General features: G+C 72.5%; 46 protein-coding genes and 2 tRNA genes (1 of these 48 running past the window's edge). 13 read left to right on the top strand and 35 right to left on the bottom strand.

The window, feature by feature from the left end:
• The 3 genes from ACZ4K2_RS28185 to ACZ4K2_RS28175 all read right to left on the bottom strand — a co-directional run.
• A protein-coding gene (locus ACZ4K2_RS28185; RefSeq protein WP_467477113.1) for an Rne/Rng family ribonuclease crosses the window boundary here: on the bottom strand, positions 1–3532 show its 5' portion. The gene continues 932 nt to the left of window position 1, outside the view; 3532 of the gene's 4464 nt are visible here — the first part of the coding sequence; its start codon is at positions 3530–3532; its stop codon lies beyond the left edge, outside the window.
• Between the two features lie 262 nt (positions 3533–3794).
• Complete coding sequence (locus ACZ4K2_RS28180; RefSeq protein WP_467477110.1) at positions 3795–4571, bottom strand: TIGR03936 family radical SAM-associated protein; 777 nt, start codon at positions 4569–4571, stop codon at positions 3795–3797.
• Positions 4572–4617: 46 nt separating this feature from the next.
• The gene (locus ACZ4K2_RS28175; protein ID WP_467477107.1) at positions 4618–5775 is read right to left on the bottom strand and encodes a hypothetical protein; all 1158 of its coding nucleotides are present in this window, start codon (positions 5773–5775) and stop codon (positions 4618–4620) included.
• A 583-nt stretch (positions 5776–6358) separates the two neighbouring features.
• Between ACZ4K2_RS28175 and ACZ4K2_RS28170 the strand changes: the two genes are divergently transcribed.
• Positions 6359–7477, top strand: a complete 1119-nt coding sequence (locus ACZ4K2_RS28170; protein ID WP_467477105.1) for a tetratricopeptide repeat-containing glycosyltransferase — start codon at positions 6359–6361, stop codon at positions 7475–7477.
• A gap of 3 nt (positions 7478–7480) precedes the next feature.
• On the opposite strand, the gene ACZ4K2_RS28165 is transcribed toward ACZ4K2_RS28170, so the two are convergent.
• Positions 7481–10117, bottom strand: coding sequence for an amino acid permease (locus ACZ4K2_RS28165; RefSeq protein WP_467477101.1), 2637 nt, complete (start codon positions 10115–10117; stop codon positions 7481–7483).
• Between the two features lie 141 nt (positions 10118–10258).
• Positions 10259–10720, bottom strand: a complete 462-nt coding sequence (locus ACZ4K2_RS28160) for an SPW repeat protein (RefSeq protein WP_467477098.1) — start codon at positions 10718–10720, stop codon at positions 10259–10261.
• A 321-nt stretch (positions 10721–11041) separates the two neighbouring features.
• Between ACZ4K2_RS28160 and ACZ4K2_RS28155 the strand changes: the two genes are divergently transcribed.
• Positions 11042–11719 (top strand): GAP family protein, encoded by a 678-nt coding sequence (locus tag ACZ4K2_RS28155; RefSeq protein ID WP_467477094.1) that lies wholly within the window; start codon positions 11042–11044, stop codon positions 11717–11719.
• A 288-nt stretch (positions 11720–12007) separates the two neighbouring features.
• Here ACZ4K2_RS28155 and ACZ4K2_RS28150 read toward each other — a convergent pair whose 3' ends face one another.
• From ACZ4K2_RS28150 to ACZ4K2_RS28100, 11 genes are all read right to left on the bottom strand, one after another.
• Positions 12008–13978 carry a TIGR03960 family B12-binding radical SAM protein gene (locus ACZ4K2_RS28150; RefSeq protein WP_467477091.1) on the bottom strand — a complete coding sequence of 657 codons (1971 nt, stop codon included), beginning with the start codon at positions 13976–13978 and terminating at the stop codon, positions 12008–12010.
• Between the two features lie 70 nt (positions 13979–14048).
• Positions 14049–15563, bottom strand: a complete 1515-nt coding sequence (locus tag ACZ4K2_RS28145) for a CYTH and CHAD domain-containing protein (RefSeq protein WP_467477088.1) — start codon at positions 15561–15563, stop codon at positions 14049–14051.
• A gap of 119 nt (positions 15564–15682) precedes the next feature.
• Entirely contained in the window at positions 15683–16879 is a 1197-nt protein-coding gene (rodA, locus tag ACZ4K2_RS28140; RefSeq protein ID WP_467477085.1) for a rod shape-determining protein RodA, read from the bottom strand.
• Positions 16879–19134 (bottom strand): penicillin-binding protein 2, encoded by a 2256-nt coding sequence (gene mrdA, locus ACZ4K2_RS28135; RefSeq protein ID WP_467477081.1) that lies wholly within the window; start codon positions 19132–19134, stop codon positions 16879–16881. The genes rodA and mrdA overlap by 1 nt, the downstream gene beginning before the upstream one ends.
• Positions 19135–19280: 146 nt before the next feature.
• On the bottom strand, positions 19281–19958 hold the full coding sequence (gene mreD / locus ACZ4K2_RS28130) for a rod shape-determining protein MreD (protein ID WP_467477077.1): 678 nt from the start codon (positions 19956–19958) through the stop codon (positions 19281–19283).
• Positions 19959–19970: 12 nt separating this feature from the next.
• Entirely contained in the window at positions 19971–20921 is a 951-nt protein-coding gene (mreC, locus tag ACZ4K2_RS28125; protein ID WP_467477074.1) for a rod shape-determining protein MreC, read from the bottom strand.
• A gap of 164 nt (positions 20922–21085) precedes the next feature.
• Positions 21086–22105 (bottom strand): rod shape-determining protein, encoded by a 1020-nt coding sequence (locus tag ACZ4K2_RS28120; protein WP_031158632.1) that lies wholly within the window; start codon positions 22103–22105, stop codon positions 21086–21088.
• 259 nt (positions 22106–22364) lie between these two features.
• A complete protein-coding gene (gene ndk / locus ACZ4K2_RS28115) occupies positions 22365–22778 on the bottom strand; it encodes a nucleoside-diphosphate kinase (RefSeq protein ID WP_467477071.1) in 414 nt (137 codons plus the stop codon).
• A 65-nt stretch (positions 22779–22843) separates the two neighbouring features.
• The gene (locus ACZ4K2_RS28110; protein WP_467477068.1) at positions 22844–23206 is read right to left on the bottom strand and encodes a DUF4233 domain-containing protein; all 363 of its coding nucleotides are present in this window, start codon (positions 23204–23206) and stop codon (positions 22844–22846) included.
• A gap of 8 nt (positions 23207–23214) precedes the next feature.
• Positions 23215–24729, bottom strand: a complete 1515-nt coding sequence (gene folC / locus ACZ4K2_RS28105; RefSeq protein ID WP_467477064.1) for a bifunctional tetrahydrofolate synthase/dihydrofolate synthase — start codon at positions 24727–24729, stop codon at positions 23215–23217.
• Between the two features lie 264 nt (positions 24730–24993).
• A complete protein-coding gene (locus tag ACZ4K2_RS28100) occupies positions 24994–27618 on the bottom strand; it encodes a valine--tRNA ligase (protein WP_467477062.1) in 2625 nt (874 codons plus the stop codon).
• 139 nt (positions 27619–27757) lie between these two features.
• On the opposite strand from ACZ4K2_RS28100, the gene ACZ4K2_RS28095 reads away from it, so the two are divergent.
• A complete protein-coding gene (locus tag ACZ4K2_RS28095) occupies positions 27758–28735 on the top strand; it encodes a hypothetical protein (RefSeq protein WP_467477060.1) in 978 nt (325 codons plus the stop codon).
• Positions 28736–28806: 71 nt separating this feature from the next.
• Here the strand turns inward: ACZ4K2_RS28095 and clpX are convergent, their stop codons facing one another.
• The 5 genes from clpX to ACZ4K2_RS28070 all read right to left on the bottom strand — a co-directional run bounded on the left by clpX (position 28807) and on the right by ACZ4K2_RS28070 (position 33529).
• Positions 28807–30093, bottom strand: a complete 1287-nt coding sequence (gene clpX, locus ACZ4K2_RS28090; protein WP_467477058.1) for an ATP-dependent Clp protease ATP-binding subunit ClpX — start codon at positions 30091–30093, stop codon at positions 28807–28809.
• A 170-nt stretch (positions 30094–30263) separates the two neighbouring features.
• Positions 30264–30929, bottom strand: a complete 666-nt coding sequence (locus ACZ4K2_RS28085) for an ATP-dependent Clp protease proteolytic subunit (RefSeq protein ID WP_467477056.1) — start codon at positions 30927–30929, stop codon at positions 30264–30266.
• Positions 30930–30998: 69 nt separating this feature from the next.
• Positions 30999–31604 carry an ATP-dependent Clp protease proteolytic subunit gene (locus ACZ4K2_RS28080; RefSeq protein ID WP_467477425.1) on the bottom strand — a complete coding sequence of 202 codons (606 nt, stop codon included), beginning with the start codon at positions 31602–31604 and terminating at the stop codon, positions 30999–31001.
• Between the two features lie 300 nt (positions 31605–31904).
• Complete coding sequence (gene tig, locus ACZ4K2_RS28075; RefSeq protein ID WP_467477053.1) at positions 31905–33275, bottom strand: trigger factor; 1371 nt, start codon at positions 33273–33275, stop codon at positions 31905–31907.
• 177 nt (positions 33276–33452) lie between these two features.
• A tRNA-Pro gene (locus ACZ4K2_RS28070) sits at positions 33453–33529 on the bottom strand.
• A gap of 157 nt (positions 33530–33686) precedes the next feature.
• Here ACZ4K2_RS28070 and ACZ4K2_RS28065 point away from each other — a divergent pair.
• Positions 33687–33757: transfer RNA gene (locus ACZ4K2_RS28065), tRNA-Gly, on the top strand.
• Between the two features lie 180 nt (positions 33758–33937).
• Here the strand turns inward: ACZ4K2_RS28065 and ACZ4K2_RS28060 are convergent.
• A complete protein-coding gene (locus ACZ4K2_RS28060; RefSeq protein WP_467477049.1) occupies positions 33938–34132 on the bottom strand; it encodes a hypothetical protein in 195 nt (64 codons plus the stop codon).
• A gap of 438 nt (positions 34133–34570) precedes the next feature.
• On the opposite strand from ACZ4K2_RS28060, the gene ACZ4K2_RS28055 reads away from it, so the two are divergent.
• Positions 34571–35749, top strand: a complete 1179-nt coding sequence (locus ACZ4K2_RS28055; RefSeq protein WP_467477045.1) for an acyltransferase family protein — start codon at positions 34571–34573, stop codon at positions 35747–35749.
• On the opposite strand, the gene ACZ4K2_RS28050 is transcribed toward ACZ4K2_RS28055, so the two are convergent.
• Positions 35746–36213, bottom strand: a complete 468-nt coding sequence (locus ACZ4K2_RS28050; RefSeq protein ID WP_467477043.1) for an HD domain-containing protein — start codon at positions 36211–36213, stop codon at positions 35746–35748. The two genes, ACZ4K2_RS28055 and ACZ4K2_RS28050, sit on opposite strands and share 4 nt — an antisense overlap.
• A 30-nt stretch (positions 36214–36243) precedes the next feature.
• Complete coding sequence (locus ACZ4K2_RS28045; protein WP_467477040.1) at positions 36244–37413, bottom strand: SpoIIE family protein phosphatase; 1170 nt, start codon at positions 37411–37413, stop codon at positions 36244–36246.
• A 161-nt stretch (positions 37414–37574) separates the two neighbouring features.
• Between ACZ4K2_RS28045 and ACZ4K2_RS28040 the strand changes: the two genes are divergently transcribed.
• A complete protein-coding gene (locus ACZ4K2_RS28040; protein ID WP_467477037.1) occupies positions 37575–38816 on the top strand; it encodes a GNAT family N-acetyltransferase in 1242 nt (413 codons plus the stop codon).
• Between the two features lie 61 nt (positions 38817–38877).
• Here the strand turns inward: ACZ4K2_RS28040 and ACZ4K2_RS28035 are convergent, their stop codons facing one another.
• A complete protein-coding gene (locus tag ACZ4K2_RS28035) occupies positions 38878–39687 on the bottom strand; it encodes an Fpg/Nei family DNA glycosylase (RefSeq protein ID WP_467477035.1) in 810 nt (269 codons plus the stop codon).
• A gap of 59 nt (positions 39688–39746) precedes the next feature.
• Positions 39747–40235 carry a ribose-5-phosphate isomerase gene (locus ACZ4K2_RS28030; RefSeq protein WP_467477034.1) on the bottom strand — a complete coding sequence of 163 codons (489 nt, stop codon included), beginning with the start codon at positions 40233–40235 and terminating at the stop codon, positions 39747–39749.
• A gap of 257 nt (positions 40236–40492) precedes the next feature.
• Between ACZ4K2_RS28030 and ACZ4K2_RS28025 the strand changes: the two genes are divergently transcribed.
• A complete protein-coding gene (locus ACZ4K2_RS28025; protein WP_467477030.1) occupies positions 40493–41911 on the top strand; it encodes an amino acid permease in 1419 nt (472 codons plus the stop codon).
• Positions 41912–42200: 289 nt separating this feature from the next.
• On the opposite strand, the gene ACZ4K2_RS28020 is transcribed toward ACZ4K2_RS28025, so the two are convergent.
• Both ACZ4K2_RS28020 and ACZ4K2_RS28015 read right to left on the bottom strand, forming a co-directional pair.
• Complete coding sequence (locus tag ACZ4K2_RS28020; protein ID WP_467480075.1) at positions 42201–44468, bottom strand: heavy metal translocating P-type ATPase; 2268 nt, start codon at positions 44466–44468, stop codon at positions 42201–42203.
• Positions 44469–44563: 95 nt separating this feature from the next.
• Positions 44564–44842 (bottom strand): heavy-metal-associated domain-containing protein, encoded by a 279-nt coding sequence (locus ACZ4K2_RS28015; RefSeq protein ID WP_467480076.1) that lies wholly within the window; start codon positions 44840–44842, stop codon positions 44564–44566.
• A gap of 188 nt (positions 44843–45030) precedes the next feature.
• On the opposite strand from ACZ4K2_RS28015, the gene ACZ4K2_RS28010 reads away from it, so the two are divergent.
• The gene (locus ACZ4K2_RS28010) at positions 45031–45975 is read left to right on the top strand and encodes a hypothetical protein (RefSeq protein WP_467480077.1); all 945 of its coding nucleotides are present in this window, start codon (positions 45031–45033) and stop codon (positions 45973–45975) included.
• A gap of 30 nt (positions 45976–46005) precedes the next feature.
• Entirely contained in the window at positions 46006–46287 is a 282-nt protein-coding gene (locus ACZ4K2_RS28005) for a metal-sensitive transcriptional regulator (protein ID WP_467480078.1), read from the top strand.
• Positions 46288–46489: 202 nt separating this feature from the next.
• Here the strand turns inward: ACZ4K2_RS28005 and ACZ4K2_RS28000 are convergent, their stop codons facing one another.
• The gene (locus tag ACZ4K2_RS28000; RefSeq protein WP_467480079.1) at positions 46490–47056 is read right to left on the bottom strand and encodes a rhodanese-like domain-containing protein; all 567 of its coding nucleotides are present in this window, start codon (positions 47054–47056) and stop codon (positions 46490–46492) included.
• A 79-nt stretch (positions 47057–47135) separates the two neighbouring features.
• Between ACZ4K2_RS28000 and ACZ4K2_RS27995 the strand changes: the two genes are divergently transcribed.
• Complete coding sequence (locus tag ACZ4K2_RS27995) at positions 47136–47417, top strand: metal-sensitive transcriptional regulator (RefSeq protein WP_467480082.1); 282 nt, start codon at positions 47136–47138, stop codon at positions 47415–47417.
• A 45-nt stretch (positions 47418–47462) separates the two neighbouring features.
• Here the strand turns inward: ACZ4K2_RS27995 and ACZ4K2_RS27990 are convergent, their stop codons facing one another.
• Together ACZ4K2_RS27990 and ACZ4K2_RS27985 are read right to left on the bottom strand one after the other, a co-directional pair.
• On the bottom strand, positions 47463–48212 hold the full coding sequence (locus tag ACZ4K2_RS27990) for a sulfite exporter TauE/SafE family protein (protein WP_467480084.1): 750 nt from the start codon (positions 48210–48212) through the stop codon (positions 47463–47465).
• Between the two features lie 339 nt (positions 48213–48551).
• Positions 48552–49928, bottom strand: a complete 1377-nt coding sequence (locus ACZ4K2_RS27985) for an MBL fold metallo-hydrolase (RefSeq protein ID WP_467480086.1) — start codon at positions 49926–49928, stop codon at positions 48552–48554.
• A gap of 143 nt (positions 49929–50071) precedes the next feature.
• Between ACZ4K2_RS27985 and ACZ4K2_RS27980 the strand changes: the two genes are divergently transcribed.
• The gene (locus ACZ4K2_RS27980; protein WP_467480088.1) at positions 50072–50545 is read left to right on the top strand and encodes a hypothetical protein; all 474 of its coding nucleotides are present in this window, start codon (positions 50072–50074) and stop codon (positions 50543–50545) included.
• Between the two features lie 111 nt (positions 50546–50656).
• Here ACZ4K2_RS27980 and ACZ4K2_RS27975 read toward each other — a convergent pair whose 3' ends face one another.
• The 3 genes from ACZ4K2_RS27975 to ACZ4K2_RS27965 all read right to left on the bottom strand — a co-directional run bounded on the left by ACZ4K2_RS27975 (position 50657) and on the right by ACZ4K2_RS27965 (position 53162).
• Complete coding sequence (locus ACZ4K2_RS27975) at positions 50657–51397, bottom strand: class I SAM-dependent DNA methyltransferase (protein WP_467480090.1); 741 nt, start codon at positions 51395–51397, stop codon at positions 50657–50659.
• Positions 51398–51479: 82 nt separating this feature from the next.
• Entirely contained in the window at positions 51480–52232 is a 753-nt protein-coding gene (locus ACZ4K2_RS27970; RefSeq protein WP_467480092.1) for a class I SAM-dependent methyltransferase, read from the bottom strand.
• A gap of 150 nt (positions 52233–52382) precedes the next feature.
• Positions 52383–53162 (bottom strand): hypothetical protein, encoded by a 780-nt coding sequence (locus tag ACZ4K2_RS27965; RefSeq protein ID WP_467480094.1) that lies wholly within the window; start codon positions 53160–53162, stop codon positions 52383–52385.
• A 474-nt stretch (positions 53163–53636) separates the two neighbouring features.
• Between ACZ4K2_RS27965 and ACZ4K2_RS27960 the strand changes: the two genes are divergently transcribed.
• Together ACZ4K2_RS27960 and ACZ4K2_RS27955 are read left to right on the top strand one after the other, a co-directional pair.
• Positions 53637–54113, top strand: a complete 477-nt coding sequence (locus tag ACZ4K2_RS27960; RefSeq protein WP_467480096.1) for a hypothetical protein — start codon at positions 53637–53639, stop codon at positions 54111–54113.
• 287 nt (positions 54114–54400) lie between these two features.
• On the top strand, positions 54401–56506 hold the full coding sequence (locus ACZ4K2_RS27955) for an NHL repeat-containing protein (RefSeq protein ID WP_467480098.1): 2106 nt from the start codon (positions 54401–54403) through the stop codon (positions 56504–56506).
• Positions 56507–56545: 39 nt separating this feature from the next.
• Here ACZ4K2_RS27955 and ACZ4K2_RS27950 read toward each other — a convergent pair.
• A partial coding sequence (locus tag ACZ4K2_RS27950) for a helicase-related protein (RefSeq protein ID WP_467769978.1) occupies positions 56546–57671 on the bottom strand: 1126 nt, incomplete at its 5' end.

The following is a 57671-nucleotide window of genomic DNA, read 5'->3' as shown; positions in this document are numbered from 1 at the left end:
AGTCGGGCGCGGGCAGCGCGACCGGCTCGGCGACCTCGGCGGCCACCTCGGCGGCGGTCTGCACCTCGGGCTCGACGGCCTCGACCACCACGGCGGCGGTCTCGTGCACGTGCTCCTGCGTCTCGCCGCCCCGGCCGCGCTTCTTGCGCTTGCCGCCACCGCCGTTCGTGGTGGCCTGGTCGAGGTGGACGATGACACCGCGGCCGTTGCAGTGGACGCAGGTCTCCGAGAAGGACTCCAGCAGGCCCTGGCCGACCCGCTTGCGGGTCATCTGGACCAGGCCCAGCGAGGTCACCTCGGCCACCTGGTGCTTCGTACGGTCCCGGCCCAGGCACTCCAGCAGGCGGCGCAGCACCAGGTCGCGGTTGGACTCCAGGACCATGTCGATGAAGTCGATCACGATGATGCCGCCGAGGTCGCGCAGCCGGAGCTGGCGCACGATCTCCTCGGCCGCCTCCAGGTTGTTCCTGGTGACCGTCTCCTCCAGGTTGCCGCCCTGGCCGGTGAACTTGCCGGTGTTGACGTCGACGACGACCATCGCCTCGGTCCGGTCGATCACCAGCGAACCGCCGCTGGGCAGCCAGACCTTGCGGTCCAGGGCCTTGGCGAGCTGCTCGTCGATCCGGTAGGTGGCGAAGACGTCGACCTCGGAGGTCCACCTCGACAGCCGGCCGGCCAGGTCCGGGGCGACGTGTGCGACGTACCCGTGGATGGTCGACCAGGCGTCGTCACCGCTGACGACGACCTTGGAGAAGTCCTCGTTGAAGATGTCGCGCACGACCCGGACGGTCATGTCCGGCTCGCCGTAGAGCAGCGTCGGGGCGTTGCCGCTCTTGGCCTTCTTCTGGATGTCCTCCCACTGCGCCTGGAGTCGCTCGACGTCCCGGCGCAGCTCGTCCTCGCTCGCGCCCTCGGCGGCGGTGCGCACGATGACGCCCGCGTCCTCGGGGACGATCTTCTTGAGGATGGTCTTCAGCCGGGCCCGCTCGGTGTCGGGCAGCTTGCGGCTGATGCCGGTCATGGAGCCCTCGGGGACGTACACGAGGTAGCGGCCCGGCAGGGAGACCTGGCTGGTCAGGCGGGCGCCCTTGTGGCCGATCGGGTCCTTCGTCACCTGGACGAGCACCGACTGGCCGGACTTCAGGGCGGACTCGATGCGGCGCGGGCCGTTGGCCATGCCCAGCGCCTCGAAGTTGACCTCACCGGCGTACAGCACCGCGTTGCGGCCCTTGCCGATGTCGATGAAGGCGGCCTCCATCGACGGCAGCACGTTCTGGACCTTGCCCAGGTAGACGTTGCCGACGTACGAGGTCGACTGCTCCTTGTTGACGTAGTGCTCGACGAGCACGCCGTCCTCCAGGACGCCGATCTGCGTGCGCTCGCCGTGCTGGCGGACCACCATCACGCGCTCGACGGCCTCGCGGCGGGCCAGGAACTCGGCCTCGGTGATGATCGGGACGCGGCGGCGGCCCTGCTCACGGCCTTCCCGGCGGCGCTGCTTCTTGGCCTCCAGACGGGTCGAGCCCTTGATGGACTGCACCTCGTCGGACGGCTCGCTCGCCTTGCGCGGCTCGCGGACCTTGACGACCGTGCGCTCCGGGTCGTCGGTGGACGGCTCGGCGTCGGGGCCGCTGTCCCCGGCCCGGCGGCGACGGCGGCGCCGGCGGCGGCTCGCGCTGGAACCGGAGTCCTCGCCCCGGCTGTCGTCGGCGTCCTCCTCCTCCTGCTCGGCGGTGTCCTCGGCGTCCTGCGCAGCCTGCTCGGCGGCCAGTTCGTCGGCCTCGCCGTCACCCTCGCCCGCGTCACCCCGGCGGCGGCGTCGTCCGCCCCGGCGGCGCCGGCGGCGCGAACCGGACTCCTCGTAGCCCTCGGTGTCGTCGGTGTCGTCGCCCTCCTCGCCCTCGGCGAGGTCCTCGGCGGACTCCGGGGCCTCCTCGGCCTCCTCCGGCTCCTCCTCGGCGGCCGTCCCGGCCGGCCGGGTGTCCTCGGCGGCGGCACCGCGGCGGCGCCGGCGGCGGCGGGCGCCGGCCTCGGCGCGCTCCTCCGCGTACTCCTCGGTCTCCTCGGTCTCCTCCGGCTCGGCGACCACGCCGGCGGCCTCGGCGGCGGCCCGCTCGGGGGTCTGGAACCTGGGCTCGGCGAACACCGGCGCCTGGAAGACGGCGACGGCGGGACGGGCGGGCTTGCGGGTGCCCTCGGCCTCGGCGGCGCGGGCGGGCTCCGAGAACCCGGACGCGGCGCGGACGGCCCGGCGCCGGCTGCGGCGCGGCGCGGCGGACTCGGCGGCGGCCGGCTCGGCGGCCTGCGGGGCCTGGGCGGCGGGGACCGGCTCGGAGGCGGCCGCGGGGGTCTCCGGCTGCGCGCTGTCGGCGGGCGGGGCCTGCTCGGCCGCAGTCCCGGCGGTTTCCTCACCCTGCGGCGCGCCGACGGGCGCGGACACCCGGCGGGTGGCGCGGCGGCGGGTACGGCGCGGGGCGGCCTCCTCGGCGGCGGGCGCCTCCTCCACGGCCTCGGCGACGGCCTCGGTCTCCCGGACGGCCTCCGGCTCGGCGGCCGGGGCCTCCTCGGCCTTCGGGGTCTCATCGGCCTTGGGGGCACCGGCGGGCGCCGACGCACGGCGCGTGGCACGCCGACGCGGACGCGCGGGCTCGGCAGGCGCCTCCTCCACGGCCTCGGCGGCGGGCTCGGTCTCCTGGACGGCCACAGGCTCGGCAGCCACAACGGCGTCCGGGGCCTCCTCGGCCTTCGGGACACCGGCGGGCGCCGACGCACGGCGCGTGGCACGCCGACGCGGACGCGCGGGCTCGGCGGGCGCCTCCTCCACGGCCTCGGCGGCGGGCTCCGGAGCCTTCTCGGCCTCGGCGGCGGACGCGGCCGGTACGACGGTCTCGGCGGCCTCGACGGACGTCGGAGCCCCGGTGGGGGCGGAGGCGCGGCGGGTGGCACGGCGACGCGGACGCGCGGGCGCCGGCTCCTCGGCGGCCGCCTCCACCACGGGGGCCTCGGCGGGGGCGGCTTCCGCCGCGGGGGTCTCCGCAGAGGTCTCCGCGGGGGCGGCGGGCGCGGACACGCTGCGCGTGGCCCGGCGCCGGGAGCGGCGGGGGGCGGCCTCCTCGCCGACGACGACCTCGCCGGCCTCGGCCACGGCGGCGGGCGCCGGCTCGGCGGCGGACGCGGCCGGTACGACGGTCTCGGCGGCCTCGGCGGACGTCGGAGCGCCGGTGGGGGCGGAGGCGCGGCGGGTGGCACGGCGACGCGGACGCGCGGGCGCCGGCTCCTCGGCGGCCGCTTCCGCCACGGGGGCCTCGGCGGCGGCCTCGGCCGTCTCCTCGGTCTCGTCGGTCCCGGTCGCCTCGGTGAGCTCGTCGGTCCCGGCCGCCGGTACGGCGGGCACGGTGACCTCGGCGGACGCCTCGGCGGCACCCGGCGGACCCGCCGGGCGGGAGGCGGCTCGGCGACGCCTGCGCGGCGGCAGGGTGTCGCTGGGAGTGTTCAGTTCGGAACCCTCGTTGGGTTCGGTCGGTTCGAGCATGCGGGCGTTTCTCCCGTCAGGCTCCCGGGCGCCGCGCCCGGTCCGGCGGCGGTCTCGAAGGGCCGTCCACCGTTGACGTCCGCGGCCCGCGCGATGCGCGGTGGCCGCCGTCCGGGGCGCGGGCGCCACACGGGAGCACTCTGTGTCCTGTCTCGCCGGTTCCGTACGCCTTGTCGGTACGGCCTGGCGAAAGTCTTCTGGTCGGTGCGCTGCCCGACCCAGGTGGCTCCCGAGTACGAGGGCGGCGCTACGACGTCCGTCCCTACGCGGGACCTTCCGGCGTCGGCGCCGTCGCGGCGGCAGCAGGTACGGCCCTCAGGGCCCCGGCTGCCTCGCGGTCGGGCGCGAGCGGGTCGGTCACCGTGCCGGTCTCTTCATCGAACAGCCCCTGCGCCAGCCTGGTCACCGCTGCGGGGACCGGCGGCGCCAGGTCGGCCACGGCGCGGAGACCGGACAGGACGTCGTCGGGTCGAACGGCAGGCGTCACGTGCCGAACAACCAGCCGCAGTATCGCACAGGGCCGGTCGGTCGGCCTATCAGCCGGTACATCGAGCGTTTCCAGGCTCACCACGGCCGGGCGGGCGTCGAAGGTGCGGACGCCGTTCTTGGTCGTCCGCTGGACCTCGACGGTCCCGGCCCGGTTGAAGGACTCGACCGCGCGCCCGGCCTCGGCCGGGTCGACGTCGTCCAGCCGCAGCTCCCACACGGAGGCCGTCAGCCGGTCGGCGAGGCCCGGGGTGCGTGCCTCGACCGCCTCGGTCACGTCGAGCCCGGGGGGCAGCGACTCGTCGAGGAGGACGCGCAGGCCCTCGGGGTCGCGCGGCGCGGTGAGCGCGATCTCCAGGTACTCCGCCTCACTGCCCGTGCCGGTGGGTGCGGCATTGGCGTACGACACCTTGGGGTGCGGTGTGAACCCCGCCGAGTACGCCATGGGCACCTCGGCGCGGCGCAGCGCCCGCTCGAAGGCGCGCTGGAAGTCTCGGTGGCTGGTGAACCTCAGGCGGCCGCGCTTGGTGTAGCGCAGTCGGATGCGCTGCACCGCGGGTGCGGGCGGCGGGCCTTCGGGCTGTCGCTTGCCCAGTGTCCTAGTCCTTCGTGAGTGCGGTCGTACTCCTACCAAGAGTACGTGTGTCGACGGCCTCGGGTTCCCGCCGGTCCGCCGCGACCGGCTGCCGGGGCGCGCCGAACAGCATGCGGCGGGCCTCCGCGCGGGCCTGCCGTACCGTGTCGCGGGCCGAGGCCAGGGCCTCGCGCGCGATCCGGCCGGCCGCCCGGGCGGCCGCGGCGGCGGGCCGCAGGACGGCGGCCCGCACCGCGTGCCCGACCGGCGTGAGCACCATCCGGTACACCCAGCGCGCCGGTTCCGCGACGAGCCACCGCAAGAGGGTCCCGAGGGCCCGCCCGACGGCCCGTGAGACGTGCCCGGCCACCCGCCAGGCGTGGCCGAACGCCTCCCCCGCCTCGCGGGCGAGGAACACGGCGAACCGGCCGGCGGGCGCGAGGACCCGGCGCCACAGCACGAGCGCGGGCAGCACGAACAGGACGCGGGCGGTCCAGTACAGCGCCACTCCGGTCCCGGTGACGAGCAGGCCCAGCAGCGCCCCGAGACCGCGCGCGCACCAGGCGGCGGCCCGCCCGACGGGCGCGAGGACCCAGGTGTACAGCCACCGGGCCGGTACGACGAGCAGGTACCGCACCAGCCAGGCGACGGCCGTGTACCCGCCGAGCCCGACGGCGGCCAGCACCGCGCCGAGGCCCTTGAGCAGCCAGGCGACGCCCCGGCCGGCCGGGCACAGCACGCGCGCGTACACCCAGGCGAGGACGGCGCCCGCACCGCGCGCCAGCCGGACGAGGGCACGCCCGGCGGGGGTGAGGACGTGGCGGTGGAACCACACCGCGGGCAGGGCCACCAGGACCCGGACGAGCCAGGCGAGCGCCGTGCCGAGGGGGACCAGGACGTACCGCCACAGCCCCACGAACGGCCAGACGAACAGGGCCTTCCCGGTCCACAGCAGGGCCAGGCCGAGCGGCCTGAGCACCCAGTGCCGCAGCGCCCGGCCGAGCGGCCGGAACACCCTGTCCCGCAGCAGCCGCCCCGTGGCGACGAGCGCGTCCCACACCATCCGCACGGGCACGACCAGCACGAGGACGACGATCCGCACCGGCAGCCGGACGGCGACGACGAGGCAGCCCTCGGGCTGTGCCGGCCCGGGCGGCGGAGGCGGCGGCTTCTGGAGATCCATACCGGGGTAGACGCCGGAACCGCCCCTCCGGATCCGGCCACGCGGCACGGGCCGGCCGGCGGGCGTGTCCGGGGACCGCCGCGAGCGGCTCCGGCCGGGGCGAGTGGGAGTTTCCGGGGCGAAGCGGGCGGCGCCGGGCGGCGCGGATCGCTCCGACGTGCGGGAAATCGCCCCGTTCGGCTGGTACGGATCGGCCGGTCCCGGAATCCCGGGCGAGGATCGCACCGGAATCCGGGGGACCACGCGGCCCGGCGCTCCCGGGCCGTTTCGAGCCGAGGAGCACTCCCGTGATCCATGACCACCGGGCCGCCCCGTTCGGTCCACCGGTCCGCGCACCGGGAACAACGGTGACCACCCCGTCACCGTCACCCGCAACGGGCCCCGGACCTGCCGGACCCCGGGCCGCGCCGCACCCGGAAAAGTGAGCAGAATGCCGCAGGTAAACGGTCCCGGGACAACCACGAGAACCTTCCGGATCCGTGGTCGAAATCATCTCCGGCGCCCCGACGGTGGCTGCTTGTACCGGCCGTCCGGGCTCGATAAATTCACCGGCCGACCCTTTCTGCCGTGGAAAGAAAAATCCATGAAAAAGGTCTGCCTTAATATGATCGTCCGGGACGAGGCGCATGTGATCCGGCGCTGCCTCGAATCCGTACGCCCCCTCGTCGACACCTGGGTCATCCTCGACACGGGCTCGACCGACGGGACGCAGGACGTCATCCGCGACACGTTCGCCGACCTGCCCGGGACGCTGTACGAGAGCCCGTGGAAGGGCTTCGACCTGAGCCGCACCGAGGCGATCGAACGGGCCCGGGACCGCGCGCACCACCTGCTGTTCATCGACGCCGACGACGTGCTGGAGACCGACCCCGGCTTCACGATGCCGGACCTGACCCACGACTGCTACGACTTCGAGGTGCGCCACGGGCCCATCGTCCACTGGCGCCCGACGATGGTGTCGACCCGGCTGCCCTGGCGGTACGTCGGCGTCCTGCACGAGTACCTGGAGTGCGACACGAGCGCGTTCAGCCGGGCGACCCTGGAGGGCGTCCGGATGGTCATCATGGGCGGCGGCGGACGCCAGACGGGCGACCCGCGCACGAAGTACCTGCGCGACGCCGCCGTCCTGGAGGACGGGCTGGCGAAGGAGCCGGACAACGCGCGGTACGTCTTCTACCTCGCCCAGTGCTGGCGCGACGCCGGCGAACCCGGCAAGGCGCTCGCCGGCTACGACCGGCGCGCGGCCATGGGCGGCTTCGCCGAGGAGGCGTTCTGCTCCCGGCTGTACGCCGCCCGGCTCGCCCGGGAACTGGAGCACCCGGCGCCCGAGGTCATGTCCCGCCTCCTGGAGGCGCACGAGTACCGGCCCACCCGGGCCGAACCGCTCGGCGAACTCGCCCACCTCTGCCGCGTCCAGGGCGAACGCTGGCCGCTGGCCTACCTGTTCGCCCGGCGGGCCGCGGAGCTCCCCCGGCCCGCCGACGTCCTGTTCGTCGAGCACGCCTGGTACGACTGGCGGGCCCTGGACGAGCTGGCGGTGTCGGCGTACTGGACCGGCGCGTACCGCGAGTCGCTGGAGTGCTGCGAGCGGCTGCTGGACGGCGGCGGACTGCCCGAGGAGCACCGGGAGCGGGTGGCCGCCAACCGGGACTTCGCCCGCACCAAGCTGGCGATCGGCGCACCCCGTCCCCAGCCGGCGTGAGCGCTACCGGTCGTCGGGGCCGGGCAGATCTTGTTCGGTCCAGATCGTCTTGCCGGTGGCCGTGTAGCGCGTGCCCCAGCGGTCGGTCATCTGGGCGATGATGTACAGGCCCCGGCCGCCCTCGTCGTCGTTCGCGGCGTGCCGCAGGTTGGGCGCGGTGTGGCCGGTGTCGGAGACCTCGCAGATCAGGCTCCGGTCGCGGATCAGGCGCACCTGGACGGGGCCGCCGGCGTAGCGGATGGCATTGGTGACCAGTTCACTGACGATGAGTTCCGTGGTGAAGACCAGGTCGTCCAGCCCCCAGTCGCCGAGCTGCTTGCTGACGGCCGTGCGGATGGTGCCCACCGACGCCGGGTCGGGCAGCAGCGCCCACTCGGCGAACCGGGCGCGGTCGAGCCGGTGGGTGCGGACCAGGAGCAGCGTGGCGTCCACGTCCACCGGGCCGGGCAGCAGGACGGACACCACCCGGTCGCACAGTTCGTCCAGGGGCCCGTGGGCGCCGGCGAGGACCCGGCGCAGCTCGGCGAGCCCGGTGTCCCGGTCGTCGGCCGCCTGGAGGAGGCCGTCGGTGAACAGGGCGAGGAGGCTGCCCGGCGCGAGGTCCAGTTCCGTGCCCTGGTAGGGCGGGCCCGCGAGGCCCAGTGGTGGTCCCGGCGGCAGTTCCGGGCAGTCGGCGACGCCCGTGCGCGGTGCGACGACCGCCAGCGCCGGCGCTCCGGCCCGCGCCAGGCAGCACTTGCCGGAGACGGGGTCGTACACCGCGTACAGGCAGCTCACGCCCAGGGCCTCGTCGGTGTGCGGGCGCAGCCGGCCGGGGCCGGGAGCGCCGCCGCTCTCGTGCACGGTCTGCTCGACCAGGTCGGCCAGCCGGGAGAGGAGTTCGTCCGGGGCCAGGTCCAGCCGGGCCAGGACGCGGACACCGGTGCGCAGGCGCCCCATGGTGGCCGCGGCCCGCAGGCCGTGCCCGAGCACGTCCCCGACGACCAGGCCGACGCGGGTCCCCGACAGCGGGATCACGTCGTACCAGTCGCCGCCCACGCCCGATCCGCTGTCGGCGGGCAGGTAGCGGCTCGCCGCCTCGACGGCGGTGTGCCGCGGCAGGCGGCGCGGCAGCAGGCTCCGCTGGAGCTTGAGGGCCACGCTGTGGCCGCGGGTGACCAGGGGCATCAGCAGCAGCCCGATCAGCAGGGCGCCCAGGCCCAGGACGGCGACGCCGCCCGTCCTGCCGATCAGCGGCAGGTCGATGCTGGTGGTGCCGTACCCGGGGTTCGCGTAGACCACGAAGGCGGCGTACGCGAACAGCAGGAACATGGTCAGCCCGCCCAGCCCCGGCAGCAGCCCCTTGAAGACCAGGTCCCTGCCGCTGCGGGTGAGGACCTTGCGGTGGTACCAGACGCAGGCGAAGCCGGTGACGCCGTACTGGAACGCGATGGCGAGGCCGACCGATCCGATCGAGTCGGCCAGGATGTTCCGGCTGAACACCGTCAGCAGGAGCAGCACGGCGATCGAGACCGCCCCCATGCCGACGGTCCCCCAGGTCGGGGTGAGGAACCGGCGGTGCAGCCGGGCGAACCGGGACGGGACCGCCTTGTGGACCGCCATGGAGAAGACGGTCCTGGACAGGGGCAGGATGGTGGTCTCGGCGGAGGCCAGCGCGGAGGTCAGCACCATCAGGATCAGCAGCCGGGACAGCAGCAGTCCCGTCTCGCCGTCACCGAAGACGGCCTTGCCCAGACCGGAGAGGACGTCGTCGGAGTTGTGGGTGTTGCGGAGCCCGATGCCCGTGGTGCCGACCCCGGCGAACGCCTGCGCCGAGGTGGACACCAGCGCGTACACGACCAGCAGCAGCACGGTGGACAGGACCGCGGCGCGGCCGGGGACGCGGGTGCTGTCGACGGTCTCCTCGTTGACCGAGAAGGCGGTGTCCCAGCCCCAGTAGATGAAGACGCCCGCGAGGAGGCTCGAGGTGAGTGCCCGCGCCGAGGACACCTCGAACGGGTTGAACCAGGACGCCGAGACGTGGAGCGCCGTCGGCGGCGGATCGTGGTAGACCCGGATCAGCGCGGCGACGGCGAAGGCCAGCAGCATCGCGACTTCCAGGCCCAGCAGCCAGCGCTGGACGGCCGACGAGAACTCGATGCCGACGTAGCAGATCGCGGTCAGCACGGCGATCCAGACGACGCCCGCCACGGTGGTCCACAGCCGGTCGTCCGCCAGGTCGTCGCGGCCCACCAGCCGGAAGCCGTAGACGGCGGCGATCCCGGCGAGGTTCGCCATGACGATGATGTTGGCGACGATGAGGCCCCAGCCGCCCATCCAGCCGGTGCGCGGCCCGAAGGCGCGCGTGGCCCAGGTGTAGGTGGTCCCGCAGTCGGCGTTGCTCGCGTTGAGCTCCCGGAAGGCGTACGCGACCAGCAGCATCGGGACGAAGGCCAGCATCGTGACGATGGGTGCCTGGAGCCCGACCCCGGCCACGATGATGCCCAGCGTGGCGGCGAGGCTGTACGCCGGGCCGGCGGAGGCGAGCCCCATGGCCACCGAGGAGAACATGCCCAGGGCGTTGCTCCGGAGCCCCTTCCGGCCGGCGCACGCCCCGGGGGCGGGCCGGCCGCCGGACTCGGCGTCTCCGAAGTGCCTCACACTTGATTCCAACGCCGGGCCACTTCCCTCCGCAACAGCGCGGGGGCCGCGGGACGGCCACCTGTCACACGTCCGGGCAGACCGGGCGACGGCGGTGCTCCGGCCGTCCCCGGCTGCCCGGTGACGACGCCGGGTCGCAGGTCAGCGGCCGGGCGTGTAGGGCGCGGACATGCCGCCCCGGGCCTTCTTCGACTCCGCCGCCCGGGCGGCCGCGCTCGCGGCCAGTGCCAGGACGAGGGCGATGGCGCCGGTGACGACGTTGTTGATGATGGTCTTGGTGGTGCTCACATTGCCGGCCACCACCCAGGGTGCGATGATCGTCCACGCTCCCAGGAGACAGGCTCCCCAGGCCATGCCGTGCGTACGTTCGTACGCCCGGCCGAAGCCCCCGCTCATCAGGAGGGCGTAGGCGAGCCCCACGAGCAGGTTGGTGACGGCGAGGGTGGAGAGACCGTTGAACCCGGTGATCCACGGTGACGCCGCCAGGTAGATGCCGGTGAGGAAGGCGAGCATCCCGACGGCCTGCCCCCGCGGGGTGCTGGTGGCACGCTCGGCCATCTCGTGCCGCATGCGCATGTCGACGATGTCGGGGTGCGTCTCCATCGATGGACCGTGCGAAGTGGTCATTGCCTTCACCTCTAGACGAGTGCCGGTTCTTCGCCCGCCGGGTACCCACCCGATGCGGTGGAATCTGATGTATCGCACTGTTTTGTCGAGGTGTTCGCGTGCCGGGCCGCGGTCTCCTGGCGCCCCGCCCGGTGGCCCCGGGGCTTGCGAGGACAGACCGGCGGAGGCGTAGGAACATGGAAGCCGCGGAGCGGGGCCTTGCCCCGCTCCCCACGCGGCCCCGGGCGCCGTCCGGTCGCGCAGCGGCGGCGCCGCCGGTCCGGCCCGCTCCGCCCGAGCCACCACCTGGAGGCCGGCATGGGCAAAGTCCTCGGTGACGTGCTGGGTCTCGCGGCCGGTGTGGCGGTCAGCCCGCTCCCGATCATCGCGCTCGTCCTGATCCTCGCCACGCCGCGCGGCCGCCTCACCGGACCGGTCTTCACCGTCGGCTGGCTGCTGGGGCTGGCGGTACCGGGTGCGGTGATGCTGGCGATCGCCTCTCCGGCGGCCGCCTCCGGCCACGGCCGGCCGGCCACCTGGGTGGGGGCGCTCAAGCTCGCGCTGGGCCTGCTCCTGCTCCTCTTCGGCGCCCGCCAGTGGCACCGGCGCCCCCGGGACCCCGCGCAGGCCCGGCTGCCGAAGTGGATGGACGCGCTCGACCGCCTCGCCCCGGCGAAGGTCTTCGGACTCGGTACGGCCCTGGCCGCCCTCAACGCCAAGAACGCCCCGCTCACCATCGCCGCGGGCGCCGCGATCGGCTCGGCCGGGCTGCCCCTGGGGCAGCAGATCGGGGCGCTGGCCGTCTTCGTCGTGATCGCCTCCCTCGGCCTGCTGGTCCCGCTGGGGGTCTTCCTGCTCGGGGGTGAGCGGGCGAGGACCACGCTCGGCGGCTGGAAGGACTGGGCCGCCCAGCACAACGTGGCGGTGATGGCGGTGCTGTTCTTCGTGCTCGGCCTGAAGCTGCTCGGGGACGGCATCTCGGTCCTCACCTCCTGACCGGCCGCGCGCCCGCCATGACCGGGCCCGCCCCGTGCCGGCGGCCCCCCGGCCCGGTAAGAGAGAGCCCCCGCGGCACGGCCTTCCCGCGCCGCGACGCGCCCTTCTCCGCCGAGCCGAGCCCGGCGTCGGCCGGGGCAAGCGCGGTGACTACAGCCGGCTGCGCAAGCTCAAGGCGAAGTACGACCGAGCACCCCGCCCGCGTCGAGCCGACCCCGAGCACGGCTGAGCCCCCTCCCGCCGGGGAGGGGGCTCAGCCGTGTGTCCGCTCACCGGACCCGGGCCGCCTCAGTGCGTGTGACCACTCGGAGCCGGCGCCGGACCCGCGTTGTCGACCGTCAGCGGCAGCAGCTTCCTGCCCGTCGGGCCGATCTGGATCTGGGTGTCCATCTGCGGGCAGACGCCGCAGTCGAAGCACGGGGTCCAGCGGCAGTCCTCGACCTCCGTCTCGTCGAGGGCGTCCTGCCAGTCCTCCCAGAGCCAGTCCTTGTCCAGGCCGGAGTCGAGGTGGTCCCAGGGCAGGACCTCCTCGTAGGCGCGCTCGCGGGTGGTGTACCAGTCGACGTCCACGCCGAAGGGGGCGAGGGCCTTGTCCGCGCACGCCATCCAGCGGTCGTAGGAGAAGTGCTCGCGCCAGCCGTCGAAGCGGCCGCCGTCCTCGTACACCGCGCGGATGACCGCGCCGATGCGGCGGTCGCCGCGCGACAGGAGGCCCTCCACGATGCCGGGCTTGCCGTCGTGGTAGCGGAAGCCGATCGAGCGGCCGTACTTCTTGTCGCCGCGGATCTTGTCGCGGAGCTTGGCCAGGCGGGCGTCCGTCTCCTCCGCCGAGAGCTGCGGGGCCCACTGGAAGGGGGTGTGGGGCTTGGGAACGAAGCCGCCGATCGAGACCGTGCAGCGGATGTCGTTGGCGCCCGAGACCTCACGGCCCTTCTGGATCACGCGCGTCGCCATGTCGGCGATCTGGAGGACGTCCTCGTCGGTCTCCGTCGGCAGGCCGCACATGAAGTACAGCTTCACCTGGCGCCAGCCGTTGCCGTAGGCCGTGGAGACCGTACGGATCAGGTCCTCCTCCGAGACCATCTTGTTGATGACCTTGCGCATGCGCTCGGAGCCGCCCTCGGGGGCGAAGGTCAGGCCGGACCGGCGGCCGTTCCTCGTCAGCTCGTTCGCCAGGTCGACGTTGAAGGCGTCGACGCGGGTGGACGGGAGGGAGAGGCCGATCTTGTCGTCCTCGTAGCGGTCCGCCAGGCCCTTGGCGATGTCGCCGATCTCCGAGTGGTCCGCGGAGGACAGGGAGAGGAGGCCGACCTCCTCGAAGCCGGTCGCCTTCAGGCCCTTGTCGACCATCTCGCCGATGCCGGTGATCGAGCGCTCGCGCACCGGGCGGGTGATCATGCCCGCCTGGCAGAAGCGGCAGCCCCGGGTGCAGCCGCGGAAGATCTCGACCGACATGCGCTCGTGCACGGTCTCGGCGAGCGGCACCAGCGGCTGCTTGGGGTACGGCCACTCGTCCAGGTCCATGACCGTGTGCTTGGACACGCGCCACGGGACGCCGGAGCGGTTGGGGACCACGCGGGCGATGCGGCCGTCCGGGAGGTACTCGACGTCGTAGAACGCCGGGATGTACACCCCGCCCGTCTTCGCCAGCCGGAGGAGGACCTCCTCCCGGCCGCCGGGGCGGCCCTCGGCCTTCCACTCCCGGATGACGCGGGTCATGTCGAGGACGGCCTGCTCGCCGTCGCCGATCACGGCCGCGTCGATGAAGTCGGCGATCGGCTCCGGGTTGAAGGCCGCGTGGCCGCCGGCCAGGACGATCGGGTCGTCGACCGTGCGGTCCCGGGACTCCAGCGGGATGCCCGCGAGGTCGAGGGCGGTGAGCATGTTGGTGTAGCCCAGCTCGGTGGAGAAGCTGAGGCCGAACACGTCGAAGGCCTTCACCGGGCGGTGGCTGTCGACCGTGAACTGGGGGACGCCGTGCTCGCGCATCAGCTCCTCCAGGTCCGGCCAGACGCTGTAGGTGCGCTCGGCGAGGACCCCCTCCTGCTCGTTGAGGACCTCGTAGAGGATCATGACGCCCTGGTTGGGCAGTCCGACCTCGTACGCGTCGGGATACATGAGCGCCCAGTGGACGTCACACTCGTCCCACGGCTTGACCGTGGAGTTGAGCTCTCCGCCGACGTACTGGATCGGCTTCTGCACGTGCGGCAGCAGTGCTTCGAGCTGCGGGAACACCGACTCGGCGGCTTCGGCAGGCATCTCGCGAACCTTCATGGGCTGACTGGGGTGACCATCAAGCGTAACCCGCCCGGCGGGCTCCCCCGAACGCTCAGCCCGCCGTCCCGCCCCCGGCCCGCCGCCAGCGGCCGGGCAGCTCCGCCTCCAGCGCGGCCGCCCGGGCCTCCTCCCTGCCGTACAGGAGCCCGTAGGTGAAGGTGCTCTCCCCGGCCGCGTGGGCCACCGCCGCCAGCTCGCGCAGGGTGCGGCGGGCCATGACGCTGTCCTGGTGGTCGCCGAGCAGGGTGGTCAGGGACTTCATGGACTTGGTGAGGGAGCGGGCGGGGCCGCCCAGGGCCCCGGTGGACGCCTCCGCCGCGTACCGGGTGCGCTTGGCCTTCTTGCGGGCCTCGTGCAGGGCCGCGTCACGGTCGTGGCCGGGCGGCAGCTCCAGCGCGGGCTCCATGCGGCGCCCCAGTTTCCGCTCGCTCCTGCGCAGCGCCGCCGGGAGGGCCTTCCCGGGCTTCTTCCCGGCCTTCCCGCCGAGCGGCGGGTCCGCGAGCAGGGCGTCGAGGGCCTCCAGCAGGGCCAGGTGGCGGCGGGAGTCGAGGACGCCGGTCAGGTGGGCGTGGGCGCCGCCGTGCCGGGCGGCGGCCCAGGCGGCGAGGCGTTCCCGGACGGGTCCGTCGACCAGGCCGGGCGGGAGCGCGTCCAGGGCGGTCGTCAGGCGGTCGGCCAGCACCTCCTGGTCGCGGTCGACGCCGAGTTCGCCCGCGAGCCACTTCAGCTCGGCGCGCACGGGGTCGGTGGCGGCGCGGTCCAGGACGGCGCCGAAGGTGCCCAGGGTGCCGCGGGCGCGGCGGGTGGCGACCCGCATCCGGTGCACCGCGTCGGGGATGCCGCGGCGGACGGCGGGGTCCAGCCCGACCAGCGCGTCCCGCTGGGCGCGGAGGTAGGCGAGGACGTGGTCGCCCGCCGTGGCGGGCGCGGGGGCCCCTGCCTTCTTCCGGCGCCGTTTCCCGCCGCCGCCCGGGGCGGTCTGTTCCAGGGCGCGGGCCAGTTTCGACGGGGAGTCGGACGGCCGCACGCCCGCCTCGCGCAGCCGCTCCTCCACCTGGTCGAGGAAGGCGGGGTCGCCGCCGTCGGCCAGTTCGACCTCGATCTCGGTCCACTGGGCGGCGCCGCCCGCGCCGGTGAGCCGCTCGGCGGTGACGGTGTCGAGGCTCGCCTCGGCCAGCAGCTCGCCCCGGGCGTCGACCAGGTGCCGCACGTCGCGGGCGGACCGCAGCCGGACGAGGGGGACCAGGGCGCGGTCCCGGACCCGGGAGCGGACCAGGGCGGCGATCTCCTCGGGGACGGTGTCGGAGAGCGGGGCCCGGATCTCGTCGCGGACGCCGGGGGCGACCGGGAGCTTCAGGTGCCAGCCGGCGTCCGGGCCGCCGGTGCGGCGGCGCAGGGTCAGCGAGGCGGCGGCCAGTCGTTCGTCGACGGTGTCGTAGTACGTGGCGTCCAGGTCGACCAGGCCCTTGTCGAGGACCGCGGCCACCCCGCCGACGCCGGTCAGGTCGGGCAGTCCGCTCTCGTCGGATTCGTACTTGCGCTCGATCTCGCGTTTCGTATCCGCCATGCACCGAATCTAGTGGGCCCGGGGCCGCAGCGGCAGTGGCCGCCCCGGGCGGACGGCCGGCGGGGACCCGCCGGCCGCTCGGGGCGGCCCCGGGCCGCGTCCGGTGGCCCGGGGCGGTGTCACGCCGACATGGGCCGCTGCACCTTGATGGACTGGAGCAGCCCGATCGCGACCCACACGGCGAACATGGACGAGCCGCCGTAGGACACGAACGGCAGGGGCAGGCCGGTGACGGGCATGATGCCGAGGGTCATGCCGATGTTCTCGAAGGACTGGAAGGCGAACCAGGCGACGATGCCGGCGGCCACGATCGTGCCGTACAGCTCGGTCGAGTCGCGCGCTATGCGGCAGGCGCGCCACAGGACGACGCCGATCAGGAAGATGATCAGGCCCGCGCCGAGGAAGCCCAGCTCCTCCCCCGCGACCGTGAAGACGAAGTCGGTCTGCTGCTCGGGCACGAACTGGCCGGTGGTCTGCGAGCCGTGGAAGAGGCCGGCGCCGGTGAGTCCGCCGGAGCCGATGGCGATCCGGGCCTGGTTGGTGTTGTAGCCGACGCCCGCCGGGTCCAGGTCCGGGTTGGCGAAGGCCGCGAACCGGTTGATCTGGTACTCGTCCAGGATGTGCAGCTGCCAGATGGCCACGCAGCCGACGACCCCGGCCAGGAGGAGGCCGAAGACCCAGCGGTTGGAGGCCCCGGAGGCGAGCAGCACGCCCAGGATGATGGCCACCATGGCCAGCACGGAGCCGAGGTCGGGCATGAGCAGCAGGATCAGGATCGGCACGGTGGCCAGGCACAGCGCCTGGAACACGGTCCGGTGGTCCGGGTAGGGCTTGTCGCCCGCGTCCACCCGGGCGGCCAGCAGCATGGCCATGCCGAGGATGATCGTGATCTTCATGAACTCGGCCGGCTGGAGGGAGAAGCCGCCGATGACGAGCCAGTTGCGCTGGCCGTTGATCGTCGCGCCGAGCGGGGTCAGGACGACCAGGGCGAGCATCACCGACAGGCCGTAGAGGATCGGCACGGCGTTGCGCAGGGCCCGGTGGCCGAGCCAGATCGTGGCGATCATCAGGGCGATCCCGATGCCGAGGTTCATCAGGTGCCGCAGCAGGAAGAAGTACGGGTCGCCCTGGTTCAGCTCGGTGCGGTTGCGGGTGGCCGAGTAGACCAGCAGCGAGCCCATGAGGGACAGCACGGTGGCCGCCAGCAGTATCGGCCAGTCCAGCCGGCGGGTGAGGGAGTCGCGGGCGAGGAGTTTCGTCCAGCCGGCCCGCTCGGGGCCGTACCCGGAGACGGAGAAGCTGTTCGCGCCGGTCATCAGGGCGTCCTCCGGCTTCCCCGGGCGCGGTGGCGCCGGCGCCTGCGGGTGTCGCGGTTGCCCGGGGTGGGCGAGGCGGTGGTGCCGGCGGGCTGCTGGTCGTCGCCGTTGGTGGGGTTGTTCTTCTGGGCGGCCTCGGTGTCCTTGGCCGGATCACCGGTGATCTTGGGGGCGGCGATGGTGCCGTCCGGGCGGACCTTGGGCAGGTCCTTCTGGGGCTGGGGCAGCAGCGCCTTCCGGTCGTCGACGGAGCCGTCGCCCTGAACGCCGTAGAGGGCGCCGTAGATGTTGCGCACGGCCTCACCGGAGGCGCCGGAACCCGTACCGGCCTGGGCGATCGTCATGATCACCGTGTAGTCCTTGGAGTAGGTGGCGAGCCAGGAGGTGGTCTGCTTGCCGTAGACCTCCGCCGTTCCCGTCTTGGCGTGCAGCGGGATCTTGTCCTGCGGCCAGCCGCCGAACTTCCAGGCCGCCGTACCGCGCGTGATGACGCCCGCGAAGGCGTCGTCCATGCCCTTGAGGGTGGCCTGGCTGACCGGCAGCCTGCCGCGCTTCTTCGGCTTGATCTCCCGCACCGACTTGCCGTCGGCGCTGATGACGGCCTTGCCGATGGACGGCTGGTACATCGTGCCGCCGTTGGCGACGGCGCCGTAGATCACGGCCTCCTGGATCGGGGTGACGAGGGTGTCGCCCTGGCCGATGGAGTAGTTGATCGAGTCGCCCTCGCGCATCTTGTTGCCCTCGAGGCAGTTCTCGTAGGCGATCTTCTCGACGTAGGAGCCGTCCTTCTTGCCGGACTTGCACCAGGCGTCCTTGTTGGCCTTCCAGTAGTCCAGCTTCCACTGGCGGTCCGGGACCCGGCCGGTGACCTCGTTGGGCAGGTCGACGCCGGTCTCCCGGCCGAGGCCGAACTGGTGGGCGGCCTTGTAGAAGTAGTCCTTCGGCTGGCCCTTCTTGGGGTTGATGCCGCCGTCCCGCTTCCACTCCCTGTCGGCGAGGCCGTAGAAGACGGTGTCGCAGGAGACCTCCAGGGCGCGGCCCAGGGTGATCGCGCCGAAGTTCTCGCCCTCGAAGTTCTTGAAGACCTGGCCGCCCACCGAGTAGGAGCTGGTGCACGGGTAGCTGCCGTCGAAGGGGTAGCCGGCCTCGACCGCGGCGGCCGTGGAGATCACCTTGAAGGTCGAGCCGGGGGCCGCCTGGCCCTGTATGGCCCGGTTGAGCAGGGGGTAGTCGGAATCCTTGCCGGTGAGGGCCTTGTAGTCCTTGCCGGAGATGCCGCCGACCCAGACGTTCGGGTCGTAGGTCGGCGCGGAGGCCATGGCGACGATGCGGCCGGTCTTGGCCTCCATCACGACGACGGCGCCGGAGTCGGCCTTGTAGTTCGTACCGGTGATCTTGTCGAACTGCTGGCGGGCCACCTTCATGGCCTTGTCCAGCTCGTACTCCGCGACGCGCTGCACCCGGGAGTCGATGCTGGTGACGAGCTTGGAACCGGACTCGGCCGGGTCGGACTCGGCCTTGCCGATGACCCGGCCGAGGTTGTCGACCTCGTACCGGGTGACGCCGGCCTTGCCGCGCAGCACCTTGTCGTACGTCCGCTCCAGGCCGGAGCGGCCGACCATGTCGGAGCGCAGGAACGGCGAGTCGGTGTCCTTGGCCTGCTGGATCTCGTCGTCGGTGACGGGCGAGAGGTAGCCGAGGACCTGTGCGGTGTTGGACTTGCCGGGGCCCGGGTAGCGGCGGACCGCCTCGGGTTCGGCGGTGATGCCGGGGAAGTCCTCGGAGCGCTCGCGGATCTGGAGTGCCTGCTTGGCCGTGGCCTTGTCGGTGATGGGGATCGGCTGGTACGGCGAGCCGTTCCAGCAGGGCTGGGGGGTCTCGGCGTCGCACAGCCGGACCTTCTGCGCGACCTCCTCGGGGCTCATGCCGAGGACGCCGGCCAGCTTGGCGAGGACGGCCTTGCCGTCGTCCTTCTGCTTCAGCAGGTCGGTGCGGGAGGCGGAGACCACCAGGCGGGTCTCGTTGTCCGCGAGGGGCACGCCGCGGGCGTCCAGGATGTCACCGCGCACGGCGGGGTCGACCACCTGCTGGACGTGGTTGCCGGACGCCTCCCGCTGGTAGGCGGCGCCCTCGCGGATCTGGAGGTACCACAACCGGCCGCCGAGCGTGCCGAGCAAGGAGAGGACGAGGATCTGGATCACGACGAGCCGGATCTGGATCCGTGGGGTCCGACCGGTCTCGGGGATGTTGGTCACTGCTGCTGCCTCCCCCTCTCAGTGCGCGGACGTCTGTGCGTGTGCTGCGGGTGCGCGGACCGCCTGCGCGCGTACATACGGGAAACGGCCGACCGGTGGGGCCGCGTTCCGGGCGGGCTGCCCCGTTCGGGTGAACTTCGCGGTGTTCACAGGCGCTTGACCCCCTTGATGCGGCCGACCCGGGCGGAGCGGGTGCGGGCCTTGGCCTTCAGCGCGCCGAGGCCGCCGCGCTGGCCGCCGATGCGCAGGCCCGTGCCCGAGGAGAGCCAACCGGAGGAGATGTCCCCGGCCTTGGCCGCGGGACCGCTGTCGGTGAGCGGGTCATTGTCGGAGCGGCGGGCCAGCCACATGACGGCGGGCACCACGAACGGGGCGAGCAGCAGGTCGTAGAGGGCCGCGGAGACGAGCAGGCCGGGCAGGCCGACGTGCCGGGCGGCGGTGTCGCCGACCAGGGCGCCCACCCCGGCGTAGAGCAGGGTGGAGCCTACGGCGGCGGCGACCACGACGGCCATGGGGCCGGTCGCCGACTTCAGCCGGCCGTTCTCCGGCCGGACGAGCCCGGCGAAGTAGCCGGTGACGCACAGGACGAGGGCGTAGCGGCCGGCCGCGTGGTCGGCGGGCGGTGCCAGGTCGGCGAGCAGGCCGGCGCCGAACCCGACGAGGGCGCCGCCGACATGGCCGTACACCATCGCCAGACCGAGGACGGTGAGCAGCAGCAGGTCGGGCACGGCGCCCGGCAGGTGCAGCCGGGCGAGCACGCTCACCTGGACCACCAGGGCCACCACGACCAGCGCGCTGGAGAGCAGGATCCTGTTGACACGCATGGGATTCAGCTCCTACTGCTGCTCTTCGGTGGCGTTGTCGGTGGTGGGGGCGTCGGCCGACGGGGTGACCGTGACGGTCACCGTCGGCGTCGGGACCGGCTTCGGCTTGGCGGGGAGCACGGTGTCCCGTGGATCGCGGGCCGGGGCCTGGACGACCACGCCGACGATGTCGAGCTTGGTGAAGCCGACGTACGGGGTGACGTAGAGGGTGCGGGTGAGGCCGCCGCCGGAGGGGTCCACGCGGGAGACGACACCGACCGGGACGCCGGGTACGAACGGCCGGTCGGACTGGGAGCCGAAGGTGACGAGCCGGTCGCCCTTCTTCACCTCCGCCTTGCCGTTGAGCAGTTCGACGCGGAGCGGGCGGTCGCCCTGGCCGGAGGCGAAGCCGAGTTCGTCGCCCGCCTCCATGCGGGTGCCGACGGTGAAGTCGGGGTCGTTGGCGAGCAGCACGGTGGCGGTGCCGGGGCCGACGGTGGTGACGCGGCCGACCAGGCCGTCGCCGTTCAGGACGGTCATGTCCCGCTTGATGCCGTCGTTCGCGCCGACGTCGATGGTGATGGTCCAGGAGAAGCCCTGCGCCGAGCCTATGGCGATGACCTGGGCGCCCTTGATGCCGTACTGCCCCTCGCCGGCGACCTTCAGCATCTTGTCGAGCTGCCTGAGGCGGCTGCGGTTGCGGTCGTCGCTGCCGAGCTTCGCCTTGAGGGCCGCGTTCTCCTTCTCCAGCGCGGCGAGCCGGTCGTGCCGGCTGCCCGAGGCGCGGACCGCGGAGACCGCGTTGCCCACCGGGTCGACCGCGGAGCTCAGTCCGTCCTCGACGGGTCCGAACACCGTCGCGGCGGCGTGCCGGGCACCGTCGACCGGGGAGTTCCGGCCTCCCCGGATGTCCACCGTGATCAGCGCGAACGCGATGGCGACCAGCAGGACCAGGAGCAGCCGGCTCTCTTTCGTGTCCCTCACGTGCGGCGGCCGTGCCCTTCCTCGAGTAGGAATTCTTCGGACCCCTGGAAAACGCGAATCGTGCGGCGCGAACCGGGAAGGTCCATTCGGGGGAGCTTATGCCTCTATATCAACGATCCGCCGCACGAGAGGAGAACGTCTCGTACGGCGGAATCGAAGAGTCGTCATCGGCGCGGCTGGGCGTCCAGCACCTGCTGGAGCGCCTCGAACTCCTCGACGCACTTGCCGGAACCGAGCGCGACGCTGTCCAGCGGGTCCTCGGCGATGTGGATCGGCATGCCGGTCTCCCGCCGCAGCCGCTCGTCGAGGCCGCGCAGCAGGGCCCCGCCGCCGGTCAGAACGATTCCGCGGTCCATGATGTCGCCGGACAGCTCCGGCGGGCACTTGTCGAGGGTGGTCTTCACCGCGTCCACGATCGCGTTGACCGGCTCCTCGATGGCCTTGCGGACCTCGGCCGCCGAGATGACGACGGTCTTCGGCAGCCCCGACACCAGGTCACGGCCGCGCACTTCGGTGTGCTCGTCGGCGTCGAGGTCGTACGCCGAACCGATCGTGATCTTGATCTGTTCGGCCGTGCGCTCGCCCAGCAGAAGGCTGTACTCCTTCTTGATGTACTGGATGATCGCGTTGTCCAGTTCGTCGCCGGCGACGCGGATGGACTGCGCGGTGACGATCCCGCCGAGGGAGATGACCGCGACCTCCGTGGTGCCGCCGCCGATGTCCACCACCATGTTGCCCGTGGCCTCGTGGACCGGCAGTCCGGAGCCGATGGCCGCGGCCATGGGCTCCTCGATGATGTGCACCTGGCGGGCGCCGGCCTGGGAGGACGCCTCGATGACCGCACGGCGCTCGACGCCCGTGATGCCCGAGGGCACGCAGACCACGACCCGCGGCCGGGCCAGGTAGCGCCGCTTGTGGATCTTCAGGATGAAGTAGCGGAGCATCCGCTCGGTGATCTCGAAGTCGGCGATCACGCCGTCCTTCAGGGGGCGGACGGCCACGATGTTGCCCGGCGTCCGGCCGATCATCTTCTTCGCTTCCGCACCGACCGCGAGGATCCCACCCGTGTTGGTGTTGATCGCCACGACGGACGGTTCGTTCAGGACGATCCCGCGACCCCTGACGTACACCAGCGTGTTGGCGGTCCCGAGGTCGACAGCCATGTCACGGCCGATGAACGACATTGAGTTCCCCATCCGGATTCATCTGGCCTCCTGAATATGTGAGGGCATATCAGGACGGCGAGGCGGGTGCTGTGACGTGAAGGCTTCCATCGTAAACGCGCCTGCACGAACACTGCGCGAGGGTCTCCGCCATTGTCACCAGATGGCGTGCCGCCTCGCTTGTGGAGACGGGCGTTCGGGGGCGCTCGTTCCCTCAAATGCCCGGGCCATGCGGGAAAGGCCCGGGACCGGCCCGGACCTTCCGCGGACGGCCCACGGGTCAGGCGCGGCCCGGGAAGAAGATCTTCACCTCGCGCTCGGCGGACTCCTCGGAGTCCGAGGCGTGGATCAGGTTCTCGCGGACGATCACACCGTAGTCGCCCCGGATCGAGCCGGGCGCGGCGGCGATCGGGTCGGTCGGGCCCGCCAGTTGGCGCACGCCCTCGATCACCCGCTCGCCCTCCACGATGAGCGCGACGACCGGGCCCGAGGACATGAACTCGACCAGCGGCTCGTAGAACGGCTTGCCCACGTGCTCACCGTAGTGCTGCTCCAGCGTGGCCCGCTCCAGGGTGCGCAGCTCCAGCGCCGTGATCCGCCAGCCGGCCTTGCGCTCGATACGGCTGATGATCTCGCCGGTCAGGCCGCGACGGACGGTGTCGGGCTTGAGCAGGACGAGGGTGCGCTGGCTCACGAGGGGCTCCTTACACGACTTGCGGGTGCGGTGGGACGAGGTTACAGGGCGTGTCGGGGCGCCTGTTACGCAGCGTCAGCCGGGGAGGAGGCGGACCGGGCCTGGGCCGCGAACCTCGCCTTCGCCTCGTCCACCTTTCGCCCGAAGTGCACCGACGCCCACCACAGGGCCGCGAACACCGCGCCCATGAAGTACATGGTGGGGACGAAGACACCGGAGGCGATCAGGGCGATCTGCAGGGCCCAGCCGAGGACCACTCCGCCGGGCCGGGTCACCATGCCGCACAGCAGCACGCACAGCAGCATCGCGATACCGCTGACGAGCCACACCGTGGACGTGGCGAGGTCCGGGTCCTTCATCGCGACCAGCCCGGCGAAGCCGATGACGAAGAACTCGCCGATCAGGGTCGATGCACAGAGAGTACGCACGGCAGACCTCAGCCCTTCCCCAGCAGCAGCCGGGCCTCGCCGACCGTGATGACGGATCCGGTGACCAGTACCCCGCCGCCCGCGAACTCGCCCTCCTCCTCGGCCAGCGTGATCGCGGCCTCCAAGGCGTCCGGCAGCCGCGGCTCGACCTGCACCCGCTCCTCGCCGAACACCTCGACGGCGATCGCGGCCAGCTCGTCGGAGTCCATGGCCCGGTGGCTGGAGTTCTGGGTGACGACGACCTCGGCGAAGATCGGCTCGAAGGCCTCCAGCAGCCCGCGCACGTTCTTGTCGCCGCTGGCGCCGACGACGCCGACGAGCCGGGTGAAGTCGAACGCCTCGCGCACGGCCTCGGCGGTGGCGGCGGCGCCCGCCGGGTTGTGCGCGGCGTCCAGCACGATCGTCGGGGAGCGCCGGACGACCTCCAGGCGGCCCGGGGAGGACACGGCCGCGAACGCCTTGCGGACGGTGTCGAGGTCCAGCGGCTCGGCGCGCTGCGCGCCGACGCCGAAGAACGCCTCGACGGCGGCGAGGGCGACGGCCGCGTTGTGCGCCTGGTGGGCGCCGTGCAGCGGGAGGTACAGCTCCGGGTACTCGCCGCCGAGGCCGCGCAGGGTGAGCAGCTGCCCGCCGACGGCGACCTGCCGGGCCACGACGCCGAACTCCAGCCCCTCGCGGGCTACGGTGGCGTCCACCTCGACGGCCTTCTTCAGCAGCACCTGCGCCGCGTCCACCGGCTGCTGGGCCAGGATGACGGTGGCGTCCTGCTTGATGACGCCGCTCTTCTCGCCGGCGATCTCGCCGGGCGTCCCGCCGAGCCGGTCGGTGTGGTCCAGGTCGATCGGGGTCACGACGGCGACGTCGCCGTCGATCACATTGGTCGCGTCCCAGGTCCCGCCCATGCCGACCTCGACGACGGCGACGTCGACGGGCGCGTCCGCGAAGGCGGCGTACGCCATGCCGGTGAGCACCTCGAAGAACGACAGCCGGTACTCCTGCTGTCCGTCCACCATCTCGACGTACGGCTTGACGTCCTGGTACGTGTCGATGAACCGCTCGGCGGTGATCGGGGCGCCGTCCAGGCTGATGCGCTCGGTGACCGACTGGACGTGCGGGCTGGTGTAGCGGCCGGTGCGCAGCTCGAAGGCGCCGAGCAGGGCCTCGATCATGCGGGCGGTGGAGGTCTTGCCGTTCGTGCCCGTGATGTGGATCGAGGGGTACGCGCGCTGCGGCTCGCCCAGGACGTCCATCAGCGCGGCGATGCGGGCGACCGAGGGGTCCAGCTTGGTCTCGCCCCAGCGGGTGGCCAGCTCGGCCTCGACCTCGCGCAGGGCCTGGTCGACCGCCGGGTCCTCGGGGCGCCCGGGTACGTCGGCCTGGGGCGCGCCGCCCTGGGTGCGCAGGGTGCGGCTGCCGGCCTCGATGACCGCGAGGTCGGGGTCGCGGTCGGTCTCGGCCTCGATGATCTCGTCGAAGCCGTCGAGGGGATCGGGGGTGTCGCTGGTGCCGGGGTGGTCGCTCACGGGGCCAGTCTACGGAGCGCGCGGGCCCGGCGCGGCGCCGGTATGGGACGGCTTGCCGCTCCGCCCGCCGGCGGGGGCGCCGGGTGGTGGGCGAGGGCCGGGGGCGGGTGCCCGGGCCGGCCGTCCGGGGCCTGCGCCGGTCTGCGGCGACGAGGGCAGCGGGGGCTGGGTGACCGGGGCGCGCGGGCCGGGCGGTGTCCGGGTGGGTGTGCCGAAGGCCCCGGTGCCGTGGGGCACCGGGGCCTTCGGTATCAGGGGTACTGCCTACGCCTGCGGCAGCCGGTCGAGCTGGGCCTGGATCCGGGTGATGTCCTCCTCGGCCTTGGCCAGGCGCGTGCGGATCTTGTCCACCACGTTCTCCGGGGCCTTGGCGAGGAACGCCTCGTTGCCGAGCTTGCCCGTGGCCTGGGCCTTCTCCTTCTCGGCGGCGGCCAGGTCCTTCGCGAGGCGCTTGCGCTCCGCGGCGACGTCGATCGTGCCGGAGAGGTCGAGGGCGACCTCGGCGCCGGCGACCGGCAGCGTGGCCGTGGCCGTGAAGGACTCGCCCTCCGGCTGGAGGCGCAGGAGCTGGCGGATGGCGGCCTCGTGCGGGGCGAGGGCCGTGCCGTCCAGCGTCAGGCGCGCCGGGACCCGCTGGCCGGGCTGGAGGCCCTGGTCGGCGCGGAAGCGGCGGACCTCGGTGATGACCGACTGGAGGGTCTCGATCTCCCGCTCGGCGTCGGCGTCGCGGAACCCGCTGTCCCCCGGCCAGTCGGCGACGACGACCGACTCGCCGCCGGTCAGCGTCGTCCACAGGGTGTCCGTGACGAACGGCACGATCGGGTGGAGCAGCCTGAGCGTGACGTCGAGGACCTCGCCGAGGACGCGCTTGCTCGCCTCGGCGGGGGCGCCGCCCGCCTGGAAGACGGTCTTGGACAGCTCGACGTACCAGTCGAAGACCTCGTCCCACGCGAAGTGGTACAGGGCGTCGCTGAGCTTCGCGAACTGGTAGTCCTCGTAGAACGCGTCGACTTCGGCGACGGTCTCGTTCAGGCGGGACAGGATCCAGCGGTCCGTGGCGGACATCGCGGAGGCGTCCGGCAGCGGGCCCTCGACCGTCGCGCCGTTCATCATCGCGAAACGGGTGGCGTTCCAGATCTTGTTGGCGAAGTTGCGGGACGCCTGGACCCAGTCCTCGCCGATCGGGACGTCGACGCCCGGGTTGGCGCCCCTGGCCAGGGTGAAACGCAGGGCGTCGGAGCCGTACTTGTCCATCCAGTCCAGCGGGTTGACCGTGTTCCCGAACGACTTCGACATCTTCTTGCCGAACTCGTCGCGGACCATGCCGTGGAACGCGATCGTGTGGAACGGCGGCCGGCCGTCCATCGCGTACAGGCCGAACATCATCATCCGGGCGACCCAGAAGAACATCAGGTCGTAGCCGGTGACCAGGACGGAGTTCGGGTAGAACTTCTCCAGGTCCGGGGTCTGCTCCGGCCAGCCGAGCGTGGAGAACGGCCACAGGCCGGAGGAGAACCACGTGTCGAGGACGTCGGTGTCCTGGGTCCAGCCCTCGCCCGTGGGCGCCTCGTCGTCGGGGCCGACGCAGACCAGCTCGCCGTTCGGGCCGTGCCAGACGGGGATGCGGTGGCCCCACCACAGCTGGCGCGAGATGCACCAGTCGTTCAGGTTGTCGACCCAGTCGAAGTAGCGCTGCGACATGTCGGCCGGGTGGATGTCGACCCGGCCGTCGCGGACCGCGTCACCGGCGGCCTTGGCGAGGGTCTCGACCTTGACCCACCACTGCAGGGACAGGCGCGGTTCCAGCGTCGTCTTGCAGCGCGAGCAGTGGCCCACGGAGTGGACGTACGGGCGCTTCTCGGCGACGATCCGGCCCTCGGCGCGCAGGGCGGCGACGATCGCGGAGCGGGCCTCGAAGCGGTCCAGGCCCTGGAAGGGGCCGTGGGTGGTGATCACGCCGCGCTCGTCGAGGACCTCGATGGACTCGAGGTCGTGGCGCTGGCCGATGGCGAAGTCGTTCGGGTCGTGCGCCGGGGTCACCTTGACGGCGCCGGTGCCGAACTCCGGGTCGACGTGCGTGTCGGCGACGACCGGGATCGTACGGTCCGTCAGCGGCAGCCTGATCTGCTTGCCGATCAGGTGGGCGTAGCGCTCGTCGTCCGGGTGGACGGCGACGGCCGTGTCACCGAGCATCGTCTCGGCGCGGGTGGTGGCGACGACGACGGTGTCGTCACCCTCGCCGTACTTCATGGAGACGAGCTCGCCGTCGTCGTCCTGGTAGTCGACCTCGATGTCGGAGATGGCCGTCAGACAGCGCGGGCACCAGTTGATGATGCGCTCGGCGCGGTAGATCAGGCCGTCGTCGAACATCTTCTTGAAGACGGTCTGGACGGCCCGGGACAGGCCCTCGTCCATGGTGAAGCGGTCCCGGCTCCAGGCCAGGCCCTCGCCGAGGCGGCGCATCTGGCCGGCGATCTGGCCGCCGGACTCGGCCTTCCACTCCCAGACGCGCTCGACGAAGGCCTCGCGGCCCAGGTCGTGGCGGGACTTGCCCTCCTTGGCGAGCTCGCGCTCGACGACGTTCTGGGTGGCGATGCCGGCGTGGTCCATGCCGGGCTGCCACAGCGTCTCGAAGCCCTGCATGCGCTTGCGGCGGGTGAGGGCGTCGATCAGCGTGTGCTCGAAGGCGTGGCCCAGGTGCAGCGAGCCCGTGACGTTCGGCGGCGGGATGACGATGGTGTACGCCGGCTTCTCGCTCTTCGCGTCCGCCTCGAAGTACCCGCGCTCTACCCAGCGCTCGTACAGCGGTCCTTCCACCTCGGCCGGCGCGTACTGGGTCGGCAGTTCGGAGTCGGGCGCGGGCGGCTGCTGCTGAGCGTTCTCGGTCACGGGGCTCAGTTTAGAGGTGTCACGGGGTGGTCCCGAAACGCGTTTGTTCTGTAACGGTGCGGCCCCCCGATGCCGTGCGCCGGCCGGGGCTGCGCCAGGATGTCAGGAACACATAAGGCATCTGGAGGGGAACCCAGGAATGAGCGACAACCAGCCGGGCCCGTACGGCCAGCAGCCCCAGCAGCCGGGCCCGTACGGCCAGCCGGGGCAGCCTGGGCAGTACGGCGGTCAGCCGGGCCCCTACGGCCAGCCGCCGCAGGCGCCGCAGCCCGGCTACGGCTACCCCCAGCAGGCTCCGGCCGCTGCGCAGCCGGGGTACGGCTACCCGCAGCAGGGCGCGCCGCAGCAGCAGCCTGGTCCCTACGGTCAGCAGCAGAACCCGTACGGCCAGCAGCAGCCCTACGGCATGCCGCAGCCGCCCCAGCCGCCCCAGCCGGCCGGCGGGAAGAAGAAGACGGGCCTGGTCATCGGCGCGGTGGCGGTGGTCGCGGCTCTGGCGGTCGGCGCGTACTTCGTGCTCGGCGGCGGCTCCGGCGGTTCCGGCGTCGCGGACGACGGCCCGCACAAGCTGACGACTCCGCAGACGGTGCTGACGGAGTACAAGAAGGGCAAGGCCCAGGACGACTCCATGACGCCCAGCGACCTCAAGGACGCGGAGAAGTGGGGGGTCCACCATCCCAAGGACGTCAGCGCCGACTACGAGTCCGGCGACGACAGCAACCCGCTGGGCAAGAAGATGATCAAGTTCGGCGGCGTGTACGGCACGATCGACGACCCCGAGAAGGCCGTCGACGCGATGTTCGCGTACATGAAGAAGGAAAGCACCAAGGAGAGCGCCGAAGGCGTGGGCCTGGTCGGCGAGCCGAAGAAGTACGAGCCCGCCTCGCTGAAGGGCGCTGTGCTCAAGTGCCAGCAGATCAAGAGCGTGAACCCCGACAGCTCCTCCGGCGGCCCCAAGGAGGTGACGTTCGACGTCTGCATCTGGGGTGACAAGAGCACGCTCGGCATGGTGATGCCGATGGACATCGCCACCCTGGCTTCGGGCCGCAGCGGCGACCCGGCGGCGGACGCCGAGCTGGTGGCCAAGTTCCGCAACGAGGTCCGCGTCAAGGTGTGACGCGGTTGCGCCGCACGCGGAAAGGGGCCCCGGTCGGCTGACCGGGGCCCCTTCGCGTGTGCCGTTACCGCCTACGCCGTCTTCTGCTCCCCCGGGCCCCGGCCCCGGGCGTCGCGCGGGATGAGGGTGGGGTTGACGTTGGAGAGGACCACGTCGGCCGTGATGACGACGCGGGCGACGTCCTTGCGGGACGGGACCTCGTACATCACGCCCTGGAGGACCTCCTCCATGATGGCGCGCAGGCCGCGGGCGCCGGTCTGGCGGAGGATGGCCTGGTCGGCGATGGCCTCCAGCGCCTCGCGCTCGAAGTCCAGCTCGACACCGTCGAGTTCGAACAGGCGCTGGTACTGCTTGACCAGGGCGTTGCGGGGCTCCACCAGGATCTTGAGCAGGGCCTCGCGGTCCAGGTTGTGCACCGAGGTGATGACCGGGAGCCGGCCGATGAACTCGGGGATCATGCCGAACTTGACCAGGTCCTCCGGCATGACGTCCTCGAAGACGTCCTTGGACTCCAGCTCGCGCTTGGACAGGATCGTCGCACCGAAGCCGATGCCCTTCGCGCCGGCCCGGGACTCGATGATCTTCTCCAGGCCCGAGAAGGCGCCGCCCACGATGAACAGGACGTTCGTCGTGTCGATCTGGATGAACTCCTGGTGCGGGTGCTTGCGGCCGCCCTGCGGCGGGACCGAGGCCGTGGTGCCCTCCAGGATCTTCAGCAGGGCCTGCTGCACGCCCTCGCCGGAGACGTCCCGGGTGATCGACGGGTTCTCGCTCTTGCGGGCGACCTTGTCGATCTCGTCGATGTAGATGATCCCCGTCTCGGCCTTCTTGACGTCGTAGTCGGCCGCCTGGATCAGCTTCAGCAGGATGTTCTCGACGTCCTCGCCGACGTACCCCGCCTCGGTCAGCGCGGTGGCGTCGGCGATCGCGAACGGGACGTTCAGCATGCGCGCCAGCGTCTGCGCGAGGAGGGTCTTGCCCGAGCCCGTGGGGCCGAGCAGCAGGATGTTGGACTTCGCCAGCTCGATCGCGTCGTCCCGGCCGCTCGCGCCGCCGTTCTCGCCCGCCTGGACCCGCTTGTAGTGGTTGTACACCGCCACGGACAGGGCCTTCTTGGCGGCCTCCTGGCCGACCACGTAGCCCTCGAGGAACTCGTAGATCTCGCGCGGCTTGGGCAGTTCCTCCCAGCGGACCTCGCTGGTCTCCGCGAGCTCTTCCTCGATGATCTCGTTGCAGAGATCGATGCACTCGTCGCAGATGTACACACCGGGCCCTGCGATGAGCTTCTTGACCTGCTTCTGGCTCTTGCCACAGAACGAGCACTTGAGCAGATCGCCGCCGTCACCGATGCGTGCCACGGTGTGCTTCCCCTTCGCCTGGGAGACGCCTGGACGTAACCGGTCCAGCGGCTCCTGGTGCTGCCTTATGTCCGACGGTACCTTGCCGGGCCCGGTGTTCGGTCCCCCCTTGGCAGGGTTCACTTTGACGTGCACGGTGCCAAGGGGGGCCGGAAGTGCCCGGATCCGCGTCAGCGGACCGAGCTGTTGTTCAGCTTGCGGGTGGAGATGATCTGGTCGACGAGGCCGTACTGCAGCGCCTCCTCGGCCGTGAGGATCTTGTCGCGCTCGATGTCCTCGCGGATCTTCTCGATCGGCTGGTTCGAGTGCTTGGCCAGCATGTCCTCCAGCTGCTCACGCATCCGGGTGAACTCCTTGGCGATGATCTCCAGGTCGGAGAGCTGACCGCGGCCGGTGGAGCCCGCCGGCTGGTGGATCAGCACGCGCGAGTTCGGCAGCGCCATGCGCTTGCCCGGCGTACCGGCGGCGAGCAGGATGGCCGCGGCGGAGGCCGCCTGGCCCATGCAGACCGTCTGGATGTCGGGCTTCACGAACTGCATCGTGTCGTAGATCGCCGTCAGGGCGGTCATGTCGCCACCGGGGCTGTTGATGTAGATCGAGATGTCCCGGTCCGGGTCCATCGACTCCAGGCACAGCAGCTGCGCCATCACGTCGTTGGCCGAGGCGTCGTCGATCTGGACGCCCAGGAAGATCACGCGCTCCTCGAAGAGCTTCGCGTACGGGTCGTACTCGCGGATGCCCTGGGAGGTGCGCTCGACGAAGCGCGGGATGACGTAGCGGCTGTCGGGGCGGGGCCCTTCGTACGTGCCGCTGGCGGCGCCGGGGAAGTTGCTCATGGGGTGTTCACCGTCCTGGTGGCGTTCTGGGGGCTTGGGTCTCGGCGGTGCGTGGCGTGGCCTGGCCGGTCAGGCACCGGTGCCGCCGCCTCCCGGAACACCCGAGGCGTGCGTGATGATCTCGTCGATGAGACCGTACTCCTTGGCCTCTTCCGGGGTGAACCAGCGGTCGCGGTCGCCGTCGCGGATGATCGCCTCGACCGTCTGGCCGGAGTGCAGCGCGGTCAGCTCGGACATGCGCCTCTTGGTGCGCAGCAGGTACTCGGCCTGGATCTTGATGTCCGAGACCGTGCCGCCGAGGCCCGCGGAGCCCTGGTGCATCATGATGTCGGCGTGCGGCAGGGCGAACCGCTTGCCGGCGGCGCCGCCGGTGAGCAGGAACTGGCCCATCGACGCGGCCATGCCCATGGCGATGGTGACCACGTCGTTCGGGATGTACTGCATGGTGTCGTAGATCGCCATGCCGGCCGTCACGGAGCCGCCGGGGCTGTTGATGTAGAGGTAGATGTCCTTGTCCGGGTCGGCGGCAAGGAGCAGCAGCTGCGCGGTGATCTTGTTGGCGATGTCGTCGTCGACCTGCTGGCCGAGGAAGATGATCCGCTCGCCGAGCAGCCGGTTGTAGACCTGGTCGCCGAGGCCACCACCGATGGAAGGCTCGCCGGCGGCGGAGGGCATCAGATTCGTCACGTATCCACCTGCTCGTCTTACGACGGCGCCGGGCCGTCTCACGTCGTCCTGCCGGAGGCTTGGCTGGGGTCTCAGGAGACTCCCCTGCCCCCGTATTCATGGACCCTAACGCTCAGGTCCCTTCGGGGAATCCCGGAGATGGGAGTGTTCGCCGGGGGCGTAGCGCGGGACGCCCCCGGTACGGCCCCGCGCTCCCGGGGACCGGGCGTCCGCGCCGGTACGGCGACGGGCCCCGGGGAGAGTCCCCGGGGCCCGTCGTACGCGCTGCGGAGGCGCCGCGGGGCCGGCTCAGCCCTCGGTGTTCTCCTCGGAGGTCTCCGACGCCTCGGCGGCCTCGGTCTCCTCCTCCTCGTCGTCCAGGTCGACGATCTCGCCGTTGGTGTCCTTCACCGTGGCGGCCTCGACCACGACGGCCAGGGCCTTGCCGCGGGCGACCTCGCCGACCAGGAGCGGCACCTGGCCGCCCTCGACGACGGCCTGGGCGAACTGGTCGGGGGACATGCCGGAGGAGGCCGCACGCCGCATGAGGTGCTCGGTGAGCTCCTCCTGGTTGACGTTGAGCTGCTCCTTCTTGACCAGCTCGTCCAGGACGAACTGGGTCTTGATGCCCTTGACCGCGGCCTCGCGGGTCTCGGTCTCGAACTCCTCGGCGGTCTTGCCCTGGATCTCCAGGTACTTGTCGAGGGTGAGGCCCATCTGGCCGAGCTGGTGGTGCTCCAGGTTGTGCTTGCGGGTGTTGATCTCGTCCTCGAGCAGCTTCTCGGGGACGGGGACCTCCACCAGCTCCAGCAGCTTCTCCAGGACGCGCTCCTGGGCCTGGGTGGCCTGGTCGAACTGCTTCATGTTGCCGAGGCGCTTGCGGCTGTCGGCCCTCAGCTCCTCCAGCGTGTCGAACTCGGAGGCGAGCTGCGCGAACTCGTCGTCCAGCTCGGGCAGTTCACGGGCGGCGACCTGGGTGACCTTGACGGTGACCTCGGCCTCCTTACCCGCGGCGGAGCCGCCCTTCAGCTCGGAGGTGAAGGTGGCGTCCTCGCCGGCGGACTTGCCCTTGACGGCGTCGTCGATGCCGTCCAGCAGCTCGCCGGAGCCGATGGTGTAGGAGACGCCGTTGGCGATGCCGTCCTCCAGCACCTCGCCGTCGACCTTGGCCTCCAGGTCGATGGTGACGACGTCGCCGTCCTCGGCGGCGCGCTCCACCGGGGAGGTGGAGGCGAAGCGCTCGCGGAGCTGCTCGACCGACTTCTCGATGTCCTCGTCGGTGACCTCGACGGCGTCGACCTCGACCTCGATGCCGGAGTAGTCCGGGATCTCGATGGCCGGGCGGATGTCGACCTCGGCGGTGAAGTTCAGCGTCTCGCCGTCCTTCAGCTCCGTGATGTCGACCTCGGGCTGGCCGAGCGGGTTCAGCTCGGCCTCGTTGACCGCCTCGGTGTAGAACTTGGGCAGCGCGTCGTTGACGGCCTCCTCCAGCACCGCACCCCGGCCGAACCGCTGGTCGATCACGCGGGCGGGGATCTTGCCCTTGCGGAAGCCCTTCACCGTGACCTGCTGGTTGATCTTCTTGTACGCCGCGTCGAGGCTGTCCTTGAGCTCCTCGAAGGGCACCTCGACAGTGAGCCGAACCCGGGTCGGGTTCAGGGTCTCCACGGCGCTCTTCACGGTTCGGTCTCCTTGTGGCTGACTTCTTGGGTTCTGCCGGAGCCAGACAGGTCCGGCGGACTGGTCGCCCGGAGGAGTACGTAGGCCATGGGGCCGGGACACACGGGCTCGCAGCTTGCATAGTAACCGCAGCCGGTCAGCGCCCCAAAAGGCGATCATCACGACGTTATGTACCGGTGGTCGGGGTGGCGGGATTTGAACCCACGGCCTTCCGCTCCCAAAGCGGACGCGCTACCAAGCTGCGCCACACCCCGTCTGGTGCGAGACGTAGGGTACATGCCCCGGCCGTTCGCGTCGGCCGCATTCCCGGGGCGGCGCGCGGGGTCCGGTGCGCAACTCGTTGGCCTCGGCGGCGGGCGACCCGCTACGATGCCTTCAGTGCCGCGGTCACCGGACCTGCGGCGCAGTGCTGCGGGCGTAGCTCAATGGTAGAGCCCTAGTCTTCCAAACTAGCTACGCGGGTTCGATTCCCGTCGCCCGCTCTCATGGCTCAGGGCCAGGTGGAGGATCATTCCCCCACCTGGCCCTGAGCTTTTTCCCGGGGCGTCCCGGCGCGGCCGTGCGCGCGTCCCCGCCGGGCGAGGGCGGGGCGGCCGGCGCGGCCCCCGGTGGCCCGGAGCCCGGCCGGGGCCACGGGCTCCGTGATCACGGGCGGGCCGGTGTCAGAACCTGATCGAGTTGATGGAGTTCGCTATCGAGTCCAGGAAGCGCTGGATCGACGGCGCCATGCCGGTGGAGGCCAGGAAGAAGCCGAAGAGTATGGCGACGATGGCGGGTCCCGCCTTGATGTTCCCCCCGCGGATCAACACCACCAGGATGATCGCCAACAGCAGCACCACAGACAGTGAAATGGCCACAACTGATCACACCTTCGGTCGGTCCGCTCTCCCGGCCCGGTGGTACCCACGGCACCCCCGCCAGAACCATCGTGCCACCAACTCGGCCACCCTATGCGGCCCGTGACGCGACGTCGGGCGCGAAGCCGGTGCGGACGACCACCCGCACGGTAATGCGAGCGAGCACCCACACGTGACTCGCCGATCGACCACGCGATTTCACCTCCGCCTCCACACATCTCATGCGCAGGTAATTCGAATTGCCGGCACGAAGACGCCAGATGCACCCTTTGGCCGGGATGAATCCGCACATCGGGGGTGAACCGAGGGGGCCGGTGTGGGCACCGACACGGCACACCCGGGCATGAGTTCGGCATTCTCCGGGCATTCGAACATGCCGACCGGGAATGATTCCGCGGGATTTCCGCGGAAAGGCGGGAGCGCCGTAGGGTGCCTGGAATGTTCGACGCCGCCCCGCCCCCCGGCCGCGACCGCGGGCCGCTCCCCCCGGCACAGCCGCCGGCGGACGGAGTGCCCGGACCGCGCACCCCGAGCAGCGCGCAGGAGCGGCCGGCGGCGCCGGACAGACCGGGCGGACAGCGCGACGCGTTCTTCGACAACGCCAAGTACCTGGCCATCGTGCTCGTCGCGACGGGGCACGCGTGGGAGCCGCTGACGGACGACAGCCGGCTCCTGGCGGCCGCGTACAGCGTGGTCTACGGCTTCCACATGCCGGCGTTCGTCATCATCTCCGGCCACTTCTCGCGCGGCTTCGACATGCGCCCGGACCGGCTGCGGCGGCTGATCACCGGCGTCGCCGTGCCGTACGTCCTGTTCGAGACGGCGTACTCGCTGTTCAGGAACCTCGTCAGCGGTTCCGGCGGCGACATCAGCCTCCTGGACCCCTGGTACCTGACCTGGTTCCTGGCGGCCCTGTTCGTCTGGCGGCTGACCACTCCCGTCTGGAGGCTGCTGCGCCGGCCGCTGCCGGTGGCGGTCGGCATCGCCATGCTGGCGACCGTCAGCCCGGACATCGGTGACGACCTCGACCTCCAGCGCGTCCTGCAGTTCCTGCCGTACTTCGTGCTCGGCCTGTGCCTGAAGCCGGAGCACTTCCACCTGGTCCGCCGGCGCCGGGTGCGGATCGCCGCGGTGCCGGTGTTCGCGGCGACGCTGGCGGCCGGCTGGTGGGCGGTGCCGCGCATGGACACCGGGTGGCTCTACCACCGCGACTCGGCGCAGGAGCTGGGCGCCCCGTGGTGGTGCGGCCCGGTGATGACGGCGGCGCTGACGGTCTGCTCGCTGGTGCTGACGGCGTGCTTCCTCTCCTGGGTGCCGGGCCGCAGGACGTGGTTCACGGCGCTCGGCGCGGGCACGCTCTACGGCTACCTGCTGCACGGCTTCCTGGTGCGGCTCGCCGACTACCGCGGCTGGTACGCCCCCTCCTGGCTGCACCACCCGCCCGGCCAGGTCCTGGTGACGGCGATCGCCGCGACCGCCGTCACCGCGCTGTGCACGCCACCGGTGCGGCGCGCCTTCCGCTGGGCGGTGGAGCCGAGGCTCCGGTGGGTGTTCCGGCAGGACCCCGCCGACCCCGCCCGGGAGCGGCAGCGGCGGCGGGAGACGGTCGGCGCCTAGGGGACCTCGTCCGGACCGGGTCGGGCCAGGCCGAGGAGTGCGTGCATCCGGGTGTACTTCGCGGTCAGCCGGCGCCGGGTCGGCCCGTCGAGGACCGCGAGGCGCCGCGGGTCGGCGTTGTGGGCCAGGTCGGCCTGCTTCACCAGCAGCGCGCCGGGGGTGGCGAGGATCCGGCCGGCGTACGCCTCCGGCGGCTCCCCGGGCCGTCTGGTGAGGGCGCGCACGACGGCCTTGGTGCGGGCCGTGAGGGCGGCACCGGCCAGCCACTGCTCGCTGAGCGCGGCGTCCTCCAGGGCGTCGTGCAGCCAGGCCGCGGCGATCTGCTCCGCGTCGCCGCCGCGGGCGCGCACGCCCTCGGCGACGGCCGCGAGGTGCTCGGCGTACGGCCGTCCGGCCTTGTCCGTCTGTCCGTCGTGCGCGGCCCGCGCGAGGCTCTCGACCTCGGCGAGGGTGAGGTGCGTCATGCGCCCAGTGTCGCCCGTGCCGGGACCCGCTCAGCGGCCCGCGGCCGCCTCGCGGCAGATCAGCAGGAGCGCCCGGTCGTCGTTGACGTCCTTGGCGACCGCCTCGATCAGGTGCCAGGCGGCCCCGTGGAAGCCCCCGGCCACGTAGCGGTCGGCCTCGCCGGTGAGCCGGTCGATGCCCTCCACGATGTCCCGGTCGGAGGTCTCCACCAGGCCGTCCGTGAACAGCATCAGCACGTCCCCGGGCCGCAGCGAGCCCTTCACGGAGTCGAACTGGGCGCCGTCGTACACGCCGAGGAGCGGGCCCTCGGCGGCCTTCTCCTCCCAGCGGCCGCTGCCCGCGCTGAGCTGGAGCCCCGGCGGGTGGCCCGCGGAGTACAGCTCGTAGTCCCCGGAGTCCAGGTCCAGGACCAGGTGGATGGAGGTGGCGAAGCCCTCGTCCCAGTCCTGGCGGAGCAGGTAGCCGTTGGCGGCCGGGAGGAAGGCGTGCGGGGGCAGGGAGCCGACCAGGCCGCCGAAGGCGCCTGACAGCAGCAGGGCGCGCGAGCCGGCGTCCATGCCCTTGCCGGACACGTCGGTCAGCACGACCTCCAGCGTCCGGCCGCCGTTCGTGCGGGAGGCGACGACGAAGTCCCCCGAGAAGGACTGGCCGCCCGCCGGGCGCAGCGCCATCTCGTGGTGCCAGCCCTTGGGCAGCTTGGGCAGCTTGCTCTGCACCCGGATCCGCTCGCGCAGGTCGAACAGCATGGTGCCGCCGCGCCGCCAGGGCACGCCCACCCGGCTGCGGAACTGCGCGGTCAGCAGCCCGAAGAAGCCGCACGCGGCGACCACCAGCACGATGCCCGGGGTGACCCGGGAGGGCCCCTCGGTGTACGGGCCGAGCCGGACCGACTCCACGATCAGCGCGGTGGCCGCCGCCGCGTACAGGCCGAGCAGGCTCGCCGGGCGCAGCAGCAGGCCGCCGGCGACGATCGGCAGCACCAGGGTGGCCGGGGAGCACCACACCGGGTCGAGGAGCGTCATCACCGCGAGGACCGGGACGGCCAGCAGCAGGCCGGCGAACGCGATCCAGTCCGAGCCGTTGCCGCGGAAGTAGTCCACGGCGCTTCTGCGCAGCGCGACGCGGGCCCGGTGCCACTGCATCTTCCACCGGGCCGTGAACGTCTCGGCCTTCGCGCGCCGCTGTCGTCCTGCTGCCATCAGTTCGGGACCCTATCCAGCCGACCGGCTGCTTGGCACGGGAGGTACCACTTGTCCCCCGTGCGAGGTTGCGGCGGACCCCCGTGTCCACGGGCCGCGCGACGGGTGAGGCGGGCGGAAAATCGCTGGCCGGTGCCCCGGTGCCCTGATAGGCATGGCGTATGGGGACTCTTCACGGAACCGGCCCGGCGGTACTGCGCGAGGACGAGTGGGACCGGTGGCACGACGCCTTGTACCGGGCCTTCGGAGCGGGACCCGCACCGGCCGAGAAACGCGAAGTGGACCGGGCGGTCACCGAGTTGGACCGCTCGCTGGCCGTCTGGGACGGGGCGGAGCTGATCGGCACGGCGGGGGCGTACAGCTTCCGGGTGACGGTGCCGGGCGGTGCCGCGGTCCCGGCGGCCGGGGTGACGATGGTGAGCGTGGCCGCCACCCACCGGCGGCGCGGGGTGCTGACCTCGATGATGCGCCGGCAACTGGACGACGTGCGCGCGCTGGGCGAGCCGTTGGCGATGCTGACCGCGTCCGAGCCGGCCATCTACGGGCGGTTCGGGTACGGCGCAGCGACGTTCGCGTATTCCGCCGAGATCGACACGAGCCGGGTGACCCTCTCCCTGCCCGCCGGCACCGACGAGGTGCGGGTGCGGTACGCGGCCCCGGCGGACGTCCTCGACGACTGCGAGGCGGTGTACGCGGCGCTGGTCCCGCGGCGCCCCGGCATGCTGGCCCGCCGGCCCCACTGGGAGCGCACGGCGCTGGTCGACCCGGAGGGCGAGCGCAACGGGGCGTCGCCGCTGCGCTGCGTGGTGGCCGAACGGGACGGGCGGGTCACCGGGTACGCCCGCTACCGCACCAGGCCCTCCTGGAGCGAGCGCGGCGGCGACGGCACGGTGGAACTCAAGGACCTGGCCGGGCTCGACCCGGTGACCGAGGCCGCGCTGTGGCGGTTCCTGTTCGGCGTCGACCTGATGACGACCGTGAAGGTGGGGTCCCGGCCGGTGGACGACGCCTGGCTGAACCTGGTCTCGGACACCCGCCGGTGCCTGCCGCGGCTGCGCGACGACGCGTACCTGCGGCTCGTGGACGTCGGCGCGGCGCTGGCGGCGCGGACCTACCAGGCGCCCGTGGACGTCGTGTTCGAGGTGGAGGACGCGTTCTGCCCGTGGAACGCGGGGCGCTGGCGGCTGACCGGGGATCCGAAGGGCGCCTCCTGCGAACGGACGACCGACGCGGCGGATATCGCGCTGTCCGTGCGGGAGCTGGGCTCGGCCTACCTGGGCGGGGTGCCGCTGCTGTCGCTGGCGGCGGCCGGCCGGGTGCGCGAGCTGCGGCCGGGGACGGTGGCGGAGGCGTCCGTGGCGTTCGGCTCGCCGGTGGCCCCGTGGCTGCCGCACGGCTTCTAGGCGGAGGGTCACCCGTGCTCCGGGCGGGCCGGTGCGGGCGGCGGCCACCGGTGGCCGCCGGTCACCGGCGCTGGCAGCCGGGGCACCAGAAGAGGTTGCGGGCGGCGAGGCCGGCGGTGCGGATGCCGGTGCCGCAGACGTGGCAGGACAGGTCGGCCCGGCGGTAGACGTAGACCTCGCCGCCGTGGTCGTCGACGCGGGGCGGGCGGCCCATCGCCTCCGGGGTGTGCTCGGGGCGGACGGTGTCGATGCGGTTGTTCCGCACGCCCTCCCGCATCAGCGCGACCAGGTCGGCCCAGACGGCGTCCCACTCGGCCGGTGTGAGGTCGCGGCCCGCGCGGTACGGGTCGATGCCGTGCCGGAAGAGGACCTCGGCGCGGTAGACGTTGCCGACACCGGCGACGACCTTCTGGTCCATGAGCAGCGCGGCGACGGTCGTGCGGCTGCGGGAGATCCTGCGGTAGGCGGCGCCCGGGTCGGCGTCCGCGCGGAGCGGGTCGGGGCCGAGCCGGTCGTGGACCGCCCGCTTCTCGGCGTCCGTGATCAGGGCGCAGGTGGTGGGGCCGCGCAGATCGGCGTACGAGGTGTCGTGCGCGAGCCGGAGCCGGACGGTGTCCGTGGGCGGGGGCGCCGGGGCGTCGCCGAAGCCGACCTTGCCGAAGAGGCCGAGGTGGATGTGGACCCAGTCGACGTCCCGGAAGCCCAGGAAGAGGTGCTTGCCGTGGGCCTCGGTGGCGGTCAGCGCGCTGCCGTCCAGGAGGGCCGCGGCGTCGGAGAACTTGCCCTGGGGGCTGGTGACGCGGGGAGCCGTGCCGCGGAAGCGGGTGGCGTAGTCGTGCGCCAGCCGGTGGATCGTGTGCCCCTCTGGCACGGTTCCCCGTTCCTCTCGGTCCTGCGGGGCCCGGTGTCCTGCCGGGCCCCGGGACGGGCTCAGTCCTGCTGCGGGTGGTGGGCGGGGATCGGCGGGAGGTCGCCCGTGGTCTCGTAGTCCGAGAGCATGTCGATCCGGCGGATGTGGCGCTCGTCACCGGAGAACGGGGTGCCGAGGAAGACCTCGACGAACTTGGTCGCCTCCTCCGTGCTGTGCATCCGCGCACCCACGGCCACCACGTTGGCGTTGTTGTGCTGACGGCCGAGCGCCGACGTCTCCTCGCTCCAGGCGAGCGCCGCGCGCACGCCCTTCACCTTGTTCGCGGCGATCTGCTCGCCGTTGCCGGAGCCGCCGATCACGATGCCGAGGGCGTCCGGGTCCGCCGCCGCCTTCTCCGCGGCGCGGAGGCAGAACGGCGGGTAGTCGTCCTGGGCGTCGTAGAGGTGCGGCCCGCAGTCCACGGGCTCGTGGCCGGCGGCCTTCAGCCACTCGACGAGGTGGTTCTTCAGTTCGTAGCCCGCATGGTCCGAGCCGAGATACACGCGCATGCAACGAGTGTGACACGCCCGAACGGGGGCAGCCGCGTCGGGTAGTGACGCGGAAATCGGCCCGACGAAATGTGAGCCGCACCATAGAACCCGGAGGGAACCTCGGGTAACGATACGGATTCAGAGGTTCCCGAATTCGTTGGCCTCAGATTCACTGGACCGCCTCGTACACCGCTCGTACGTGGCCCCGTACCGAGCCGCACAACGGCACCCCCCTCGTACGGGGAACGCTCCACCGGCGCAAAGGAAATCCGTCCATGACCCCTGGTTCCGGACTTCAAGCAGGCCTCAAGAACCGCCATCTCACGATGATCGCCATCGGAGGTGTGATCGGAGCCGGACTCTTCGTCGGGTCGAGCTCCGGCATCGCCACCACGGGCCCCGGCATCCTGCTGTCCTACGCCCTCGTCGGCACCCTCGTCGTCCTCGTGATGCGGATGCTCGGCGAGATGTCCGCCGCCAACCCCACCTCCGGCTCCTTCTCCGCCCACGCCGACCGCGCGCTCGGCCGCTGGGCCGGTTTCTCGATCGGCTGGCTCTACTGGTTCTTCTGGGTCGTGGTGCTCGCCGTCGAGGCGACCGCGGGCGCCAAGATCCTGGAGGGCTGGGTGCCGGCCGTCCCGCAGTGGGGCTGGGCACTGATCGTGATGTTCGTGCTGACCGCGACGAACCTGGTCTCCGTCGGGTCCTACGGCGAGTTCGAGTTCTGGTTCGCCGGCATCAAGGTCGTGGCGATCGGCGCGTTCGTCGTCGTCGGCCTGCTCGCGGTGTTCGGCGTGCTGCCGGGCGTCCACGCCGACAAGGCGAGCTTCGCCAACCTGACGCACGAGGGCGGGTTCCTGCCGCACGGTCCGGGGGCGATCCTCACCGGTGTGCTGCTGGTCGTCTTCTCCTTCATGGGCAGCGAGATCGCGACCCTGGCGGCCGGCGAGTCGGAGGACCCGCAGCGCGCGGTCACCAAGTCCACCAACAGCATCATCTGGCGGATCGGCGTCTTCTACCTCGGCTCGATCCTCGTCGTGGTCTCGCTGCTGCCGTGGAACGACCCGGCCATCCAGAAGGACGGCTCCTACGTCGCCGCGCTGGACTCCCTCGGCATCCCGCACGCGGGCGAGGTCATGAACGTCATCGTGCTGACCTCGGTGCTGTCCTGTCTCAACTCCGGCCTCTACACGGCCTCCCGGATGGCCTTCTCGCTCGGCCAGCGCGGTGACGCCCCGAAGGCGTTCGCCCGCACCACGTCCCGCGGCGTCCCGATGGCGGCGATCCTGTCCTCGGTCGTCTTCGGCTTCGTGGCGGTCTTCTTCAACTACCAGTACCCGGACACCGTCTTCCTGTTCCTGCTCAACTCCAGCGGCGCGGTCGCGCTGTTCGTGTGGCTCGTCATCTGCTTCTCGCAGCTCCGGATGCGCAAGATCATCCAGCGTGAGGCGCCGGAGAAGCTCGTCGTGAAGATGTGGCTGTACCCGTACCTGACCTGGGCGACGGCCGCGATGATCGTGTTCGTCCTGGTGTACATGCTGTTCGACACCGAGAACAACGGGCGGGAGACGGTGCTGCTGTCCCTGCTGGTCGCGGCGGTCGTGCTGGTGGTCGCCGTGGTGAAGCAGAGGCTCTCGCCGAACGGCCCGGCCCCCGCGGCCGAGGCCCCGGCCGACAAGGTGCCCGTCGGCTGATCCACCCCACCGCGGCACACGGCCGCGCGACCCGGCGGACCCCGCCGCGGCGCGCGGCCGTGCCGCGTTCCGGCCCCCGGCGGCCCGGTGGCCCGGTGTACGGGGCCGGACTCCCCGTACGCCGGCGGGGGCCGGCCGCGGGGCGGGGCCGTCGTGGTTCCGGGGCGGCCGGCCGCTTGCGGGGTTCCCGGCCGGGCGTGGGTGCGTCCGGGACGTGGGAGAGGTGGGGGGGGGGGGGGGGGGGGGGGGGGGGCCCCCCCCCCCCCCCCCCCCCCCCCGCCGGTGGGCATCAGGCCGTGGCCTTGAAGCCGCGCAGCCGCAGGCTGTTGCTGACGACGAAGACGGAGGAGAACGCCATGGCGGCTCCGGCGATCATCGGGTTGAGCAGGCCGGACGCTGCCAGCGGCAGGGCGGCGACGTTGTAGGCGAAGGCCCAGAACAGGTTGGACTTGATGGTGCCCAGCGTCCTGCGGGCCAGGCGGATGGCGTCGGCGGCGGCCCGCAGGTCGCCGCGGACCAGGGTGAGGTCACCGGCCTCGATGGCGGCGTCGGTGCCGGTGCCCATGGCCAGGCCCAGGTCGGCCTGGGCCAGCGCGGCCGCGTCGTTGACCCCGTCGCCGACCATCGCCACCGAACGGCCCTCTCCTTGCAGGCGCTTGACCACGTCGACCTTGTCCTCGGGCATGACCTCGGCCAGCACCTCGTCGATGCCGACCTCCGCGGCCACCGCCTCGGCGACGGCCTTGTTGTCCCCGGTCAGCAGGATCGGCGTCAGCCCCAGGTCACGAAGCCGTGCGACGGCCTCGGCGCTGGTCTCCTTGACGGCGTCGGCGACCTCCAGGACCGCCCTGGCCTCGCCGTCCCAGGCCACCGCGATCGCGGTACGACCCGCGGCCTCGGCGTCCGCCTTGGCCCGTGCCAGACCGGCCGGGAGGCCGATGGCCCACTCGGCGAGCAGCTTGCTCCGGCCCACCAGGACCGCGTGGCCCTCGACCACACCCTGGACACCGAGCCCCGGCACGTTGGCGAAGTCCTCCGGGGTGGGCAGGGAACCGACCCGGCCGGTGGCGCCCGCGGCCACGGCTTGGGCGATCGGGTGCTCGGAGGCGTGCTCCAGGGCGCCCGCCAGGCGCAGCACCTCCTCCTCCGGGGTGCCGGGGGCGGCGTGCACGGCGAGCAGGGTCATGCGGCCGGTGGTGACGGTGCCGGTCTTGTCCAGCACGATGGTGTCGACCTTGCGGGTGGACTCCAGCACCTCGGGACCCTTGATCAGGATGCCGAGCTGGGCGCCGCGCCCGGTGCCGACCATCAGCGCGGTCGGGGTGGCCAGGCCGAGCGCGCAGGGGCAGGCGATGATCAGGACGGCGACGGCCGCGGTGAACGCGGCGGTGATCCCGGCACCGTTGCCGAGCCAGAACCCGAGGGTGCCGAGCGCGAGGGCGATGACGACGGGGACGAAGACGGCGGAGATCCGGTCGGCGAGCCGCTGCGCGGCGGCCTTGCCGTTCTGCGCGTCCTCCACCAGCTTGGCCATGCGCGCGAGTTGGGTGTCGGCGCCCACGCGGGTGGCCTCCACCACCAGGCGTCCGCCGGCGTTCACGGTCGCGCCCGTGACGGCGTCGCCGGCGCCGACCTCGACGGGCACGGACTCGCCGGTGAGCATCGAGGCGTCGACCGCGGAGGTGCCCTCGACGACCGTTCCGTCGGTGGCTATCTTCTCGCCCGGCCGGACCAGGAACCGGTCGCCCGCCTTCAGTTCGCCGACCGGGATCTGCTCCTCCCGGCCGCCGCGCAGGACGGTGACGTCCTTGGCGCCGAGCTGGAGCAGCGCGCGCAGCGCGGCGCCGGCCTTGCGCTTGGAGCGGGCCTCGAAGTAGCGCCCGGCCAGGATGAAGGCGGTCACCCCGGCGGCCGCCTCCAGGTAGATGTTGCCCGCGCCGTCGCTGCGGGCGATGGTGAGCTCGAACGGGTGGGTCATGCCGGGCATGCCGGCGCTGCCGAAGAACAGCGCCCACAGCGACCACAGGAACGCCGCCGAGGTGCCCACCGAGATCAGGGTGTCCATCGTGGCCGTACCGTGCCGGGCGTTGGTGAACGCGGCCTTGTGGAAGGGCCATGCGGCATAGGTCACCACGGGTGCCGCCAGCGTCAGCGACAGCCACTGCCAGTACTCGAACTGCAGCGCCGGGACCATGGCCATCGCGATGACGGGCACCGCCAGCACCACGGCCGTGACCAGCCGCTGCCTGAGCGGCGCGAGTTCGTCGCCGGCCGCGTTCCCCTCGTCCCCGCCGTCCCCGGAGCCGGCCGCGCCGGGCGCGGATGCGGGCTTCGGTTCCCGGGCGGTGTACCCGGTGGCCTCCACCGTGGCGATCAGGTCGGCGACGGCCGTGTCCGCCCCGAAGGAGACCTTGGCCTTCTCGGTGGCGTAATTGACGGTGGCGGTGACCCCGTCCATCCGGTTCAGCTTCTTCTCGATCCGGGCCGCGCACGAAGCGCAGGTCATACCGCCGATGGCGAGTTCGACCTCGGCTGTGTCAGGGACCGTGGTGGCCATCACTGCTCCTCGGACTGGGTCTGCGGACAGGGTCTGCGACAAGGGGGGAGGGGCGCCGGGCCCACGGACGGGCCCGGCGCGCCGGAAGGGGGGAATCAGGCCGTGCGGCCGGTGAGTTCGTAGCCGGCCTCGTCGACGGCCTTCGCCAGCAGCGCGTCGTCGGGCTCGCCGGCGGTGGTCACGGAGACGCGGCCGGTCTCGACGTCGACGTCCACCGACAGGACGCCGTCCAGGACGCCGATCTCCTTGGTGAGCGTGGCCTCGCAGTGCCCGCACGTCATGCCGGACACGTCGTAGACGATGGTCGTGCCCTCGGTGACCTGCACCGTCGCGGTGTTCGTGGAGCAGCTGCCGTCAGGCGTGCAGCAGGACATGGTTCCTCCCGGAGGATGTGGACTGGGTGCGCCGTAGGTACCCCTGGGGGGTACCTAGGTGGGTCCATATATACCCCCCAAGGGTATCTTTGGCAAGCGGCGCCCGACCCTCTTGCGAGTACCCCCCGGGGGTATATAGTCCCCGGTGTCCGGCACGGACGAAGACCCGCCGAGGAAGAGGTACTCCCATGAACACCGGGGTCAAGATCACGGCTTTCGCGGCCGCCGTCGCGGCGACCTTCGCCGCCTCCTACGGTGTCGGCGCGGCTGCCGACCCCATCACCAAGGACGCACAGCCCGCCGCCCACACCGCGCACGACGGCCCGGCACCCGCCGCCCACGGCGGAGCCCACACCGACGCGACACCCGCCGGCCTCCAGATCTCGCAGGCGGGGTACACCCTCGACCTGTCGACCCCCCGGGTCACCGCGGGACGCGAGGGCGAACTCCGCTTCGCCGTCCGGGACCAGCGGGGCCGGCCGGTCACCTCGTACCGCACCGAGCACGACAAGGAACTCCACCTCATCGTGGCCTCACGCGACCTGGTCACCTTCCGGCACCTCCACCCCGTCCGGGCCGCCGACGGCACCTGGAGCACCCCCGTCACCCTCCCGGACGCCGGCTCGTACCGCGTCTTCGCCGACTTCACCCCGGCCGCCCGGGGCGCCACGGGACTCACCCTGGGCGCCGACCTCGCTGCCTCCGGCACCTACCGGGCCCCCGCCCTGCCCGAGCCGGCGGCCACCACCACCGTGGACGGCTACACCGTCACCCTCGACGGCGAACTGACCCCCGGCAAGGCGGCCGGCCTCACCCTCACCGTCAGCCGCGGCGGCCGTCCGGTCACCGACCTCCAGCCCTACCTCGCCGCCTACGGCCACCTGGTCGCCCTGCGCGCCGGTGACCTCGCCTACCTCCACGTCCACCCCGAGGGCGCGCCCGGCGACGGCACCACCGAGCCCGGTCCCGCCGTCTCCTTCACCGCCACCGCGCCGAGCGCGGGCACCTACCGCCTCTTCCTCGACTTCAAGCACGGGGGCACCGTCCACACCGCCGCCTTCACCGTCCGGACCGGCGAGTCCGCCCCGCCGGACGCGCCGGACGCCGAGGGACACGGCGACCACCGGCACTGACCACACGCCGACGGCGAACAGGAGGAGACGATGGCCGGCTACAGCACCGGCAAGCAGGACGTGCTCAGACGGCTGAAGCGAGTCGAGGGGCAGGTGAGGGGACTGCAGAGGATGGTGGAGGAGGACACCTACTGCATCGACGTCCTCACCCAGGTCGCCGCCACCACGCGCGCCCTGCAGTCCTTCGCGTTGCGGATGCTCGACGAGCACATGGACACCTGCGTGCGCACCGCCGTCGCGGAAGGCGGCGAGGACGGGATCGCGAAACTGAAGGAAGCCGGCGACGCCGTCGCCCGCCTCGTGCGTTCCTGAGGCGTGGGACCGGCGGCGGCCCGGCCCGCGGCGGCGCAAGCGCACCGGACGCCGCCTGCGGGGGTAGCTCGACGGGGGTGGAGCCGGGCGCCGTGGAGAAGGCGTCTCGCCGGCTCCGGCACCGCGACGAACCGCAGGCGCGCCCGGGCCGGCTCCCGGGTGGAGCCGGCCCGGGCGCGCCGGGCCCTGGAAGCGGTGGCGGTCAGCCGGCCAGGGCGGCGAGGGTGGTGTCGAGGTCGGTGGCCCGGGGCCGGTTGTGGGGGAGCTTGGCGAGCAGCCGGGCCATGCCGCAGGTGTCGGTCACGGCGGAGAAGGCCAGGCCGCCCGCGACACCCGCGGACAGCAGACGGGCCGCGGGCCACCGCCGGCCGGCCAGCAGTCCGGTCAGGACCAGGGATCCGGCGGCCAGGCGGACCTGGCGCTCCATCGCCCAGCCGGTGCGGGCGCCCTCGGGGCGCCGCACCTCGTGGCCCGCCTCGATCCAGGCGGTGGTGCCGCCGGTCAGACCGGCGGCGGCTATGCCGTGCCCGGCCAGCCGCTCACGGGCCTGGCCCGAGCGGTTGCCGCTCGCGCACACGAGGAGGAGGTCGCCACGGCCGGCGGCGGCCCGCAGGGCGGGCAGGGCGACGTCCAGGTGGTCCAGGGGGACGTTGTGGGCGCCGGGGAGGTGGCCGGAGGCGTACTCACCCGGGGTGCGGACGTCGACGACGGTCAGTTCGCCGAGACGGGCGTGGGCCTGGGCGGCGGTGAGGGAGGCGGTGTGTGCCACGGGGGATCGTTCCTTTGCTCTTCATGGTGCACCTCTTCGCTAAGATACCCAAGGGGGTATTCGCGAAGGAGTGTGGGCTGTGGACTTGGCGATGGCGGCCGAAGACCTGAAAACGGTGGTCAACCGGCTGCGCAGGGCGCAGGGGCAGATCGCCGGTGTGATCAAGATGATCGAGGAGGGGCGGGACTGCGAAGAAGTGGTCACGCAGCTCGCCGCGGCCTCCCGGGCGCTGGACAGGGCGGGCTTCGCGATCATCGCCACCGGCCTGCAACGCTGCCTGAGCGATGCCGACATGGCCGCCTCGGAGGACCGGGAGCAGATGCGCGCCCGTCTGGAGAAACTGTTCCTTTCACTGGCCTGAGCGGGGGAGCCGCCGCCGGACGCCGAGGCGCCCGGCGGCGGTGGTTCAGACGACGGCGTCGACGAGCATGAGGGCGGCGACCGCCAGCAGCACGACCGCGAAGACGCGTTGCAGCAGCGTGCCGGTGACCTTGGCGGCCAGGCGCTTGCCGTCCCAGGCGCCGAGGATCGCGGTTGCGATGAAGGGGCCGACCAGCGCCCAGTCGACGCCCGCCGTGGTGGCGCCCCGGGTGGCGAGCGCGGCGAGCGCGTTCGCCGAGATGACCAGCAGGCTGGTGCCGACGGCGGCCTGCATGTCGAAGGCCAGCACCGTGACCAGCGCGGGGACGGCGAGGAAGCCCCCGCCGACGCCGAGCAGTCCGGTCAGCGCCCCCAGCCCGGCACCCGTGCCCGCGGCCTTCGCGGGCCGCACCGCCGCCGGATCGCCGGGGCTGGTACGGCCGGGGCGGAGCATGTGTACGGCGGCGAGGCCGGCGATGCAGGCGAACGCGGCGGTCAGGACCGGCTGGGGCAACCGGGAGGAAGCGGCACCCGCCGCGGCGGCGGGCACCAGCCCGGCCGCGGCGAACAGGGCACCGGGGCCCCAGCGCACATGACCGGCGCGCGCATGCGCGTACAGGGCGGTGAGCGAGGTGGCCGTGACGATGATGAGGCTGGCGGTGGTGGCGGCGGCCGGCGGGAACCCGAGCAGGTAGATCAGCGCGGGCACCGCCAGGACGCTGCCGCCCCCGCCGAGCGCGCCGAGCGCGAGCCCGACCGCGGCACCGGCCACCAGCGCCAGGATCAGCGCGCTCACCGTATGCCGCCGCGGTACCGGCGCGCGGTGCCGACCGGCAGCCCCTCGTCGCCCCAGGCAATCATCAGGCCGACGGCATCGGCGACATGGGCAACATCGACGGCTCCCGCCCCGCGGGCCACGGGTACTGGCTCACCCGGCGCGGCCGCCCCCGGCACCGGAGGGCGCGGCGGCGGCCGCAGCGCGCCGGTCGCCTGCCCGGTCCGCCACCCCGGCAGCTCACGGACCGGCGGGACGGCCCGCCCGTCACCGGTCTGCCGGTGGGCCCGTGGCGGAGCGAGGCGGGCCGGGCGCCGGGGAAGAAGCGAGTACATCGGTCGATCACTCCGTACGAGTCGTTCAGCGGGTGCCGTCGGGCCGGGTGAGGCTCAGACCCGCCGCGGTGGCCGCGTCGAAGCCGTCGTCCACGGCGACCACGTCACGGCCCGCGGCGTCGAGCAGGGACGCGGCGATCGCCGCGCGCATCCCGCCGGCGCAGTGCACCCACACCACCCCGCCGGGCACCTCGCCGATGCGGCCGGGCAGTTCGTGGATCGGTATGTGGACCGACCCCTCCACGAACCCGCCCACGCGCTCGGCGTCGCGCCGCACGTCCAGCACCACCACCTGCTCGCCACGCTCGCGCGCCGCGGCCAGGTCGGCGAAGCGGGCCCGGGGGAAGGAGGCGAGCTGCTCGCCCGCGCGGACCCAGCCGGCCGGATCGCCGGTGGCGGCGGCCGCCGGGCGGTCGACACCGACCCGGGCCAGCTCCCGCTGCGCGTCGGCGATCTGCCCAGGCGTCTCGGCCAGCAGGGTGACCGGCTTGCCCCAGGGGATCAGCCAGGCCAGGTAGGTGGCGAGCTGCCCCTCGCCCTCGAAGTTGAAGGAACCGGCGAGGTGTCCCCGGGCGAAGGCGACCCGGCTGCGCAGGTCCACCACCCACTCACCCGCGGCCAGCCGGGCGGCGATCTCCTCGGCGTCGGCGGGCGCGGGCGGCGTGAGGTCGACCGGCGCGGGGCCGGCGGCGTTGGCCGGGCCCATGTGCGTGTAGTAGGCGGGCACGTCGTCCAGCGCGGCGAGCATGTCGGCGACGAAGGTGTCCACGTCCCTGGTCAGCGCGTCGTTGCGGCGCCGCTCCGCCCCGATCGTCGTCGTGTCCCCCTGTGCCTGGGCGGAGGAGCAGAAGCTGCCGAAGCCGTGGGTCGGCAGCACCGGCACCTCGTCGTCCAGCTCGTCGGCCAGGCGGTGGGCCGAGGCGTGCTGGGCGCGCGCCAGCCGCTCGGTGAGCCGCGGTTCGACCAGGTCCGGCCTGCCCACGGTGCCGATCAGCAGCGATCCGCCGGTGAACGCCGCGACTCCCCGGCCGTCCTCCTCCAGGACATAGGCGGTGTGGTGCGGGGTGTGGCCGGGGGTGGCCACCGCGCGCAGCGTCAGGCCCTCGTCGACCGGGAACGTGTCACCGTCGTCGACCGGGGTACGGGCGAAGGCGACCGACGCCCCGGCCGGCACCAGGTAGCGGGCGCCGGTCACGCGGGCCAGCTCCAGACCGCCGGTGACGTAGTCGTTGTGCAGGTGGGTCTCGGCGACGCAGGTGATCCGCACCCCGCGCCGCGCCGCCGCCGCGATGACCTGCTCGATGTCGCGGGGCGGGTCCACCACCAGCGCGGTCCGGCTCCCGCCGGCCAGATAGCTGCGGTTGCCCAGGCCCTTGAGTTCCAGGGTGTCGACGAAGAACACGACTGCGACTCCTCTCAGGTGACGATGTACCCCCGGGGGTATCTGTCCGTCCACCATAGCAGGGGTACCCCCGGGGGTATTTTGGGGTCGCGCGGCGGCACTGCCGACGAGGTCCGCACCCCGTTCCCGGGCAGAATGAGCCCATGGCCGTACACGAGGACGCGGCGTTCACGCTGCCGCGAGGTGCCACCGGAGTCTTCCGGCCGGAGGACGGGCCGCTGCCGGAGACCGATCCGCGGGCGTTCCGGGCAGCGCTGTACGCGGCCGCCCGGGTGGCCGGAGGCCAGGTGGGGGAGCAGGAAGAGCGGTCCTACCCCTGCACGTTCCACACCGCGGTCATCCAGGGCGCAGCGGAGTACGTCGTCCTGTGCCACGCCCACCACCCGTGGATCGCCTTCGCCCCGGAACGCAGGCTCTGGTACACCGAGGAGTTCCTCGCCCCGCCGCCATGGGCCGGTGTCTTCGCCGACCTGGGGTTCACGGTGCTGGACCGCGCGCGGCTCACCCTGCCGCTCCCGGACGTCGACACCTCGGTCCTGACCCGGGGGGAGTGGCGCCAGGTCCGCCTGTACGGCATCACCACGCTGGGCGGACTGCTCTTCAACGCCTGGGACTGAGGGACGGGCCGGGTTTCGCGTTCGTCACCCGGGTGAAAGGGGCGGAGACGACAGGTCACCGGGCGGTCGAGCGCCCGTCCGGAGACCCCGTCTCCTGTTCGACGGCCGGTCTCAGACCGGCTTGCGCCACACGGAGATGTGCTTGGGGGAGTCCTGGGTGAAGGCCGCCCCGTCCCAGTCGGCGACCCGGCGTTCGAGTTCGAGACCGGCGATCCGTGCCATGAGGTCGAGCTCCGCAGGCCAGGCGTAGCGGTGCCGGGAGGCGCCGCGGCGGTAGCGGCCGTCGTCGCCGTCGCGGGTGAAGTGGTGCGATACGAGGACCTGTTCGACCAGATCGAAGGTGTCGAAGCCGAGGTGCCGCTCGGAGACGTCGAACGGCACCGCGACCTGGCCGGGCGGCAGGAAGCGCAGCGATGGCACGCCCAGCTCGATGACGAACCGGCCGCCGGGCCGCAGATGGCGTGCGGCGTTGCGGAAGCACTCGACCTGCTCGTCCTGAGTGAGCAGGTTCGTGATGGTGTTGTAGACGAGGTAGACCAGGGCGAACTCACCGGCGACGGTGGTGGTGGCCATGTCCCCGACGGCGACCGGGAGCGTGTCCTCGTCGACCTTGCGGCGCAGCACCGCCACCATGTGCTCGGACAGTTCGATGCCCACCACCGGTACGCCGCGTTCCCTGAGCGGGACGCCCACCCGTCCGGTGCCGATCGCGAACTCCAGCGCGCGGCCGTCCCCGGCGAGTTCGGAGAGGAAGGCGAGAGTCGGTCCGAGGACGGCGGCCGAGGACATCTCGGTCTCCTCGGCGTCGTAACGGTCGGCGGTCGCGCGGCTCCACAGCTCACTGCTCGTCACGGTTGGCCACTCTGCCGCGGGCGGGCGGCGCTGTCGACGCATTTACCGTCCGACGGCTCACCGGGCCGGCCGAGCCGTCGGGTCACAGCGGTACTTCGACGACGAAGAACAGGAAGCACGGCTTGGTCGAGAGGCCGCGGAAGCCTTCCGGGAACAGTTCACGCGCGGCCCGGTCGGGCTGCGGCTCGCTGATCGCGGAGAGCCGGAAGCCGGCGGTGGTGAAGGCCTCGATCATCGCGTGCAACGGCCTGCGCCAGAACCTCATGGGGTACGACCGGCCGCCGAGCGGCCAGTCGAAGGTGTAGCTGGTGGTCGCGGAGTAGTCGGGCCGGGGATCCTGGAACGTGTAGGCCACGAGCGGGTGCTCCACCGACGCGATCAGCCGTCCGCCGGGCCTGAGCACCCGCCGCGACTCGGCCAGCGTCGGCCCCCAGTCCTCCAGGTAGTGCAGCACCAGTGACGCGATCACGTCGTCGAACGCGCCGTCGGCGAACGGCAGGTGGTCGCGCAGGTCGGCCTCGTGCAGGGCCACGTCGTCACTGAGCCGCCGCCTGGCCAGCGCCAGCATCCCGGCGCTGGCGTCGATCCCGGTGACCACCGCACCGCGGTCGCGCAGCGCGGCGGACAGGGGGCCGGCGCCGCAGCCGGCGTCCAGGATCCGGCGGCCGGACACGTCACCGGCGAGGGCCAGCACGGCCGGCCGCTCGTAGTACGCGTTCACGAGACTGTTCTCGGTCTCCGCGGCGTACGCCTCGGCGAAACTGTCGTAGTCGTTCTCCCCGGACGGATCCATGGGCTGGTCGGGAGCCTCGGGGACCTCGGGCGCACGTTCCATCGTGTCATCGTCGCAGCCCGGCGAGCCCGGCACTGCGGGATTCGCCGGATCCGCCGACACGGGCGGTGACACGGGCCCGGCCGTTCGCCCCCGCACCGCGCGGCGCCCCCGGCAGGGGCGCCGGGGGCGGGTGGCGGTGTGCGGTGGGGTCTACCGGTTCATCGCGTTGCCGGCCTGGTCGGTGGCGAGGCGGAACGAGTCGGTGATGAGCTGCCGCGTCGTCTCCTGGGTGGCGGCCCTGAGCGCGCCGGGATCGGCGGGCAGCGGGCTGCCGAGCAGCCTCTGCACGGGGTCGTCGGTGCCCTGGGTGCCGCCTTGGGTATTGTTGTCGCCCGCGCCTTGGGTGGCGCCCTGGGTGTTGCGGTCACCCGCACCCTGGGTGGCGCCCTGGGTGTTGCCGGTGCCGCCCTGGGCGCCGCCGAGGGTGTTGCGGGTGCCGTTCTGCGTTCCGCCCTGGACGTTGTTGGTCCCGCCCTGGGTACCGCCCTGGGCGTTGTGGGTCCCGGACTGGGTGCCGCCGAGCACGTTGTTGGTGCCGCCCAGCGTGCCGCCGAGGGTGTTGTGGGTCCCGCCGAGCTGGGTGCCACCCTGGACGTTGTCGGTGCCGCCCTGGGCGCCGCCCTGGATGTTGTGCCGCCCCCCTTGCGCGGCGCTCTGGGTGTTGTTCACGCCGCCCTGGGTGTTACCGGTCCCGCCCTGCGTACCGCCGCGGCCGCGGTCGCCGACGACCTGGACGTTGGTGCTGTTGCCGTCGCCGTGGTTGACGATGTCACCGACGAATCCGCCGTTGTTGAAGATGATCGTGTACTGGACGGGGGGTGGGGGAGCGTAGCGGAACTGCGTCTGTGCGGAAGCCTGGCTCGCGGCCGCTCCCGTCAGTGCCATGGCGGCGGCGACGGACATGGTGGTGCAGAGGCCAACCCGTTTCATGACAGCCCTTTCGTGCGGTAGACGGCGGATACGAAATTCCTGAGGCACCAAACTGTCGTAATTAGCCAATCGATATCCATAGCGACACGGACCTGTCACCCGTACAACCCACCCGGAATTATCGGAGTAATCCGAATTTCTTCGCGACGCCCGGCTGCTCTTCGCTCGTTTCCGGTATTCCTTCCGGTCGCCCATGGATTGGCGGGAAGTGCCTTGAGCGCCCGGTCGCCCGTCCGTGCGTCCGCGGTCGTGGATCGACGGCCAGCGGTGGTGGGTTGCGCCGGGAGGGGCCAGGATGTAGGGGGAGGGGGGAGACGGCGGAGGATGATCTACTGGATCAGCGCAGCGCCGGACCGCCGGTTACAGGTGAAGTCCCGTCCCTGCCGCGCGCGTTGAGTGGTGCCGGGCCCGGAAGGCCGGCTGCCGGAGCGGCGTCGCGGCCGTGGGCCGGCGGCGGCCGGAAGGAAGACCGAGATGCCTACCGACAGCGAACTTCTCAAGAGTGACGACAAACGGATCGAGGAGTTGTTCCGCAAGAGCCCGGCAGGTGAAATCCCGAAGGGCGCGATGGAAGGCAGGGCCGTTCTTCCTGCCGCCGGAGCGGCCACCGGCCTGCTCGCCCGCCTGGTGCGACTGATGCTGTGGCGCGGCAAGGTGTTCAGCCCGGAGGGCTACCTCAGCAACCGGCTCACACCGCTGGACGTGCTGTCGATCGTGGCCACGGTGGGCCCCGGGCTCAGCCGCCTCGACGACCAGGAATGCACCGTCATCGACTATTCCCACACCTCCCTGGTGTGCGGCAGCGTCCGCGACGAGCTCCGCCAGGTCGACCCGGACCTGTACCTGGGCCTGATCTGGCTGGCGGGCCGCAGGATCGGCTGGTTCACGCTGCGCGCACCGGGCAGCGGCCGGGAACAGTTCTCCGAGGGGTCCGTCCCCTTCGAGTCGTGACCGCGACGCCACCCCCCACCCCGGCACCCCGCCCCGGGCCGCCCGGACGACAGTGGCCCGCCCCGGCCCACGCACCCTCCGGCCGCACACCGCACCGCACATCCCTGCCGCGCACCGCATCGCGCACCTCGCCGTGGACGGCACCGCGCGTCCTCGCCGCGAACGCAGCCCGGTACGCCCCCCACCGCGTGCCGTCCGGCCCAGGCTCCGGTGCCCGTCGGCGCGTCAGACTCCGCCCCGCACACGGTGGTCGCGCACCGTGCCGCCCCGACGAAAGGCCGTCCGCCGTGCTCCCCGTCACCGGTTTCCGCCGAGCACCGGGTCCATCGAGGTCCGGCGCGCGCAAGCCCCGGCACGCTCCCGTCACCACCGGGGCCCTGGCCGCATCGGCCACCCTGGCCCTGGCGCTGACGGCCCTCCCCACAGCCGGTTCCCCGCCCCTCGAGTCCCCGGCCTCCGGACCACCGACCGCCGTACGGGGAACCGTCACCAGCGCGGGCGAACCGCTGCCCGACGCGGACGTCACCCTCTTCGGCGGTGACCGGAACGGGGTGCGGATGCTGGGGCACGCCACCACCGACGCCCGGGGATCCTTCCGGCTGAGCTCCGCCCGCCCCACCGGCTCGGTGTTCTACCTGGACGCCGTGCCGTCCGGACAGCGGAGCCTGCGGCTGCGGTCGGTGGTGGGAGTCGGCCAGGGCGGCGGAGTGCCCCAGCGCAGCGAGTCCACGGTCACGGTCAACGAGTTCACCACCGCCGCCGCCACCTGGGCACTGGCCCAGTTCACCGGCCACCGGGGCATCAGCGGGCCGAGCCCCGGCCTGGAGAACGCCGCGGCCACCTCCTACAACCTCGCCGACCCGGCCACAGGGAAGCCCGGCGCGATCGTCACCGACCGGAACAACGGCAGCCGCAACGACACACTGGCCACCCTCAACACCCTGGCCGACCTGGTGTCCCTGTGCGCGCCGGGAGCCGGCGGCGAACCGTGCCGCACCCTGCTGCACCGCGCGACACCACCGGGCGGCGACACCCCCAAGGACACGGCGCAAGCACTGCTCAACCTGGCCCGCAACCCCAGGACGGCCACCGGCCCGCTGTACGCCCTGGCCCGGCGGGCACACACCTACGCACCCCGGCTCACCGCCGCGCCCACGGCCTGGGTGCTCGCCCTGCACTACACCGCCCCCAAGGTCTACGCCCCGGGCCGCATGGCCCTCGACGCCAAGGGCAACGTGTGGGCCTCCAACAACTGGCTGCCGGGGACACGCGACCCCAGCCCCTACGTCACCGTGCAGGACCCGCTGGGCAGCCCGACCCTGCACAGCCCCATCAGCGGCGGCGGCATGAAGGCGGGCGCCTGGGGCATCGCCATCGACCACCGGGGAGACGTGTGGGTGCCCAGCTACGCCGGGAACGCCATGGCGAAGTACTCCTCGGCCGGTACACCGCTGTCACCGGGCACGGGGTTCGTGAACGGCGGCTTCAACCACCCCCAGGGCACCGCCGTCGACCAGAGGGGCAACCTCTGGATCGCCGACTTCTACGGCCTCAAAGGCAACCGCGGCAAAGGCAGCGTGATCGTCTACCCGCACGGCGACCCCAAGAAGGCGATCACCATCACCGGCGGCGGCCTCGACCATCCCTTCGCCCTGCAGATCGACGGCTACGGCCGGGCCTGGGTCACCAACGCCCGCGCCAACGGCGCCGAGCTCCTCGACAGCCGCACCCCCAAGGGGCACGTGGGCGGCAGCGTCACCGTCATCGACCCCGACTTCGAACCGGCCTCGTTCTCCCCGGTCAAGGCCCCCTCGCTGGACTGGCCGCTCGGTCTCGCCGTCGACTCCCGCGACAACGTCTGGGTGCCCGGCTTCGTCAGCGACTCGGTCACCGAGATCGCACCCGACGGCCACGTCCGCGGCGTGCACGAACTGTCCACGGGCATCGCCCCCTGGTCCGTGGCCGTCGACGGCGCCGACCGCGTGTGGGTCGCCGGTTTCGGCACCCCGTCCGTGTCCGTGCTGTGCGGCGCGAACACCGGCGCCTGCCCGCCCGGCTCCACCACCGGCACCGTGCTCTCCCCGCCCGGCGGCTACCGCAACCCCTCCATGCAGCACCTCACCGCCGTGCAGCTCGACCAGTCCGGCAACGTCTGGCTGGCCAACAACTGGTCCAAGCTCGTCCCGCCCACCGGCGGCACCGGCCTGGTCGAACTCATCGGCGCCGCCACACCCGTCTGCACCCCCCCTGCAACCCCTCCCGGCCCGCCCGGCGACCACCGCGGCCACGGCATGCCCCCTCCAGACCAGCACCCAGTCCAGATGACCCGTTCCGTCGGGCTGGCTGGGCGGCTGGGCTCGGCTCGGGGAGGGGTGGGTGACGCATGCCGGTGACCGCGTGACCGGTGGCCGGGTGCCGCGTGGTGGGTCAGGTCATGCCTGGTCGGTGGTTTTGGGTGCGGTGCCGGTGCGGCGGCGGGCGGGCCTTCGCCTGCCGCCCGCGCGGGCACCGGTGGACGCCCCGGCCGCGCCCGCCCCGTCCTTCTGCTGCGAGGTACGGCCCCGGCCCCCCGACGGCGCGGCCGTCGTGCCGGAGGCGCCGGAGGTGTTCGGGTCGGTGCGTCGCCGCGAGGTGCGCTTGCCCGTACCCGTACCCGTACCCGTGCCCGTGCCCGTGCCTGTGCGGGTGCCGGTCGCGCCGGAGCCGCTGGCGGGAATCTGGGTGGGGCGGTTGCCGCGGCGGGAGCGCCGGCCGCGCTTCGCACCGGTCGTGCCCTCCCCACCGGAGGCAGAGGGTGCCGGGGGTGCGGGGACCTCGATGGTCACGGCGGTGCCGGAGGGTTCGCGGGCGCCGGTGATCGCGGTCAGGGCCGCGTCGGCGGAGGTCACCCGGGCGGTGCGGGGCCGGATGCCCGCGTCCGTCATCAGCCGGGTCACCTCCCGCTTCTGCGCGGGCAGCACCAGCGTGACCACACTGCCCGAACCCCCCGCCCGCGCGGTGCGGCCGCCCCGGTGCAGATAATCCTTGTGATCGGCCGGCGGATCCACGTTCACCACCAGATCCAGATCATCCACATGAATGCCCCGGGCCGCGACATTCGTCGCCACCAACGCCGTGACCTGCCCGTTCTTGAACTGCTCCAGCGTCCGGTTGCGCTGCGGCTGCGAACGCCCCCCGTGCAGCGCCGCCGCCCGCACCCCCACCGACAACAACCGCTTCGCCAGCCGGTCCGCCGACCTCTTCGTGTCCAGGAACAGAATGACCCGGCCCTCCCGCGCGGCGATCCGCACGGTCACTTCCTTCTTGTCCGTCTCGTCCGCCACATGCAGCACATGGTGCTCCATCGTCGACACCGCCGCCGCCGACGGATCCACCGAATGCACCACCGGATCCGTCAGGAACCGCCGCACCAGACGATCCACGTTCCCGTCCAGCGTCGCCGAGAACAACAACCGCTGCCCGTCGGCCGGCACCCGCTCCACCAGCTTCGTGATCTGCGGCAAAAACCCCATGTCCGTCATCTGATCGGCCTCGTCCAGCACCGTCACCCCCACCCCG

Source organism: Streptomyces sp. NPDC025833 (genome assembly GCF_055558055.1).
The sequence above is the reverse complement of the archived record's forward strand: the minus strand, read 5'-3'. Positions and strand labels throughout refer to the sequence as shown.

Bases quoted from the DNA above. Each gene is read 5' to 3' on its own strand.
- ACZ4K2_RS28020 (WP_467480075.1), bottom strand. From the start codon at position 44,468: ATGGCCACCACGGTCCCTGACACAGCCGAGGTCGAACTCGCCATCGGC.
- ACZ4K2_RS28160 (WP_467477098.1), bottom strand. From the start codon at position 10,720: ATGGAGACGCACCCCGACATCGTCGACATGCGCATGCGGCACGAGATG.
- ACZ4K2_RS28010 (WP_467480077.1), top strand. From the start codon at position 45,031: ATGAACACCGGGGTCAAGATCACGGCTTTCGCGGCCGCCGTCGCGGCG.
- ACZ4K2_RS28005 (WP_467480078.1), top strand. From the start codon at position 46,006: ATGGCCGGCTACAGCACCGGCAAGCAGGACGTGCTCAGACGGCTGAAG.
- ACZ4K2_RS28145 (WP_467477088.1), bottom strand. From the start codon at position 15,563: ATGGCGGATACGAAACGCGAGATCGAGCGCAAGTACGAATCCGACGAG.
- ACZ4K2_RS28085 (WP_467477056.1), bottom strand. From the start codon at position 30,929: ATGAGCAACTTCCCCGGCGCCGCCAGCGGCACGTACGAAGGGCCCCGC.
- ACZ4K2_RS28175 (WP_467477107.1), bottom strand. From the start codon at position 5,775: ATGGATCTCCAGAAGCCGCCGCCTCCGCCGCCCGGGCCGGCACAGCCC.
- ACZ4K2_RS28170 (WP_467477105.1), top strand. From the start codon at position 6,359: ATGAAAAAGGTCTGCCTTAATATGATCGTCCGGGACGAGGCGCATGTG.
- ACZ4K2_RS28030 (WP_467477034.1), bottom strand. From the start codon at position 40,235: ATGCGCGTGTATCTCGGCTCGGACCATGCGGGCTACGAACTGAAGAAC.
- ACZ4K2_RS28095 (WP_467477060.1), top strand. From the start codon at position 27,758: ATGAGCGACAACCAGCCGGGCCCGTACGGCCAGCAGCCCCAGCAGCCG.
- ACZ4K2_RS28080 (WP_467477425.1), bottom strand. From the start codon at position 31,604: ATGCCCTCCGCCGCCGGCGAGCCTTCCATCGGTGGTGGCCTCGGCGAC.
- ACZ4K2_RS28150 (WP_467477091.1), bottom strand. From the start codon at position 13,978: ATGCCTGCCGAAGCCGCCGAGTCGGTGTTCCCGCAGCTCGAAGCACTG.
- ACZ4K2_RS28155 (WP_467477094.1), top strand. From the start codon at position 11,042: ATGGGCAAAGTCCTCGGTGACGTGCTGGGTCTCGCGGCCGGTGTGGCG.
- ACZ4K2_RS27970 (WP_467480092.1), bottom strand. From the start codon at position 52,232: ATGGAACGTGCGCCCGAGGTCCCCGAGGCTCCCGACCAGCCCATGGAT.
- ACZ4K2_RS28055 (WP_467477045.1), top strand. From the start codon at position 34,571: ATGTTCGACGCCGCCCCGCCCCCCGGCCGCGACCGCGGGCCGCTCCCC.
- ACZ4K2_RS27980 (WP_467480088.1), top strand. From the start codon at position 50,072: ATGGCCGTACACGAGGACGCGGCGTTCACGCTGCCGCGAGGTGCCACC.
- ACZ4K2_RS28015 (WP_467480076.1), bottom strand. From the start codon at position 44,842: ATGTCCTGCTGCACGCCTGACGGCAGCTGCTCCACGAACACCGCGACG.
- ACZ4K2_RS27960 (WP_467480096.1), top strand. From the start codon at position 53,637: ATGCCTACCGACAGCGAACTTCTCAAGAGTGACGACAAACGGATCGAG.
- ACZ4K2_RS28045 (WP_467477040.1), bottom strand. From the start codon at position 37,413: ATGGCAGCAGGACGACAGCGGCGCGCGAAGGCCGAGACGTTCACGGCC.
- ACZ4K2_RS28040 (WP_467477037.1), top strand. From the start codon at position 37,575: ATGGGGACTCTTCACGGAACCGGCCCGGCGGTACTGCGCGAGGACGAG.
- mreD (WP_467477077.1), bottom strand. From the start codon at position 19,958: ATGCGTGTCAACAGGATCCTGCTCTCCAGCGCGCTGGTCGTGGTGGCC.
- ACZ4K2_RS27965 (WP_467480094.1), bottom strand. From the start codon at position 53,162: ATGAAACGGGTTGGCCTCTGCACCACCATGTCCGTCGCCGCCGCCATG.
- ACZ4K2_RS28050 (WP_467477043.1), bottom strand. From the start codon at position 36,213: ATGACGCACCTCACCCTCGCCGAGGTCGAGAGCCTCGCGCGGGCCGCG.
- ACZ4K2_RS28025 (WP_467477030.1), top strand. From the start codon at position 40,493: ATGACCCCTGGTTCCGGACTTCAAGCAGGCCTCAAGAACCGCCATCTC.
- rodA (WP_467477085.1), bottom strand. From the start codon at position 16,879: ATGACCGGCGCGAACAGCTTCTCCGTCTCCGGGTACGGCCCCGAGCGG.
- ACZ4K2_RS28120 (WP_031158632.1), bottom strand. From the start codon at position 22,105: ATGTCGTTCATCGGCCGTGACATGGCTGTCGACCTCGGGACCGCCAAC.